General features: G+C 59.8%; 57 protein-coding genes and 1 riboswitch (1 of these 58 only partly in view). Of the genes, 27 read left to right on the top strand and 30 right to left on the bottom strand.

Going from position 1 to position 56,829, the window contains the following annotated elements; translation table 11 throughout:
* From atpG to CRI93_RS13030, 10 genes are all read right to left on the bottom strand, one after another.
* Positions 1-27 carry the beginning of an ATP synthase F1 subunit gamma gene (gene atpG / locus CRI93_RS13070; protein ID WP_098063090.1) on the bottom strand. Its footprint begins 885 nt before the window's first position, so 27 of the gene's 912 nt are visible here — the first part of the coding sequence; it begins with the start codon at positions 25-27; its stop codon lies beyond the left edge, outside the window.
* A 60-nt stretch (positions 28-87) separates the two neighbouring features.
* Complete coding sequence (gene atpA, locus CRI93_RS13065) at positions 88-1,722, bottom strand: F0F1 ATP synthase subunit alpha (RefSeq protein ID WP_098063089.1); 1,635 nt, start codon at positions 1,720-1,722, stop codon at positions 88-90.
* A 94-nt stretch (positions 1,723-1,816) separates the two neighbouring features.
* Positions 1,817-2,371 carry an ATP synthase F1 subunit delta gene (atpH, locus tag CRI93_RS13060; protein WP_098063088.1) on the bottom strand — a complete coding sequence of 185 codons (555 nt, stop codon included), beginning with the start codon at positions 2,369-2,371 and terminating at the stop codon, positions 1,817-1,819.
* A gap of 69 nt (positions 2,372-2,440) precedes the next feature.
* Positions 2,441-2,950 (bottom strand): F0F1 ATP synthase subunit B, encoded by a 510-nt coding sequence (gene atpF / locus CRI93_RS13055; protein WP_098063087.1) that lies wholly within the window; start codon positions 2,948-2,950, stop codon positions 2,441-2,443.
* Between the two features lie 313 nt (positions 2,951-3,263).
* Complete coding sequence (gene atpE, locus CRI93_RS13050) at positions 3,264-3,494, bottom strand: ATP synthase F0 subunit C (protein WP_098063086.1); 231 nt, start codon at positions 3,492-3,494, stop codon at positions 3,264-3,266.
* A gap of 135 nt (positions 3,495-3,629) precedes the next feature.
* Positions 3,630-4,787, bottom strand: a complete 1,158-nt coding sequence (gene atpB / locus CRI93_RS13045; RefSeq protein WP_098063085.1) for a F0F1 ATP synthase subunit A — start codon at positions 4,785-4,787, stop codon at positions 3,630-3,632.
* A gap of 120 nt (positions 4,788-4,907) precedes the next feature.
* On the bottom strand, positions 4,908-5,204 hold the full coding sequence (locus CRI93_RS13040) for a hypothetical protein (protein WP_141491712.1): 297 nt from the start codon (positions 5,202-5,204) through the stop codon (positions 4,908-4,910).
* Positions 5,205-5,440: 236 nt separating this feature from the next.
* The gene (locus CRI93_RS15210; protein ID WP_141491711.1) at positions 5,441-5,725 is read right to left on the bottom strand and encodes an AtpZ/AtpI family protein; all 285 of its coding nucleotides are present in this window, start codon (positions 5,723-5,725) and stop codon (positions 5,441-5,443) included.
* Between the two features lie 90 nt (positions 5,726-5,815).
* Positions 5,816-6,268 carry a bactofilin family protein gene (locus CRI93_RS13035; RefSeq protein WP_245850526.1) on the bottom strand — a complete coding sequence of 151 codons (453 nt, stop codon included), beginning with the start codon at positions 6,266-6,268 and terminating at the stop codon, positions 5,816-5,818.
* Between the two features lie 164 nt (positions 6,269-6,432).
* Positions 6,433-7,329, bottom strand: a complete 897-nt coding sequence (locus tag CRI93_RS13030) for a peptidoglycan DD-metalloendopeptidase family protein (protein ID WP_098063082.1) — start codon at positions 7,327-7,329, stop codon at positions 6,433-6,435.
* 255 nt (positions 7,330-7,584) lie between these two features.
* Here CRI93_RS13030 and rpsT point away from each other — a divergent pair, with 255 nt between their 5' ends.
* The 4 genes from rpsT to queG all read left to right on the top strand — a co-directional run bounded on the left by rpsT (position 7,585) and on the right by queG (position 12,234).
* Positions 7,585-7,836, top strand: a complete 252-nt coding sequence (gene rpsT, locus CRI93_RS13025; protein ID WP_098063081.1) for a 30S ribosomal protein S20 — start codon at positions 7,585-7,587, stop codon at positions 7,834-7,836.
* Positions 7,837-8,365: 529 nt separating this feature from the next.
* The gene (locus CRI93_RS13020) at positions 8,366-9,859 is read left to right on the top strand and encodes a PKD domain-containing protein (protein WP_098063080.1); all 1,494 of its coding nucleotides are present in this window, start codon (positions 8,366-8,368) and stop codon (positions 9,857-9,859) included.
* A 401-nt stretch (positions 9,860-10,260) separates the two neighbouring features.
* The gene (locus CRI93_RS13015; protein WP_176521870.1) at positions 10,261-11,145 is read left to right on the top strand and encodes a PKD domain-containing protein; all 885 of its coding nucleotides are present in this window, start codon (positions 10,261-10,263) and stop codon (positions 11,143-11,145) included.
* A gap of 117 nt (positions 11,146-11,262) precedes the next feature.
* Positions 11,263-12,234: a tRNA epoxyqueuosine(34) reductase QueG gene (gene queG, locus CRI93_RS13010; RefSeq protein WP_098063078.1), complete on the top strand. Its 972-nt coding sequence runs from the start codon at positions 11,263-11,265 to the stop codon at positions 12,232-12,234.
* Between the two features lie 34 nt (positions 12,235-12,268).
* On the opposite strand, the gene CRI93_RS13005 is transcribed toward queG, so the two are convergent.
* The 6 genes from CRI93_RS13005 to CRI93_RS15205 all read right to left on the bottom strand — a co-directional run bounded on the left by CRI93_RS13005 (position 12,269) and on the right by CRI93_RS15205 (position 18,985).
* Entirely contained in the window at positions 12,269-13,039 is a 771-nt protein-coding gene (locus tag CRI93_RS13005) for a 3-oxoacyl-ACP reductase (RefSeq protein ID WP_098063077.1), read from the bottom strand.
* A gap of 61 nt (positions 13,040-13,100) precedes the next feature.
* Positions 13,101-13,208: riboswitch (TPP riboswitch) on the bottom strand.
* A 109-nt stretch (positions 13,209-13,317) separates the two neighbouring features.
* A complete protein-coding gene (locus CRI93_RS13000; RefSeq protein ID WP_098063121.1) occupies positions 13,318-14,655 on the bottom strand; it encodes an MFS transporter in 1,338 nt (445 codons plus the stop codon).
* A 221-nt stretch (positions 14,656-14,876) separates the two neighbouring features.
* Positions 14,877-16,439 carry a lysine--tRNA ligase gene (lysS, locus tag CRI93_RS12995; RefSeq protein WP_098063076.1) on the bottom strand — a complete coding sequence of 521 codons (1,563 nt, stop codon included), beginning with the start codon at positions 16,437-16,439 and terminating at the stop codon, positions 14,877-14,879.
* Between the two features lie 126 nt (positions 16,440-16,565).
* A complete protein-coding gene (locus tag CRI93_RS12990) occupies positions 16,566-17,132 on the bottom strand; it encodes a hypothetical protein (protein ID WP_098063075.1) in 567 nt (188 codons plus the stop codon).
* Positions 17,133-17,403: 271 nt separating this feature from the next.
* Positions 17,404-18,357, bottom strand: a complete 954-nt coding sequence (locus tag CRI93_RS12985; RefSeq protein WP_176521869.1) for a Rossmann-like and DUF2520 domain-containing protein — start codon at positions 18,355-18,357, stop codon at positions 17,404-17,406.
* A gap of 49 nt (positions 18,358-18,406) precedes the next feature.
* The gene (locus tag CRI93_RS15205) at positions 18,407-18,985 is read right to left on the bottom strand and encodes a hypothetical protein (protein WP_141491710.1); all 579 of its coding nucleotides are present in this window, start codon (positions 18,983-18,985) and stop codon (positions 18,407-18,409) included.
* A 485-nt stretch (positions 18,986-19,470) separates the two neighbouring features.
* On the opposite strand from CRI93_RS15205, the gene CRI93_RS12975 reads away from it, so the two are divergent.
* Both CRI93_RS12975 and CRI93_RS15200 read left to right on the top strand, forming a co-directional pair.
* Positions 19,471-21,135, top strand: coding sequence for a S41 family peptidase (locus tag CRI93_RS12975; RefSeq protein WP_098063072.1), 1,665 nt, complete (start codon positions 19,471-19,473; stop codon positions 21,133-21,135).
* 34 nt (positions 21,136-21,169) lie between these two features.
* Positions 21,170-21,379, top strand: coding sequence for a hypothetical protein (locus CRI93_RS15200; protein ID WP_141491709.1), 210 nt, complete (start codon positions 21,170-21,172; stop codon positions 21,377-21,379).
* A 48-nt stretch (positions 21,380-21,427) separates the two neighbouring features.
* Here CRI93_RS15200 and CRI93_RS12970 read toward each other — a convergent pair whose 3' ends face one another.
* Complete coding sequence (locus tag CRI93_RS12970) at positions 21,428-22,117, bottom strand: phasin family protein (RefSeq protein ID WP_098063071.1); 690 nt, start codon at positions 22,115-22,117, stop codon at positions 21,428-21,430.
* 274 nt (positions 22,118-22,391) lie between these two features.
* Between CRI93_RS12970 and CRI93_RS12965 the strand changes: the two genes are divergently transcribed.
* Entirely contained in the window at positions 22,392-23,558 is a 1,167-nt protein-coding gene (locus CRI93_RS12965; protein WP_098063070.1) for a phosphopentomutase, read from the top strand.
* A 109-nt stretch (positions 23,559-23,667) separates the two neighbouring features.
* A complete protein-coding gene (leuS, locus tag CRI93_RS12960) occupies positions 23,668-26,277 on the top strand; it encodes a leucine--tRNA ligase (protein ID WP_098063069.1) in 2,610 nt (869 codons plus the stop codon).
* Between the two features lie 191 nt (positions 26,278-26,468).
* On the opposite strand, the gene CRI93_RS12955 is transcribed toward leuS, so the two are convergent.
* Complete coding sequence (locus CRI93_RS12955) at positions 26,469-26,723, bottom strand: hypothetical protein (protein ID WP_098063068.1); 255 nt, start codon at positions 26,721-26,723, stop codon at positions 26,469-26,471.
* 178 nt (positions 26,724-26,901) lie between these two features.
* Between CRI93_RS12955 and bshB1 the strand changes: the two genes are divergently transcribed.
* The 7 genes from bshB1 to CRI93_RS12920 all read left to right on the top strand — a co-directional run bounded on the left by bshB1 (position 26,902) and on the right by CRI93_RS12920 (position 34,400).
* Positions 26,902-27,666: a bacillithiol biosynthesis deacetylase BshB1 gene (bshB1, locus tag CRI93_RS12950; RefSeq protein WP_098063067.1), complete on the top strand. Its 765-nt coding sequence runs from the start codon at positions 26,902-26,904 to the stop codon at positions 27,664-27,666.
* Positions 27,667-27,899: 233 nt separating this feature from the next.
* Positions 27,900-28,469, top strand: a complete 570-nt coding sequence (efp, locus tag CRI93_RS12945; protein ID WP_098063066.1) for an elongation factor P — start codon at positions 27,900-27,902, stop codon at positions 28,467-28,469.
* A 70-nt stretch (positions 28,470-28,539) separates the two neighbouring features.
* Complete coding sequence (gene accB / locus CRI93_RS12940; protein ID WP_098063065.1) at positions 28,540-29,112, top strand: acetyl-CoA carboxylase biotin carboxyl carrier protein; 573 nt, start codon at positions 28,540-28,542, stop codon at positions 29,110-29,112.
* Between the two features lie 113 nt (positions 29,113-29,225).
* Complete coding sequence (accC, locus tag CRI93_RS12935) at positions 29,226-30,578, top strand: acetyl-CoA carboxylase biotin carboxylase subunit (protein WP_098063064.1); 1,353 nt, start codon at positions 29,226-29,228, stop codon at positions 30,576-30,578.
* Between the two features lie 92 nt (positions 30,579-30,670).
* Positions 30,671-31,048 (top strand): glycine cleavage system protein GcvH, encoded by a 378-nt coding sequence (gene gcvH / locus CRI93_RS12930; RefSeq protein ID WP_098063063.1) that lies wholly within the window; start codon positions 30,671-30,673, stop codon positions 31,046-31,048.
* A gap of 46 nt (positions 31,049-31,094) precedes the next feature.
* Entirely contained in the window at positions 31,095-32,675 is a 1,581-nt protein-coding gene (gene guaA / locus CRI93_RS12925; RefSeq protein WP_217992548.1) for a glutamine-hydrolyzing GMP synthase, read from the top strand.
* 81 nt (positions 32,676-32,756) lie between these two features.
* Entirely contained in the window at positions 32,757-34,400 is a 1,644-nt protein-coding gene (locus tag CRI93_RS12920; RefSeq protein ID WP_245850523.1) for an ABC transporter substrate-binding protein, read from the top strand.
* A 25-nt stretch (positions 34,401-34,425) separates the two neighbouring features.
* On the opposite strand, the gene CRI93_RS12915 is transcribed toward CRI93_RS12920, so the two are convergent.
* Together CRI93_RS12915 and CRI93_RS12910 are read right to left on the bottom strand one after the other, a co-directional pair.
* Positions 34,426-35,235 carry a queuosine precursor transporter gene (locus tag CRI93_RS12915; protein ID WP_245850521.1) on the bottom strand — a complete coding sequence of 270 codons (810 nt, stop codon included), beginning with the start codon at positions 35,233-35,235 and terminating at the stop codon, positions 34,426-34,428.
* Between the two features lie 126 nt (positions 35,236-35,361).
* Positions 35,362-36,402 carry an NAD-dependent epimerase/dehydratase family protein gene (locus tag CRI93_RS12910; protein ID WP_098063060.1) on the bottom strand — a complete coding sequence of 347 codons (1,041 nt, stop codon included), beginning with the start codon at positions 36,400-36,402 and terminating at the stop codon, positions 35,362-35,364.
* A gap of 259 nt (positions 36,403-36,661) precedes the next feature.
* Here CRI93_RS12910 and CRI93_RS12905 point away from each other — a divergent pair, with 259 nt between their 5' ends.
* A complete protein-coding gene (locus CRI93_RS12905; RefSeq protein WP_098063119.1) occupies positions 36,662-37,015 on the top strand; it encodes a four helix bundle protein in 354 nt (117 codons plus the stop codon).
* Positions 37,016-37,093: 78 nt separating this feature from the next.
* Here the strand turns inward: CRI93_RS12905 and rlmD are convergent, their stop codons facing one another.
* Entirely contained in the window at positions 37,094-38,497 is a 1,404-nt protein-coding gene (gene rlmD, locus CRI93_RS12900; protein ID WP_098063059.1) for a 23S rRNA (uracil(1939)-C(5))-methyltransferase RlmD, read from the bottom strand.
* Between the two features lie 225 nt (positions 38,498-38,722).
* On the opposite strand from rlmD, the gene CRI93_RS12895 reads away from it, so the two are divergent.
* From CRI93_RS12895 to CRI93_RS12885, 4 genes are all read left to right on the top strand, one after another.
* Positions 38,723-39,382: a response regulator transcription factor gene (locus CRI93_RS12895; protein WP_176521868.1), complete on the top strand. Its 660-nt coding sequence runs from the start codon at positions 38,723-38,725 to the stop codon at positions 39,380-39,382.
* Positions 39,383-39,502: 120 nt separating this feature from the next.
* On the top strand, positions 39,503-40,300 hold the full coding sequence (locus CRI93_RS15195) for a hypothetical protein (RefSeq protein WP_141491708.1): 798 nt from the start codon (positions 39,503-39,505) through the stop codon (positions 40,298-40,300).
* Between the two features lie 96 nt (positions 40,301-40,396).
* Complete coding sequence (locus CRI93_RS12890; protein WP_141491707.1) at positions 40,397-41,713, top strand: sialidase family protein; 1,317 nt, start codon at positions 40,397-40,399, stop codon at positions 41,711-41,713.
* Between the two features lie 239 nt (positions 41,714-41,952).
* A complete protein-coding gene (locus CRI93_RS12885) occupies positions 41,953-42,678 on the top strand; it encodes a hypothetical protein (RefSeq protein WP_098063056.1) in 726 nt (241 codons plus the stop codon).
* Between the two features lie 71 nt (positions 42,679-42,749).
* Here CRI93_RS12885 and CRI93_RS12880 read toward each other — a convergent pair whose 3' ends face one another.
* On the bottom strand, positions 42,750-43,457 hold the full coding sequence (locus tag CRI93_RS12880) for a response regulator transcription factor (RefSeq protein ID WP_098063055.1): 708 nt from the start codon (positions 43,455-43,457) through the stop codon (positions 42,750-42,752).
* 121 nt (positions 43,458-43,578) lie between these two features.
* Between CRI93_RS12880 and CRI93_RS12875 the strand changes: the two genes are divergently transcribed.
* Positions 43,579-43,944 (top strand): hypothetical protein, encoded by a 366-nt coding sequence (locus CRI93_RS12875; protein ID WP_098063054.1) that lies wholly within the window; start codon positions 43,579-43,581, stop codon positions 43,942-43,944.
* 48 nt (positions 43,945-43,992) lie between these two features.
* On the opposite strand, the gene CRI93_RS12870 is transcribed toward CRI93_RS12875, so the two are convergent.
* A complete protein-coding gene (locus tag CRI93_RS12870; protein ID WP_098063053.1) occupies positions 43,993-44,418 on the bottom strand; it encodes a ComEA family DNA-binding protein in 426 nt (141 codons plus the stop codon).
* Positions 44,419-44,524: 106 nt separating this feature from the next.
* Between CRI93_RS12870 and recO the strand changes: the two genes are divergently transcribed.
* The 5 genes from recO (at position 44,525) to CRI93_RS12845 (ending at position 49,265) form a co-directional block, all read left to right on the top strand.
* Positions 44,525-45,292 (top strand): DNA repair protein RecO, encoded by a 768-nt coding sequence (gene recO / locus CRI93_RS12865; RefSeq protein WP_098063052.1) that lies wholly within the window; start codon positions 44,525-44,527, stop codon positions 45,290-45,292.
* A 167-nt stretch (positions 45,293-45,459) separates the two neighbouring features.
* Positions 45,460-46,617 (top strand): CNNM domain-containing protein, encoded by a 1,158-nt coding sequence (locus tag CRI93_RS12860; RefSeq protein WP_098063051.1) that lies wholly within the window; start codon positions 45,460-45,462, stop codon positions 46,615-46,617.
* 50 nt (positions 46,618-46,667) lie between these two features.
* On the top strand, positions 46,668-48,134 hold the full coding sequence (locus tag CRI93_RS12855; protein WP_098063050.1) for a UDP-N-acetylmuramate--L-alanine ligase: 1,467 nt from the start codon (positions 46,668-46,670) through the stop codon (positions 48,132-48,134).
* Between the two features lie 21 nt (positions 48,135-48,155).
* On the top strand, positions 48,156-48,446 hold the full coding sequence (locus tag CRI93_RS12850) for a hypothetical protein (RefSeq protein ID WP_098063049.1): 291 nt from the start codon (positions 48,156-48,158) through the stop codon (positions 48,444-48,446).
* A gap of 12 nt (positions 48,447-48,458) precedes the next feature.
* The gene (locus tag CRI93_RS12845) at positions 48,459-49,265 is read left to right on the top strand and encodes a helical backbone metal receptor (protein ID WP_098063048.1); all 807 of its coding nucleotides are present in this window, start codon (positions 48,459-48,461) and stop codon (positions 49,263-49,265) included.
* A gap of 39 nt (positions 49,266-49,304) precedes the next feature.
* Here the strand turns inward: CRI93_RS12845 and CRI93_RS12840 are convergent, their stop codons facing one another.
* From CRI93_RS12840 to CRI93_RS12830, 3 genes are all read right to left on the bottom strand, one after another.
* Positions 49,305-49,784: a hypothetical protein gene (locus tag CRI93_RS12840; RefSeq protein WP_098063047.1), complete on the bottom strand. Its 480-nt coding sequence runs from the start codon at positions 49,782-49,784 to the stop codon at positions 49,305-49,307.
* Positions 49,785-49,878: 94 nt separating this feature from the next.
* On the bottom strand, positions 49,879-51,165 hold the full coding sequence (locus CRI93_RS12835) for an MFS transporter (protein ID WP_098063046.1): 1,287 nt from the start codon (positions 51,163-51,165) through the stop codon (positions 49,879-49,881).
* 119 nt (positions 51,166-51,284) lie between these two features.
* Positions 51,285-51,509, bottom strand: coding sequence for a putative signal transducing protein (locus tag CRI93_RS12830; protein WP_098063045.1), 225 nt, complete (start codon positions 51,507-51,509; stop codon positions 51,285-51,287).
* A 90-nt stretch (positions 51,510-51,599) separates the two neighbouring features.
* On the opposite strand from CRI93_RS12830, the gene CRI93_RS12825 reads away from it, so the two are divergent.
* A complete protein-coding gene (locus tag CRI93_RS12825) occupies positions 51,600-52,370 on the top strand; it encodes a hypothetical protein (RefSeq protein WP_098063044.1) in 771 nt (256 codons plus the stop codon).
* Between the two features lie 151 nt (positions 52,371-52,521).
* Here CRI93_RS12825 and CRI93_RS12820 read toward each other — a convergent pair whose 3' ends face one another.
* The 4 genes from CRI93_RS12820 to CRI93_RS12805 all read right to left on the bottom strand — a co-directional run bounded on the left by CRI93_RS12820 (position 52,522) and on the right by CRI93_RS12805 (position 56,521).
* Positions 52,522-53,280: an ATP-dependent Clp protease proteolytic subunit gene (locus CRI93_RS12820; RefSeq protein ID WP_098063043.1), complete on the bottom strand. Its 759-nt coding sequence runs from the start codon at positions 53,278-53,280 to the stop codon at positions 52,522-52,524.
* Positions 53,281-53,475: 195 nt separating this feature from the next.
* Entirely contained in the window at positions 53,476-54,891 is a 1,416-nt protein-coding gene (tig, locus tag CRI93_RS12815; protein WP_098063042.1) for a trigger factor, read from the bottom strand.
* A gap of 220 nt (positions 54,892-55,111) precedes the next feature.
* Entirely contained in the window at positions 55,112-55,783 is a 672-nt protein-coding gene (locus CRI93_RS12810) for a J domain-containing protein (RefSeq protein ID WP_098063041.1), read from the bottom strand.
* Positions 55,784-55,894: 111 nt separating this feature from the next.
* On the bottom strand, positions 55,895-56,521 hold the full coding sequence (locus CRI93_RS12805; RefSeq protein ID WP_098063040.1) for a riboflavin synthase: 627 nt from the start codon (positions 56,519-56,521) through the stop codon (positions 55,895-55,897).
* Positions 56,522-56,829: the final 308 nt, after the last annotated feature.

Here is a 56,829-nt window from a genome sequence, read left to right as displayed (position 1 = left end):
ATTGCGGATGTCGCGGAGGTTGGCCATAGATGGCAGGGGTGGGGCAAACGGGGCGGATACAGTGCAGCGCGGCAGGCACAGGCGGCGTTAGAGCGCCTCCAGCATCTCGTCGTCTTCTTCGTCTTCGTCGTCGACTACAATGAAGGTAGACGCCACATCAGACACCACGTCGCGGATTTCGGACTCGGCGTCGTCGCTCATTTTCCCGCTTTCGCGAATGGTATCAAGAACGGATTCGTGCTGCGTGCGCATGGTTTCAAGCAGCGCGTCCTCAAAGTCCTGAATGTCTTCGACGGGGACTTTGTCGAGCAGGCCTTCGGTAGCGGCGTAGATGATGACGACTTGCTCTTCAGCAGGCAGGGGCGAGAATTCGTTCTGTTTCAGGATCTCGACCATGCGCTCGCCACGGTTCAGCTGGCGCTGCGTGGAGGCATCGAGGTCGGAGCCAAACTTGGCAAATGCCTCCAGCTCGCGGTACTGCGACAGGTCGATGCGTAGCGTACCGGCCACGCTCTTCATCGCCTTGATCTGCGCGTTTCCCCCCACACGACTTACCGACGTCCCCACATCGATAGCCGGGCGCACACCTGAGTTAAAGAGGTCGGTTTCAAGGTAGATCTGCCCGTCGGTAATCGAAATGACGTTGGTCGGAATGTAGGCAGATACGTCACCAGCCTGCGTTTCGATAACGGGAAGCGCCGTGAGTGAGCCGCCGCCTTTGACGCGGTCTTTCAGCCCCTCAGGCAGGTTGTTCATGTCGGAAGCCACTTCCTGGTTGCTAATGATTTTGGCTCCGCGCTCCAGCAGGCGGCTGTGCAGGTAAAACACATCGCCCGGGTAGGCTTCGCGTCCGGGTGGGCGGCGCAGCAAGAGCGAGAGTTCGCGGTAGGCAACGGCCTGCTTCGAGAGGTCGTCGTAGGCGACGAGGGCATGGCGCCCGGTATCCCGGAAGAACTCGCCGATGCACGCGCCCGCAAACGGCGCAATGTACTGCAGCGGCGTGGGCATGGACGCCGAGGCGTTCACGATGACCGTGTACTCCATCGCGTCGTTGCGCTCCAGGGCGCGCTGCACCTGGGCTACGGTCGAGTCCTTCTGCCCTACCGCCACGTAGATGCAGTAGACCGGCTTGTCGGTATCCTGCGTCTGCTTCTGATTGATGATTGTATCGACAATGACCGCTGTCTTTCCGGTTTGGCGGTCACCAATCACGAGTTCGCGCTGTCCACGCCCAATCGGTACCATCGAGTCGATGGCCTTGAGCCCGGTTTGCAGCGGTTCGGTTACAGGCTCGCGGTAGATGACGCCGGGTGCCTTGCGCTCCAGTGGCATGTCGATGGTGTCGCCCTCGATGGGGCCTTTGCCGTCGAGCGGGCGCCCCAGCGGGTCAACCACGCGGCCCAGCATGTTCTCGTTGACAGGCACCGAGGCGATGTTGCCGGTGCGGCGCGCCTGGTCGCCTTCGCTGACTGCGTTTACGTCGCCAAAGATGACCGCGCCGACGCTATCTTCTTCAAGGTTGAGCACCATGCCACGCACGCCCGAATCGGGAAACGTGATGAGCTCGCCAGCTTGAACGTTCGAGAGGCCGTAGAGCGTGGCGATACCGTCGCCGGCCTGGAGCACCGTGCCTACCTCGTAGACATCGGCATCGGCGTCGAAGCCCCCCAGTTCGCGCTTGAGGACAGACGTTACTTCGTCTGGTCGAATAGCAGTAGACATAGCGGAGTGGTGTTAGCGGAGTAAATGGTACAGGTGTGAGGGCGCGCCGTGCGCAGAGTGCGTGGCGCAGCATGTGTTGGGGCCGGATGCGCGGTTAAGCTGTTGCGGGACGCGGGGCATGGAAGCGGGAACGCAGCGCTTCCAGCTTATGATGTACGCTGCCGTCGTAGACGCGGTCGCCCACCTGAATAACCAGGCCGCCCAGGAGCGATTCGTCCACGCTGATGCTGAGGCGAACTGAGGCCCCGGTGAGCGATTCGAGCGCATCGACGAGTGAAGCATGCTCATCGTCGTCCAGCTCGTGGGAGGAGCGTACATTTACTTCAACGATGCCCTCCTGTTCATCACGCAGCGAGCGGTACGCTGCCAGAATCTCAGTCACAAGCGAAGCGCGCTGTTTCTCAATGAGCAGTTTGAGGAAACGCATCATCAGCTCGCTCACGTGCTCGGGGAGCAGCGCCGATACGACGCGCCCCTTCTGCTCGGCAGAGAGCACCGGGCTGGTGAAGACACGCGCCAGTTCGTCGTTGTCGGCAAGCGTGGTGCGGAGCAAATCCACGTCGTCGTCGATGATGGACATTGCATCCGAATCGTGCGCCTCCTCGGCCAGGGCCGAGGCGTAGCGCGTGGCGACCGTGTGTTGACTCATAACAAGAGGGGGAAGGCAAGCGGATCCAGCGAATTCAGCAGGCCGAGACGACCTGGAAAGCTGGATGCATTAATTGGTAGGAAGGTCGTCAATGAAGTTGTTGACCAGTTCGCGGTGGCGGTCCGCATCCAGGTCCGCCTGCACGACTTTCCGTGCGGCTTCGATGGCGAGATCGGCCACTTCGTCGCGTAGTTCATCGAGGGCGCCTTGCTTTTCGCGCTGGATCTCGGCTTGCGCTTGGTCGCGCATCCGGGAAATCTTATCGCGCGTCTTGTCGAGTTCCTCTTCACGGAGCTCTTCGGCGGCTTCGCGGGCTTCTCGAAGAATGCGCTGGGCTTCCCGCTCGGCTTCGCGGCGCTTTTTCTCGTTTTCGGCCTGCATGGCCTTGGCCTCCTCCAGCGCCTGCTCGGCGCGCGTCATTGAGTCTTCGATGCGCGATTCGCGTTCTTCGAGGGCTTCGGTGATTGGGCCCCACCCGAACCGGTACAACAAGAACAGGAAGATGACAAACGCGAGCGCCTTCCAGAAAAAGAGGCCGGCAGAGGGCTCAATGAGGCTTTGAGCAAGGTAAAAGGCCATAGCACAAACGATAGGGCTTAGCGATAACAGGGCGAAGCCAAGCAAGAGCAGCAGCTATCTGTAAAGAGCTGCTGATGCTAAGCTTCTAAGATAATAATCGATGCAAGGAGCAGTGGTGCAGGGGCAATGGCCTATCCTCGTGCGCAAGAATACGCGGCAGGAAATGCCGTGCAGCGCATAAACCGAGGCTGGTTCCATAGCAAACAGGCAGCCACATCGTGCAGGGCCGCTTCGGGCCATGTGCCGCGCAACAAGGTAGCAGACACACGCGAAGCGAAGGGCCCTGCACACGCAGGCTTGCGGGGTGTGCTGCTTAGGCGAGGAAGACCAGAAGCAGGCAGATCACCACAGCAAAGAGGGCAACCCCCTCAATCAGACCCGCGGAAACAATCATGAGGCCGCGGATGTCGCCAGCAGCTTCGGGCTGGCGCGCCGCACCGTCCATTGCGGAGTCAGAGAGGCGGCCGATGCCGTAGCCGGCACCGATGGTAGCAAGACCGGCACCAATGCCGGCGGCGAGGTATGCAAGAGCAGCAGGGTCCATGGTAGTATGTAACGTGTTGGCGTAAGGAAAACAAGCGATTAGTTACAAAAATTGCGAGGCCGTTGATGCCCCGCCTGACATAGCGCAAGCCGCGCTGTCAGTGAGCTGGTTGGGCCCAGGAGTGGGCGCATGAGCTCAGTGTGCCGATGCGGTGGCCGAGGCCCCCTCATCGTGAGCGTGGTCGTGCTCCTCAACGGCCATACCGATGAAAAGCGCCGACAAGATGGTGAAGACGTACGCCTGAATGAAGGCAACAAGCAACTTGAGCAGCAAGACAAACACCGTGAATCCTGTGCTAATGATGCCAGCACCCCATGCTGCAGCACCGGTGGTGAAGAGCACATTCATTACGAAGACAACGCCAATCAAGCTGAAGATGATGAGCGCGCCGCCCATCATGTTGGCAAAAAGACGAATTGCGAGCGCCACATGCCGCGTGATGGCCCCCATGATCTCAATAGGAATCAGGATGACTCGGATGGGCCACGGGGCGTCCGGCGGGCCAAGAAGCAAGTGCTTCCAGTAATCGGCGGTTGCATTGACCTGGCCGATAATGAATGTGGAGAAGGCCAGCAGGCCCGTCACAGCGATGTTACCAGTCGCCGACCCAGAAAAGGGAATCAGCCCCAGAATATTAGCGACAAGGATGAAGAAGAAGGCGCTTAAGAGAAAGGGAAGGAATTGCTTGTACTTCGGTCCGATGTTGGGTTTGGCCACCTCATCACGCAAGAAGACAATGATGACCTCCATCATGTTTTGCAGCACCCCACGAGGGGCCTCACTGCGTCCTATGCCACGCTTGTACCGGTTGGCTAATGTAATAAACACGACAGCCACAATACCCATCGCCAGCAGACCAAACATAAAGTGCCGGGTAATGGAGAGATCAACCACGATCTCGCCCTGGCCAGCGGGGGCTACCGTGCCGTAGAGGTGTTTCTTTTCGGCAATGAGATCGTCCAGTTCAGCGCCGGGCGTCACCAGATCGTCTTTTCCTTCAGGATAGATGCCGTAATTACCTGACTTCAGAAGACTTTTTGTGCTGGATGCTGCATCCAGGCCGAGGTTGCCCTGGGGATTGCGAACCAGCAAGATGCGAGGAAGCTCAATGCTTCCAAACGGACTGAAATCGAGGTAGTATCCGTCAGCAGCGTGACCGATGATGGCCCGGTTTACAACGTAGTCGAGCGTAAGATCGTCGGCCGCGGCGGCGGTACGGGCCGTTGCCGCTTCTGCAGATGCTTTAGATGCTTGGGCCGCAGGCACCATTAGCGGAGCCAAGAGGACGACCATCAAGACGAGTGCGGCCCAGAAGGAGCGACAGCGAGAGGAGCAAACAGGTCGATTCACCGAAACGGTACCTGGTCAATGTCAAAAGTGTGGCGAAAAGGGGAGCGGAGGGGCAAAGTTGGATTAGACCTCCTCAATACGTTGCCATACCGTAGTCAACTCTACACCCATGCTAAGCAAGAGGGCACCGAGCAGCGCACTTGTAAAAGCAAGCGTATGCACAGGCAGCCAGAGCAGAGTGAGGATGAGCCCCAGAGCTACGATCAAAGCGCGGAGCATAATGCCTCGCACAGTTGCCTGCATCGCGTCGGGAAGCGAGTCCGCCCGCAACGCGAGCCGATGACTCATTCCGCGAACGGCGCTGCTTACAACTACGATAGCACTGCCAAGCAGAGCGCCAAACCACCACGAGGAAACCATGCAATCGAGGTAATCGGGGACTGCGTTATCGGGGCGTTGTGCTTGCAATCAATGCAAGCAGCCCGTGGCATGACAGGTGTATGCGGCAAGCACCTGCGCAACACACCTGTGAACGTAACGCAGCCTGCAGTGGAAGACTTGTGAATAGCGGTGAATAATAAATGAATGCATGGGTGGTGCTGATTTAACCTCAATTTGTGCGCTGATCTTCCCCCTATTTGTTCAGGGGCAACCTGTTATTGTCCGGTAGGAGGAAGAGAGGAGTGATACAGCGTAACGAGGATGTAGACCGCACCCACAAGTCCAACGATTGCCCCTGCAAGCAGGCCCCACGGTGCAGTAGCGAGTGCATGGTCTATTCCCCATCCAAGCAGCGGGGGAGCCGTGACGGCACTTGCCAGTCGCCAGCCCAGATCAATGTGAGGCGCCATGTCGTGCCATGCCTCACGCCAGGGATGCTCTGGAGACGACGAGGTGTTTTCAGGCGGTGTGCCATTTGAGGGAGCATCAGGATCAGACACAGCGAGTCATGCGGCTAAGTCAGTGTGAGAAGTCTACAGTGGGAAGCAAAAGGGACAGATCGTACACACAAGGGTTAGCTGCGACGAATGCTACTGCGATGACGCGGTGTCAGCAGAAGAGGAAGCCGATGTCGTCGGCTTTCCTTTTTGGGACGTCTCTTTCTTCGTTTTTGCCGGAGCATCTGAATCTGAGGCGGTACTTGAGCGATCCGTGTTGACAGCATCGTCGCCCATCATGCATTCGCCTGTGAAGCGGGCACCCTCCTCGACGACTAATTGTTTGGTGCGGATGTCGCCGTCGATGCGGGCAGTGCTCTTAAGTACGAGGCGCTCTGCTACGCGAATTTCGCCCTCTACGCGTCCTGCAATATCAGCGTTGGTCGCAATAATTTCGCCTTCTACTCCGCCGCTTTTGGCAATGATGGCTCGTCCGTCTACGTGCATTGTACCTACAATGCGCCCGCTGGCTCGAACGTCATTTTCTGTGCGTAACGTACCCTCGAAGGTCGTTCCCTCGCCTACCAAGTTAATCTGGTCAGACATTGTCCGCTTATTTTTAGCCATGGTTCGGTCGGTCGATTCGTTAGAGCTAAAGATCCCCATAGGGCACGATGGTTAATAGGTAGAGACGCCAGGCTGCTTGCGTTGAAGCGCAGCCAGGCATCGAAGACAGTCGGAGGGTGGTCTGGAGTATAAGAGTGTTCGCACTACCAACCAGCCACCAGAGTGCGCGGATCTTGCGCCAACCCATGGTGCCAGAGTTCAAAGTGCAGGTGCGGGCCTGTTGTAATTTCGCCCGAGTTTCCGGTAACGGCAATGACTTCTTGCGCACGTACATAGTCGCCTATGCGTTTCATGATGCGCTCGTTGTGTTTGTAGACAGAGAGATAGCCATCGCCATGTTGGATCGCAACTGTGTAGCCACCTTCCTGGGTCCAATCGGCGAGCACAACATATCCATCGCCCACCGTACGTACGAACGTACCCTCCTGTACAGCAATATCGACGGCGTAGTGCTCGTCGCGTGGTTCAAATCCACGGGTCGGGTAGCCCGTTTCGACAGGAGGAGGGACGGGAGCGGGAAGGGCCGGCAAGTCGGCGACCGAACCAGCGGGGGCCCTGCTCGACGAATCAGATCCGCCAAACTGGGTGATCGTAAGAGCAGGCTGCTGGTGCAGTGTCCAACCAGTGTCTTCCGAGTCAGGGCGTGAAGATGAGGAGGGAGAGGGGCGCTCGTTTTCAGAGGATTCGTTTGAGGGAGATGTCGCATCGGCGCGGCCAGTAAGCAATTGTTGCAGCCGTTCAATGTACTGGCGCTGTACATTCAGTGTGTCTTGGAGAGCAGTCACACGTACGGCGTTTAGCTGGGCGTTGCGCTCCATCGTTTCGGTCCCGTATCCGGGAATAAGCTGTCGCACAGGTGTGAACGCCACGAGGCTGGCAGTGAATAACGATACAGCAAGAAGCGTAGCGCTACACAGCCAGAACACATGCCGAGGTGTAACCTGGTAGCGGCGCGGCTCACGAGCGGAATCTTCCTCAATGAGCAGTACCGTGTAGGAGGCATCAGAAGGCCGAACCAGGTCAGAGAGGAATGTCCACATACGGCAAAAGAGCTACAAAGGAGCTACAAAAACAAGAAAGCCAATGGAGAGCACGCAGAGGGCTACGCGCTGCTGCAGGGGGCTATGCCGCCACCAGTTCGGGGCGATGCGGCAAGTAGCACAGGGTTGACATCTAATTGATGAATGTAGGGGAAACATCCTCTGGGGGTACCGGTGGTGCGTACATAGGTTTGAGTGCTATGCACTCAATGACCCTTCATTTTGTCTTACGTGAACTAACGGGCTACGTTTATCATGCCACAGAATAAATCTGCGAAGAAACGCCTCCGTCAAGATAAAAAGAAACGCACGCGGAATCGCGCGCAGAAGCGTAAAGTGCGTACGCTTGTTCAGCAGTTGAAGAATACAGAAGACCCCGAAGTGGCGGCAGAGCTGCTGCCGGACGTGAAACGCGGCCTTGACCGATTGGCCTCCAAGAACCTTATTCACAAAAACAAAGCCGCAAATAAAAAGAGTAAACTTGAGAAGTACGTCAACAGCTTGTAGCGGCGGGCGAATTTGGGATTAACATCGGAAAAATGGGGCCTCCTCTTTGTTTTTCGAGCGCATCTTCATACATTCATGACGGTGTGCCCTTGCTCCTTACCGCATCAGTGTGAATACTGAACAACACCGGCACATGTACGGCTGTACGTTATACCCTGCACGGTGGCATTTTGTACGGTTTCTCGTATTCCATGCGCCTGTCCTCTTTTTTGCGTCAGACATCAGTTCGCAGAGGCTTGCACGTACTCGTTTAGCCGTACTGGAAAAGGTTGCGTGCGAAAAAGATTGCATACGTGCCACATGCCACATGCATCCGTCTCCTCACTGACCATAGTTGCGTTGGTGCGCGCTCCCTCATACATTCTGTTTAGCGAGCGATGCACGCTGTGCGTTTAGCATGTTTAATAGATCCGTATGGGCAGTTTTGTCATTGGTATTACAAATACCGACGTGCGTAATTGCTTTCGTGCATATGGATTAGCGTAACGACCAACCTGTCCGACACTGCTTCTTAAAAGCTTTTAAAGCTATGACCCGAACATTATCCTTATCCCTCTTATCGTTCATCCTGGCGTTTGCCTTCACAGCGACCACTGCTGACGCGCAGACGAAGCGCGCCGGCGACACGTTCTACTTCAGGGCGGGCGTTGGTATTGCCGACTACGCGGGCGAGTACAGCCCGGTCAACGAGTTTAGTGATATTTTTGACTCTGACAAGTTCGACGAGAGCTTCCCGTATAGTCTCTCCGGCGAGTTCGGGTACAAGTTCAATCCTAACTTCGGAATAGGGCTCGGACTCCAATACGGCGACTACCAGTTTGCGGGAGGTCCTCCACGTGGCGCGGGCGCTCCGAGCGCTGGCATCACAACCACGTACCTGACAGGACGCTTGGGTCTTGGCGCGCAGAGCTGGATCATCTCGCCATATGCGGACTTTGGGGTGCATGCGTCGTTTGGAGGCGAAAGTACCGCCTTTGGGCCTTCGTTCGCGGGTGGGTTTGACGCGGTAGTTAGCCGCCACGCCTCGCTCTTCATCGAAGCGCGTAGCCACCTCGTTCTTGATGGGGAAGCCATTGACGGCGTTGATCAGGGCGAATACTCGATGGATGCCCTCACGGTAATGCCCACGCTTGGCTTCCAGTACACGTTCGAACCGGCCACCACGGCTCCGGTCATTTTCTCGATCGATGGACCAGCTGAGCTCGACACCGGCGAATCGGGCACGTTCTCTGCAACCGTCAACGAAGACGAGGTAACGTCGCCCGTTTCCTATCAGTGGAACTTTGGCGATGGCAGCACAGGCTCGGGCTTGCTCACGACGCACGGCTTCAGCCAGAGCGGCCAGTATGAAGTGACGTTCACGGCCAGCAACTCGGCCGGAGAAGTGTCCGAAACGCTTACTGTTGAGGTCACCGATCCGCCTGTCCCGGCACAGATTGCAACCATCAATGCCAACCCCAGCCCGGCGACTGCGGGGCAAGAAGTCACCTTTACCAGCAACGTGCGTGGCGATACGCCGATCACGTACAACTGGGACTTCGGCGATGGCAACACCGGCTCGGGTGATACCGCAACGCATACCTTTGAGGAGCCCGGTTCCTACACTGTTACGCTTGATGCGTCCAACGACGTAGGCGACGATTCCCGTTCCCTCACGCTGCAAGTCGATCCCGACCTGCCGCCGATCTGCGAAACGGTCAGCGAGCTGAATCCGGCGTTCTTTGGAGTGAACTCCAGCACGCTTACGGATGAAGCGCGCAGCGCCCTGCAAGAAAATGCAGAAATCCTGGCTGAGTGCTCGAACCTCACGGTTCGCGTCGAAGGCTTTGCTGCCGCCGGCGAACGCAACCCGGATGAGCTGTCGCAAGATCGTGCACAGGCTGTCGCGGACTTCTACGAAGAAAACGACGTGCCGAGCGATCGCATCGAAGCGCAAGGACGCGGTGCTATCGAGGACGACACCACCTCGAAGAAGGCCGGTACCGAGCAGCAGCGTCGCGTGGATTCCATCCCGCAGCGCTAACGCTTCGATCCTGACTTCGTAACGGCGCGCATCAGTACGCTTTGATGCGCACCGTATAACCTGACTGCGAGCCTGCCCTCAGATGAGGGTAGGCTCGCTTTTTTTGTTTCTATATGTGACATCTCTAAGACATCTCTAAAGTCAGGGCTAATCCTGCCCTATGCCTTGCTCCAGACCCATATGGCGTATGTGCTCGCAAGCAGGTACGATTATGTGCGCGCAACTATGCGTTCGCGAAACGTGTCAACGCCCAACGGTGCCGACATCTCTTTGCCTCAGAGGAATTTGTAAAAGTACAGATGACCACATCTATCAAACGACCTCTATGGCGTATCCGATGGGCTACAGCTGTGGTACAGGCTGTCGTTCTGAGTTGGGCTGTTGCTGTGGGCGTAGGCTGCATGCGGCCCGTGCCTCCCGAGATCGTGGCGCTACACGGTCCAGAGCACATCGGGCAAGATACAGCGGCGGTCTTTACAGCACGCATCAACGATGAGGCTACGGAGCCGGTGCGCTTACTGTGGGATTTTGGCAATGGATACGAAGATCGGGGCCTGCGCGTGCGCCACGTATTTACCACCGAGGGATCACACACCGTTCGGTTTCGGGTGGAAAACGAAAGAGGTCATGACATGCGAACCTGGATGCTGCGTGTGGGAAATCTGCCCCGGGCTCCACAAATTGCAACCGTGCAGGTGCAGCCCAATCCCGCACGAGTCGGAGAGCGTGTGCACTATGAAACCCGTGTTGATGGCGCTGCCCCCACACGGTATCGCTGGACGTTTGGCGACGGCGCGCAGTCGGAAGAGGCAGCACCCACCCATCGATACGAGGCCCACGGCACGTATGCGGTTCGGGTGCGGGTGGAGCACGCTACTGGCACAGATGCGCGCACCGTGCAGATTGAGGTAGAGCCGGACCTCCCCGACTTCTGTGCGCCACCGGTAGCTGGAAATGTGGTCTATTTTGCCCGAAATGCCAGCGTGCTGCCTGATGCGGCCAGCGAAGCACTCCGCGAGAATGTCTCGCTGTTCCGCGACTGCGCTCCGCTTCCTATTCGCGTTTTGGGGTACGCCACAGCCGATGAACGCAACGCCAATGCACTGGCTGCTGACCGAGCCGCTGCTGTTGTTGCAGCATACCGGGCGGCTGGGGTTGCCGCAGAGCGACTCCAGGCCACCCATCACGTAGAACTGGCTCGTAGGGCGGGGAAAACGCCGAAATCGGGATTCGTTCAAGGGCAACGCGTAGATTCATCTTTGCAGAGGCGAGCGTCCGGCGAGTAGCCGCTGCCGGGTCCATAAATAGCACGCTGTAAACTCAACCTCGGGTGTGCCGTATCCACATCCAACTGGGGAAGCCTATGCCTGCTCGCAAGCCAGCCGACTTAAGCGTTGAATCTTATGCCGCAGTTCGGACGCCACGCCCAGCAACGCACCGCTCGGGCCCTGAAGGCAGAAGCCGCTCGGCTGGGATTCGACGCCTGTGGCATTTCCACCGCGGAGCCGCTCGATGAAGAAGCCCGACGCCTCGAACAGTGGCTCCTCGAAGGCCGCCACGGCACCATGCACTGGATGGAGCGCCACTTCGACAAGCGCATCGATCCCACGCGACTGGTGCCCGGCGCCGAAAGCGTGATCTCGGTGCTACACAACTACTACCAGCCCGACACGCAACACGACGAAGCCGCCACCACCGGCAAAATTAGCCGCTATGCCTGGGGCGACGACTACCACGATGTACTCAAGGAGCGTCTCTACCTGCTTTTACACTGGCTCGAAGAACATGTGGGGCAGTCGGTGCACGGGCGCGCCTTCGTCGATTCGGCGCCTGTGCTCGACAAGGCATGGGCTGCGCGCAGTGGACTCGGCTGGCAGGGCAAGCACTCCAACTTGCTCAACCGCGACATGGGCTCGTTCTTCTTCATCGGTGAGATTATTGTAGATGTGCCGCTGCCCGCCGATCATCCGGTCGAGGACTTCTGCGGCTCGTGCACCCGTTGCGTGGATGCCTGCCCGACCGATGCCATCTACCAGCCGTACGCGGTCGACGCCACGCGCTGCATCTCGTACCTGACGATCGAGCACGGCGGCGATGACGTGCCAGGGGCGATCTCAAGCGACATGCAGAACTGGATCTTCGGCTGTGACATCTGTCAGGATGTGTGCCCATGGAATAAGTTCAAGGAGCCTACCACCGAGCCCCGCTACCAGCCGCGCGACGGCATGTCGGACACCGATCTGCGCGACTGGGTGGAGCTCGAACTTGAAGAGTTTCGCGAGCGCTTCTCCGGCAGTCCCGTCACCCGCGCCACGTACGAGGGCTTCCAGCGCAACGTGCGCACCGCCCTCAAGAACGTGACGGATGATGCATGAGGCAAAAGGCCGTACATCCGCCCGTAACATAAAGCTATTGCATGACGAGGCCGCCGTCCACAATCAGGTTCTGGCCGGTGATGGCACGCGCCCACGGCGAGGCAAAAAAGAGCACCGCATCGGCCATTTCTTCCGGCGTGGTCACCGAGCGCAGCGGCGTGGAATTGCGTATGAGGTCGAACACCTCGTCAGAGGTGGCGTCGCTGGCGTCGGTGCGGTCGAGGAGTCCGCCCGAAACCATGTTTACGGTGATGCCTTCGGGCCCGAGTTCCTGCGCCATGTTGCGCAGAAAGCCGAGCAGCGCGGCCTTGCTCGTGGTGTAGTCGTGATACGGCACGACGGGGTTCTGCACCAGATTAGAGCCAATTGCCACGAAGCGCCCGAATCCAGCCTCTTTCATGGCCGGGCGGCACGCCTGTACCAGATGCAGCGCGGCTTGCACGCTGCCTTCGAGCTGCGTCTGATAGTTGCTCCACGACACCGTGTCGGCAGTGGCGCGCGCCTCGGCATCAAACTGAAAGTCGATCAGCGCATTGCTAATGACGGTGGTTACGGGCGCGCCAAAGTGATCGGCGGCGGCGTCGACCATGGACTGCACGGCCTCGCGATTGCGCACGTCGGCCTGATAGGGAAGCGCGCGGTCGCCAATTGAGGCGGCCACCTCGTGGGCGGCGTCTGTGCTCTGATAGTAATTCACGACCACGCGGGCGCCTTCGCGTCCGAACGCACGGGCCAGGGCGGCACCGAGTCCGCGACTGGCACCGGTAATGAGCACGACCTGGTCAGAGAGAGGAGGAGCAGACATAAGCAGGGGGATTGCTGGAAGAAATGCGAAGCCAGCGGTGCCCCTAAGGCAAACTTACACGGGGAACAGCGGGAAGCTTTCCTTCGCCGGTATGAGCCGGATCAGGTTCGAAGGGTGTATCTCTCAGCCCCAGGCACATTCCTGCGCGGGGGCACCCCCAGCTTCGCGATCGAAAAGATGAATTTGGGGGATGCGACGGTCCATCCGTTGCACGACAGACAGATGCATCTCCTAAACAATGCCTAACGTACCACAGCGCCCATGCAACCGCAACGATTCTACGTGTCTTCGTGGGGTGTTGCCATCCTATTGGCCTGCTGCTCTTCAGCGTCGGACCGCCACTCTTTGGGCACGACGACAAGGAGCCAGATCAGTCCAAAAGCAACCTGTGCGCCAGCAAAGACCCGCACGGCACCTGCCAAGTCGAGCCAGCCCAGTTCCAGGATCACGCTGGCGATGCCGATAGAGAGGCTTTCGGCAATCATCACCAGGAGCCACTCGGTGGCAAAGACGCGTCCGCGATAGGCGTCGTCGGTGCGCTTCTGCAAGAGCACCGTAGCCAGCACCCAGTTGCCGCCACTGGAGGCGTGCGCCATAATCACCAGCGCAATGACCGTAAACAGGGCGAGCCCTTCGGGGGCCCATGGCACCAGCCCCACTGCAAAATAGGCCACGCCGCTCACCGCAATGGCGCTGCCCAGCACGACGGGCCAGTTCGATTGGTTGGTGAAGAGCCCGCGTGCAATAATCGGCCCAATGCCGGTGCCAATGCCGCGCGCCATAAACAGCACGCCAATGCCCGCCGCGATGGCCCCCGGCGACACCTGCTCGCCAATGAGCGTGAGCATGTAGACGAGTCCGCCCCCGGCCAGTGCCCAGGTGGCTTTGGCTGTAGCAATGCGCGCCACCCGAGGGTGCGATCGCAAGTGCGCCCAGCCGTCCCAGATCTTGCGTGCGGCGGTGCGCAGCAGCGGATCGTCGGCGTCTTCGGTGTTCTGAGGAATGACGGTGCGGTACACAAACCAGGCCGACCACAGATAGGTCAGGCAGTCGAGGATGAACACCGCCTCGATACCGGCGAACTCCACTACGAATCCCCCCAGCGCAGCGCCCACTGCCAGCATGGTGGACCAGGTGGCCGAGGAGAGGGCATTCGCCGTCAGCAGCTCACGCGGTGATGTAATGTTGGGGATGGAGGCGCTCTTCGCCGGCACGTAGACTGACCCGACGACGACCTGCGCTGCAATGAGCACGTAGATAAGCGGCACATGCGCAGCCTCGTGAATCAACAGAAAGCCCAGCACAATCACCGACCGGATGAGATCGGCCCCGATCATGAGGCGGCGACGGTTGTAGCGGTCTACGATGAGCCCGGCAACCGGTGCGGCCAGGGCCCACGGCAGCATCTTCGCCAGAAAAATCACGCCAATGGCGAGTGGTGAGCCGGTGAGCGTAGAGACAAGGGTGTAGAGCGCAATCAGATTGAACCAATCGCCCAGGAGCGAGAGGCTGCTTCCGAACCAGAGCCGCCGGTAGTTGACGTTCGTGCGCAGCAGTTCAAGGTACCCGGCGCGGTCCTCAACGTTGATGTCGTGCTTGTGGGATCTGTAAGCCATAGGATCTTTGACATGACCGACGGCGCCCCAGGTTTCTGGGGCAGCGACCGTCTGCAATTCCTTGCAGCAACGTTGCGCGGTAGCAAAAAAACGAGGTCCAACGGCGGACCGTTGGACCTCAGGTGTGTATCGTCGGCGGGAATGAGAAGGTTGACAACGTCGGTGTGAACCGTTCTCTACCGCCGGTGGTCGGTATCAGGGCGCCTCTCAAGAGGACGTCCTTACTGGCGTTCGGGGCGCATCAGGGGAAAGAGGATGACGTCGCGGATGGAGTCCTGATTGGTCATCATCATGGTGAGGCGGTCGATGCCAATGCCGAGTCCGGCAGCGGGCGGCATGCCGTATTCAAGGGCACGCAGGTAATCCTCGTCAACGGGCGTGGCCTCGTCGTCGCCCGCGTCAAGGAGGCGCACCTGCTCTTCGAAGCGCTCGCGCTGGTCCTCGGGGTCGTTCAGTTCGCTGAAGGCATTGCAGATTTCGCGTCCGGCCACAAACCCCTCAAAGCGCTCCACGAGTCCGTCGGTTTCGCGATGCTTCTTCGCGAGCGGACTCAGCTCAATCGGGTGGTCCATCACGAACGTGGGTTCGATGAGCGTAGGCTCGACCGCGGCACCGAAGATTTTGTCGTAGAGCTTACCCGCGCCCAGGTCCGGGTCCACGTCAATGTCGAGCGCCTCCGTGACCTCCAGCAGCTCCTTGTGAGTGGCGCCGTGCAGGTCGTATCCGGTTTCATCTTCGATGGCGCCGAGAAACGTAACGCGGTTCCACGGGCGCTCGAACGAGACGGTATGCTCGCCGATGGTAACGTCGGTGCTGTCGTGCAGCGCCAGCGTCACGGCCTCCACCAGCTGCTCGGTGAAGTCCATCATCCAACGATAATCTTTGTACGCCACGTAGAGCTCCATCATGGTGAACTCGGGGTTGTGGAAGCGACTCAGCCCCTCGTTCCGGAAGTCCTTGCTGATCTCGTAGACGCCTTCGAATCCACCAACCAGGAGCCGCTTCAGATAGAGCTCATCCGCGATGCGTAGATAGAGCTCCATGTCGAGCGCATTGTGGTGCGTGGTGAAGGGGCGCGCGGTGGCGCCGCCGTACACCGGTTGCAGCACGGGCGTTTCCACTTCGAGGTAGCCCTGCGTATCCAGAAAATTGCGAACGGTGCGGATGAGCGTGGCGCGCTGTCGAAAGACATTGCGCACGTCGGGGTTGACCGTCAGGTCTACATAGCGCTGGCGGTAGCGAAAGCCCTTGTCGGTGACTTCGTTGTAGGTCTCGCCTTCGTCGGTTTCCTTAACGACAGGAAGCGGACGCAGCGCCTTCGAGAGCAGTTTAATCTCCTGCACGCGCAGCGTGACCTCGCCCATGTGGGTGCGAAAGACGTAGCCCTGCAGGCCCACGATATCACCGATGTCGAGGAGTTCGGTAAAGACCTCGTTGTAGAAGTCCTCGCCGACCTCGTTCTTGCGAATGTACGCCTGGATGGTGCCCGATTCGTCCTGCACATCGAAAAACGCCGAGCCTCCCATCACGCGAATGTTGGTGATGCGTCCGGCAATCGACGCCTCCAGCCGCTCGCCCTCTTCCGGGTCGTGCGTGTCGTCGTCGAACGTATCGACGAGTTCAGCCGCGTGGGCATTGGTGGGCCACTCGTAGGGGTACGGGTCGATGCCACGCTCTTCGAGCGCCTTGCGTTCATCGCGGCGACGCTGCTCTTGCTCAGAGCGCTCGTGGTCGGTGCGTTCACGTTCGGAGCGTGGGGTGGCATTGGAGGTGGAGGAATCCATGGCGGGCACAGAGGAAACGGGGAAGACTACACGTGAAAACGTCGGACAGACAAAAACAGCAACGCCTCCGGGGCACGGAGGCGCTGGGTACGGTCGGGTACAACGGGATGTGCGGGGCGTCGTTCGTTATGCCATCCATTCTTCGGCTTCCAGCAGCAGCGTGTTGTGATGGCTGCGCAGCAGCTGCGCGGTGCAGTCGCTAAGCGCCCGCGAGGAGCTGCCCTTGGGCTGGGCATTTGAGAGCGACACCAGCTGACTGACGCTTTCGTCGAGTACCTGCACGGCGCTAAAGAGCGCGTCGGGCCAGGGCTCGGCCTCGTTTGAACGAGCGGGCCGCTCGCCGCAGAGGTGCGTCAGGCTATTGCCTTGCGCACTGAGCTGATCGCGCAGCAGTAGCGCGGCTTCCTCAATAGTTTCGACCATGCCGCTTAGCTTCTCCTGCTGACCAAGCGAGAGCGCGGCTTGCGCTACGCAGTGTTCGCGGCACATGGCGCGCTCCACAATGCGTACCGTTGCGATCACGACCGACTGAAACGCGGCGCCAGAGTTAGGTCCTGCAAGAATCTGCCGGAGTGCTGAGAGCGCAGTGGTCGGGTCGGTGGGGGTCGTAAGGGCAGCCTCAGTATGGACAGCGGAATGCAAAAGAGACTTTTGCTGAATGCGCTCGCGGGGCGTGCGCGCGGCAGTATTCATATAACGTATTGGGGTTGTGCTACAAACACGAAAGGCCACATCGGGGCCAACGGCAGCGCGTGGGGCGCATGCTGTATTTTGGATGCAAAACAAAGGAGGCACGCAAAAAGAGTGCCCAGATTGCAGGCCCCGACCTTGTGTCAGCTTGTGCCAATGCGCACAGCGGAGAAGAGATCCGCAAGTGTGGCGGGCAGGGCGTTGGTGGGAAGGACCAGCGGGCATGGGGAGGCCGCACATCCATTGTCAAGTATCGGAAGCGATCTGCACGATGTCAAGTGGAGGCGGTATCGTTCCCAGAGAGATCTGGTGTGCGTGCCGAGCGCAGACGGGCTCGAACGCGTGCAGCAGCGTCATCTGAAAGGCGGTCTTGGCTCTGTTGGATACGCAGCATGGTCTCAGTGAGCGCAGCGTACAGCGCCTCGGCCGATGCATCGTCCAGAAGCGGAGAAAGGGATTCGGACGTGCAGGTTTGGCGCAGGGCTCGAAGGTGTGTATCGATCGTGGCATCGTCGCCCCGGGCGGCGGGGCCAGTGAGTGCAGCAGGGCCATTGCGTTGCACGTTGGCCCAGGTGGTGTCGATCAGGGGCGCGAGCGCAGCAAATGCATCATCAGGGTCAAGCCCTGCAGCCTGCCATACGTGCTGTGCCGTAGTGAGCAGAGCCACGAGTCCGTTCGAAGCGAGCACCGCAGCCAGGTGATACAGCGGCTTGTCAGCGGAAGCAAGACGCTGCGGGAGGGCGCCAAGCAAGCGGGCCAGCGCCTCGCCGTAGGTTAGCGCTTCAGCATCCCCTTCGATAGTCATTTGAATCCCTTGAAATGCAGACGGCGGTGTGCCAGGGGGGATCGTTTGCAGCGGATGTGCGCTTAGCAACCGGGCTCCGCAGGCACGCAAAGGCGCAAGCACCTCCGCTGGGTGCGCTCCTGAGGGATGAAAGGCAATCCACGGCGCAGTGCGATGGGGCGTCTCGGCAAGCGTGTGGGCGACGCTGGAGAGCGCGTCATCGGGGACACAGAAGAGCACCCGCGTGGTGCGAGCGGGCACATCAGCAACATCTGTGCTGGCCTGAGGCGCTTGTACGCGGTCGGCAAGGGCCTTGGCATCCGCCTGTGTGCGACTTACAATGGCGGTAAGGGGAATACGGTGTGCAGCCAGCGCGCGAGCAAAGGCGGTTCCGACTGCGCCGGCGCCGACAATGGCAGTGGGCTTGCGAACAAGAGTCGACATGACAGCAAGGAGCCTACGGGAGAAGATGAGCGACGCATGCAAGATGGCGCTATGCGTGCAAAAATGCGGGCTGCTGGAATGGGGCAGTGCCGTTGAGGGCATCGAGGAGCGCGTTGAGATGCCGCTTGTGCATGGCACAGATGGCCGCATCGGAGGCGTCATGGGTAAACTCGGCCCAGCGTGTGCTCATATGCATCGCATCGTGAGCGGCAGCCAGCACATCGGGTTCAGTGCAACTGCGCGCGGCCAGGAGTTGCGCGGCACGAGGACGGCGGCGCGGCATGCCGACAGCGGCAGCGAGTACAGCCGCTTCGTTCGACTGCGAGCGTGCGTCGCGAAGTGTTTGGAGCGGGGCTCCCGTTGCTACGCCTCGCGCGGCGTGCCACAGCGGCTGGCATGTCTCCGGCGGTGGGTTAGGCGCCCAGGTCTGCTGCGCACACCAGCAGGCAAATGCTCGAATGGGGACTGGACCCTGTTGGTGCAGCACATGTTCAGCGACTGGCATGCAGCCGGGCTGTACATCGGAAGGGGCCTCGCGTGCCCGAATGCCGCTGGAGCGGTCTACGATGACCGGGCGCCCGCTGCGTCCGTCGAAAATGTAGTAATAATCCGAAACATGCTTAGGCATGGGAAGCAGCCGTCGCTGGATGGAAGAAAGTGCCCCGCAAATTGAAGGAGTATGCGGGAAGCTATTGCACCGCCACAGCCGGTTGTTTGGTTCAGGCACACCGTAACAGGGTCGTCCACGTTTGCACAAACTGCATCAGGAGCGCAACAACCACGGGCGTGCATCTTACAACATGAACGTGCATACAGCTTCTGTAAATTGCTGCCGCCCAGGCTTAGCTCAGGCGATGGCAGTAAGAGCCTGTTTGGGTTTTGGTTTGAAGGCGAGAGCGAGCGCCGCTGGAGCGAAACGAGGACCACGATAGAGGTTCGTAGCTGGGGCTACGGGCCGAAATCGGGGACTCGTTGCAGCCCAGCGGAGCCGCTCGTAGCCCAAATTAAGAAATCAAAACAGGTTCTAAGTAAGCTCCTTTGGCAGGAGCCCTTCAACGAAGGACGTATGCACAGCGCGTATCGATTCCGTTTATGCCGTAAGGCCGCCCCTTTATGAGACGTATAACACACTATGTGCTCCCCGCAATTGGCCTGGTTCTGCTGGGTATTGTGCTCGGCGTACAGGTTAACTCCTTTACCTCAGACGAAAGCGTCTACGAGCAGCTTCAGAAGCTGGAGCGCTCGTTTGTAATCATCACTCGACAGTACGTGGATCCGGTTGAGTCGCAAGACTTAGCCGAAGAAGGAATCGAGGGCATGCTGGAGGCACTTGATCCGCACTCGAGCTATATTCCGGCTGAAGAGGTGCAAGGTGTCCAGGACACCTACCGGGGCTCGTTTGGCGGCATCGGGGTAATGTTCGAAATGGTGGAAGACACCGCGCGCGTCATCTCGCCCATTGCCGATGGACCGAGCGAACGCCTTGGCATTATGGGGGGCGACCGTATCGTAGAGATCGAAGACGAGTCGGCGGTGGGCATTGGTACCAACGGTATCCAGGACCGTTTGAAAGGCGAAGTAGGCACGACCGTTAATATTACCGTGTATCGCCCACTGGCCGATCAACGGTATGAGTTTGCCATCGAGCGCGATGAGATCCCGATGCGATCTATCAATACATCGTACATGGTAAACGACCGCACCGGCTACGTTAAGATCGACCGCTTCGCAATGACCACCCACGAGGAGTTCATGGAAGAGGTGGGCGTGCTGAAAGACGAAGGCATGGAGCGGCTGATCTTGGACCTGCGCGGAAATCCCGGAGGCGTGATGCGCTCAGCGGTTGATATTGCCGACGAAATGCTCGACGAGGGGCTGACCATCGTGGAAACGCGAGGCCGCGAGCGCACGATGAACTCGCGCTTCCAGTCCGAAGGAGGCGGTAGTCTCGAAGATAATCCCATTATTGTGCTGGTCAATCAAGGTTCGGCTTCCGCCAGCGAGATTGTGTCAGGAGCGCTACAAGACCATGATCGCGCCCTCGTTGTGGGCCAGCGAACCTTTGGAAAAGCGCTCATCCAGAAGCAGTTTGAACTGGACGATGGCAGCCTCTTGCAGATGACGGTGGGGCGCTACTACACACCTGCGGGACGCCTTATCCAGACACCGTATGAACAGGGCGATCAGGAGCAGTATGTTGAGCGGATGATGGAAGATCAGCAGAATGCGACGTTCCACCCGGAAGAGTACAAAGAGAGCATTCCCGATTCGCTCATGTACAACACCACCCACGGACGCACCGTGTTCGGTGGGGGCGGCATTATGCCCGATGTCGTTGTACAGCCCGACACGACCAGCCTCACGAACTTCGTTTCGGCCATCAACATGGACTTCGCCTTTACGCGTGACTGGTTCATGCGTAATGAGCAGCAGATGCGCTCTACCTGGGGCGACGACTCGCAGGCATTCTTGAATGAATTCGCCACGCCCGACTCGCTCGTTACCGCGTTCTGGGACTTCACAAAAGAGCAGGGCGTTTCCTACACGACCAACGACGAGGAGGTGGAGCCCGGAGAAGGCGTGTTTTCAGAAGCTGAGAAAGCGCGTAGCGAAGATGAGATACAACTGCGCTTGAAAGCGTACCTGGCACGCCAGCTGTATGGACTGCGGGCGGCCCGGCCTACGTTAAATGAAACAGACCCGGTGTATCGTGAGGCGCTCTCGCTCTGGGGCAACGCCGAAGAACTGGCAGCCTATCACGCCGCTGGGCGTGAATAGCTTCCTGTATCGGTCTAAGAACATACGCTGCGCCGTGGCTGCCTGCTGGGAGCCGCGGCGCTTTACGTTTGAAGACGACCGCCGCCGTGCGTATCCCGAGAGATACGCATATCGCGCCGCCGGAGACGTTCAGGCCGGGCGGCGTTTCCAGTCTACAGCTACCGGCTCATTTCCTTCATCATTTAGCACTACCGCTACCTCAAAGAAAACCGCCTGCCCCGGCTATGTGCAGGACAGGCGGTGAGCCTAATGGAAAGACAACTCCGGCGCTCGTGGACGCATGGAGCTGCATTTATGCGTCGTCTTCGTCGTAGCTGATCGTTTCTTGGATCGCGCCGTCTTGCTTCTGGATGACCAGGCGGCTGGGGGCATGTGCCTTGGCGGCATCGCGGGCAGCGTCAACCGCTTCCTTCTTCGTATCGAACGACTGCAGCGGAGCCTCGGCCCCTTCCTGCAAGAGCGCCCACTCGTCGTCGTGATAGGTCACGTGGAAGACCGGCGTAGTCCCAGCGGCCTGCTGGTCGAGCATGGCCGAGAGCGCGTCGAGCTTTTCGGAAAGCTGTCCCACCTTGCTGGAGAGCCCCTGTACCTCCTCACGGGTGGGCACACCCAGGCGGCCCAGCGTGTCGTTCAGCGTCGACGTCACCGTTTTCTCAACGGTCTGGGCAGCGTCGGATACGCGGCGCGACACGTCGTCGAAACGACGGTTGAACTCGTCTGAGATCGACTCCTGCTGCTTGTTAATCTCGCTGTTGATTTCGCTCGTGGTTTCGTCGAACTGCTTGCGGCGCTTCTTTTCGTACGACTTGCCGCGCTTCACCAGATCCTGAAAGACACGATCGCCTTCTTCTTCAACGCGCGAGAGCGCGCCCAGTCCGGCCAACCACACGTCGCGGCCGCGTTCCACAAGCTCGTCGGGTAGCTTGCTAAAGTCAATGGGTTTTTTAGCGGATGCAGAGCGTTCTTTTTCGTCGGTAGCCATAATCAATCACCTCGAAGAGGTTGTTGTGTGCATAGATGCAATAGAGCAAAACCAGAATGCTCATTGCTGTTTATAACGCATCGCGTCACAGGTTCCAGTTTATAACGCGGCGCGTTATTTTCGGGGATGCAACAGGTCGTATTCACAGAAGGTGCACGATGTGGCATCACAAAACCAGATCGTCCGAACAATGCGCGGGGCTGCGCATCCGAACGATGCCGCCTGAGCATGCGGGTGGTTTCGCTCTCCACTAAATGATCTGACCGTAATCTGTATGGCCTGTTTTGCAACGATTGTACTCGACGGTGTGGGCATAGGCGCTCAGCCCGATGCTGATGACTACGGCGACCGGGGCAGCCACACCCTGGGCCACGTCTGCGCCGCCGAACAGCCCGACCTGCCTCATCTAACGGCGCTCGGACTGGGCCATGTGGCCGACCTTGCCGGCGTGCCCCGCGTGGCGCAGCCCGCTGCCGACTACGGTCGGATGCAGGAGATCTCCGCAGGCAAGGACAGCACTACCGGTCACTGGGAAATTGCAGGCCTGCACCTGGAGCAGCCCTTTCCGACGTATCCCGACGGCTTTCCGCCCGAGGTCATCGACGCGTTCAAGCGGCATGGCGGCGTGGGCGGCGTGCTCGGCAACCGTCCGGAGTCGGGCACGGTCATCATCGAGGAGTTGGGGCCTGAGCATGAGAAGACGGGTGCGCCCATCGTGTACACCTCTGCCGACAGCGTCTTCCAGATTGCCGCACATAAAGATGTGATTCCACTGGAGGAGCTCTACCGCCTCTGCAAGGTGGCCCGTACAAAGGTCTGCACCGGCACGCATGGTGTGGGCCGCGTCATTGCGCGCCCGTTCGTGGGCACACCGGGCAACTACACGCGCATTTCGGAGGAACGCAAAGACTTCGCGTCTCGCCCCGATACGCCGCCGCTGCAAGACGTGCTGCAGGAGCACGATGTACGCACCGTGTCGATTGGCAAAGTCGCCGACTTGTTTGCGCGGACGGGCTTCGACACGATGACGAAGACCTCCTCCAACGCGGAAGGTATTGCAGCTACTAAAGCAGCTCTACAGGCGTGTCAGGAGAATGCGCCGCCCACGTTCATCTGGACCAATCTGGTCGACTTTGACCAGGACTACGGGCATCGCAACGACCCCAAAGGCTTTGCGCAGGCGCTTGAGGCGTTCGACGCGGCACTCCCCGATCTGCTCAACGCCCTTCCCAACGACGGCGTGCTCGTCATTACCGCCGACCATGGCAATGACCCTACCACGCCGAGCACCGATCACAGCCGCGAGTTTGTGCCGCTGCTGGTGGTGCGTCCCGAGGCCCACGGCCGCGCACTCGGGCTCCGCTCCACCTTTGCCGACCACGCCGCCACCGTGGCGAACTACTTTGACGTGCCGTTCCAGACCCACGGCACGGTGTTTTAGCCCCCACATCTGCCTAAACGGGCCTGCACCATGGACGAACCTTCCGGACACGGCAGTCGTTGGGCTGTCGTGTTGTTTTTGCCGACGAATCCACCTGTTTTCGCGTTCTATGCCTGCATATCCCTTCGACGAAATCGAGCCCAAGTGGCAGCGCTACTGGGCGGAGCATCAGACCTTCCGCACGCCCGAAGACGTCGATCCTGACGCCGAAAAATGCTATGTGCTCGACATGTTTCCGTACCCCAGCGGGGCTGGGCTCCATGTGGGGCATCCTGAAGGCTATACGGCGACCGATATTGTGGCACGCTACAAGCGCATGCAGGGCGTAAACGTGCTGCACCCGATGGGGTGGGATGCGTTTGGGCTGCCGGCGGAGCAGTATGCCGTCAAAACCGGCACGCACCCGCGCGATACGACGGAGCGCAACATCGCCAACTTTCGGAGTCAGTTGAAGCGCCTCGGCTTCTCGTACGACTGGGAGCGCGAAATTAACACGACCGACCCCGATTACTACAAGTGGACGCAGTGGATCTTCCTGAAACTGCATGAGCGCGGCCTTGCCTATCAGGCCGAGGTGCCCGTGTGGTGGTGCGAAGAGCTGGGTACGGTGCTTGCCAACGAGGAGGTCATCGACGGCAAAAGCGAGCGGGGCGGATACCCCTGTGAGCGCGTGCCCATGCGTCAGTGGATTCTCAAGATTACGGACTACGCCGAGCGGCTGCTGGAGGGGCTTGACGACCTCGACTGGCCCGACAGCACCAAGCAGATGCAGCGCAACTGGATTGGCCGCTCCGAAGGTGCTACCGTCCGCTTCCCCCTTGCCAATCACAACGACGAGCTGGAGGTCTTTACTACGCGTCCCGATACGCTCTTTGGGGCTACCTACATGGTGCTGGCGCCCGAGCACCCACTGGTGGATGAGATTACGACCGAGGAGCACGCCGACGCCGTGGCCGAGTACCGCCAGCAGGCTCAGAAAAAAAGCGAACTGGAGCGCACCGAGCTTCAGAAAGAAAAGACAGGTGTGCCTACCGGGGGATACGCGATCAATCCGGTGAATGGAAAGGAGATTCCAATCTGGGTGGCCGACTACGTGCTGGCCTCGTATGGCACCGGCGCGATTATGGCGGTGCCCGGACAGGACGACCGCGACTGGGCCTTTGCCGAGAAGTACGATCTGCCCATCATTCGTACGGTGCAGCCGCCCGAGGACTTCGACGGCGATGCGTACACCGGCGATGGACCGGCCATCAACAGCGGCTTCTTGAACGGACTCGACGTGGAAGCGGCGAAGGACCGCATCACCGATTGGCTGGAGGAGCACGGCCACGGCGCAGCGACCATCAACTACAAGCTGCGCGACTGGCTCTTTAGCCGGCAGCGCTACTGGGGCGAGCCGTTCCCCATCATCCATGTGGATGGCGAGGCCAAGCCGGTGCCTGCGAACGATCTGCCGGTGGAGCTGCCCGCCATCGACTCCTACAACGAGATTCTGGAGCAAGACGCCGCTTTAAGTCCGCTCGGCGCCCTCAACGACTGGGTTGAAACGACGGATCCGGCCACCGGCCAACCCGCCCGGCGCGAAACCAACACCATGCCGCAGTGGGCCGGCTCGTGCTGGTACTTCCTGCGGTTCATCGATCCGCACAACGACGAGCAGCTGGTTGACCCCGAGAAGGAAGCCTACTGGATGCCGGTTGATCTGTACGTGGGCGGGGCCGAGCACGCGGTGCTGCACCTGCTTTATGCCCGCTTCTGGCACAAGGTGCTGTACGATGCCGGAGTGGTGTCAACACAGGAGCCGTTTCAGACGCTGGTGCACCAGGGGCTCATCTTGGGCGAAACCGAATATACCGCGTATGTAGACGCCGACGGCGCATATGTCTCTGCCGAGCACGTAGACGAGGGCACCGATACCCGCACCGGGGCTGACGTGACCCCCCAACCTGTGGAGCAGGAAGACATTCAGAAAGACGATGACCATTTTGTGCTAATGGCGCACCCGGAGGTCCGCGTGGATGCCCGCTCGCACAAGATGAGCAAAAGCCGTGGCAACGTCGTAAACCCCGACGACGTGATCGACGAGTACGGCGCCGACGCGCTGCGCCTCTACGAGATGTTTATGGGGCCGCTGGAGCAGGTGAAGCCGTGGAGCACCTCCGATGTGGATGGCGTGTACCGCTTTCTGGGCCGCGTGTGGCGCCTCATCATTGACACACAGGGGGAGGCGCAGGTTGTAGACAAGGACCCAAGCCGCGAGCAGCTCCGCGTGCTGCACGAGACGATCCAGAAGGTGACTGATGACGTTGAGGCGCTCAGCTTCAACACGGCCATTGCCAAGATGATGGAGTTTGTGAACGCTGCGAACAAGTGGGAGGCCGTGCCGCAATCCATTGCCGAGCCGTTCGTGAAGTTGCTTAGCCCGTTTGCGCCGCACATTGCCGAAGAGCTGTGGGCGCGCCTGGGCCACGACGAAAGCATTGCCCGCGCCGACTGGCCTGCGTTCAACGAAGATCATCTGAAGCGCGAGGTGGTCGAAGTGGCGGTGCAGGTGAACGGCACCGTGCGCGGCACCATCGAGGTGGCGCCCGACGCGCCCGAGGAAGAGGCCCTCAGCACCGCCCGCACCGATGACAACGTAGCGCGCTACCTGGACGAGGGTAATGTACGTCGCGAAATCTACGTGCCGGGGCGTATCATCAACTTTGTGGTGAACTGAGCTCCCGCACGGCCCGAGTCGTAGCTCCCGTCAACAACAGCAGGGCCAATGCCAGGATGCGGCAGAGGCCCTGCAACGATCATTGCGGTTCGTATCCCTTGGTAACTATCGGAGGCGGCAGCGATCGAGACCAATGATGCGGGGTCCGCTACCCGATGGCGCACAGCTCGCGCCGAGATTCCCAATGCGGGCTAATTTGGGCAAACGGTACGCAGGTCGAAGTCTTCGTCGGTGCGGAAGGTGTACCAGATGATCATAGCCTCGTCGGAGGAGCCGAAGGGCATGCCTGCTTCGCGGTACGCATCCCAGGCCTGGCAGTACAAGCGCATGCCAACCGCCCAGGTGCTCTCCGACATGGGCGTCTCCGAAGTGTCTGACGGGCGGAAGGGCATTCCAAACTCACGGTTGCCGTCAGGAGAAGAGGAATCGTTTGGGCTGGTATTCATAGTGCAAAAATAAGCTAAGGCAATTGAGTAAGTGACTTGTACAAAACGTACGCGCAGTGGCGAAGCGTTCGTACAGCAAACGAACATACGGATGTACACAACCAGTGCTCACTGAAGCACTGCGCTACGCACCCCATTACACAACCTAAAACCATGCCACATACCCACGCCGTCCCCCATGAAAGATAAAACCGTTGATGTCTTAGCACTTGCTGCCCATCCCGACGACGTGGAGCTTTGTGCTGGGGGCACCATTTGTACCCTGGCGCAGCAAGGTTATACCACTGCTGTGGTAGATTTTACTCGTGGTGAGTTGGGGTCGCGGGGTACGCCGGAGCAGCGGCAGGAGGAGGCCAAGGCGGCGTCTCACATTATGGGACTTGCCGACCGCGACAATCTGAAACTGCCCGATGGCAACATCGAGAACACGCCTGCTACGCGCCGCCGTCTTATCGAGCGGATTCGCCGGTACCGCCCCGACATTGTGCTCATCAACGCGCCTGAGTGCCGTCACCCTGACCACTGTGCGGCATCTGAGCTTGCAAAAGATGCGCTCTACTACAGCGGACTACGCAAAATTGAGACGACTAATGCCAACGGCGAGGTGCAAGAGCCGTGGCGTCCGCATCACATTCTGCACTACATGCAGGCAGTGCCCTTCGAGCCGACGTTCGTACTCGACGTGTCGGACGTGTGGGCACAGCGCATTGAGGCGCTGCAGGCGTTCGAGTCGCAGTTCTACAATCCCGACTACGAGCCCGACCCTGATGAGCCCGAGACGTACATTTCGAATCCGACCTTCTTCAAGTGGGTGGAAGCCCGAGCGCGCACCTACGGGTATCGCATTGGCGCTACGTACGGCGAGCCCTTGCTGTACTATCAAGGCCCGGTGGGTGTGCGCGATCTACCCCAGGCGCTCTCTATTGAGCGGCCTTTCCGGTAACAGAACACCCCTGAGCCTCCCATTTCTGCAACAAATTAACCACGCGTCACCCATATACGTCTGATGCTCATACGCAGCACGTTGACACAAAGGGGCCCGCTGCGCTATATTGCGGCCACGCGTTACGGCACGCGCTACGAACGAACCGGAGACGGGCTTTGTAGATACAGGGCCTACCGAACATCTGGACGCGTTCGGCTCGCTATTCAAGAACGGCAACGTGAAACCTTTCGATGACCAGTACCAGTGATTTCCGAAACGGCCTTACGTTCATCTGGAAGGATGACCTGTGGCAGATCGTCGACTTTCTGCACGTAAAGCCCGGTAAAGGCGGTGCGTTTGTGCGCACCACGCTCAAGAACGTGCGCGACGGGCGCGAACTCGACAACACGTTCCGCGCGGGCGAGAAGGTAGAGGAAGTGCGCGTAGAGAAGCGGTCCCACCAGTTCTTGTACGAGGACGACCTGGGCCTGCACTTCATGAACACCACGACGTACGAGCAATTTTCGATTCCGCCCGAGCGGATTGACGGGCGCGAGTACCTGAAGGAAGGAGCCGAGGTCGACATCCTATTCCGAACGGATACCGAAGAGCCGCTGCGCACCGACATCCCGCAGAAAATGGATTTGGAGGTCGTCGAAACGACGCCGGGTGTAAAAGGCAACACCGCGCAAGGCGGCTCGAAGCCGGCCACGCTCGAAAGTGGTGCCACTGTCGATGTGCCGCTCTTCATTAACGAGGGCGATACCGTACGCGTGAATACCCAGACCGGCGAGTACGAAACCCGGGTCGAATCGGCCTAACCCCAGCAACGTGTCCCAGCAGGGCCCCACGCTCTGTTCGCATCGTTTGTCTCACCCAGCCCCCGAACGTATGAAACTGTCCAAGATTCAAGAGCTTCTGCAGATGGTCGCCGAGAGCGGTGTGGCGGAAGTGGAAGTGGAAGAAGACGACTTCAAAATCACCATTCGCCAGAACGGCCCTACGGTGATGATGCAGCCGTCGTATAGCCCGCCCATGCATGGCTATGGCATGCCTCAGCAGCCGCAATACGCGCCGCAACCCCAGCAGCCGCAGGCTCCACAACCGCAACAGCCCGCCCCTGCGCCGGAAACCAGCGCGCCCGCTGCAAGCCCTTCCACCTCGGACAGTGCCCCCGCGCCCGACACTGATGCAGAGGACGACGATGGCGAACTCGGGGCCAACGAGATTCTCGTGAAGGCGCCCATCGTGGGCACGTTCTACCGCGCCCCCTCGCCCGACTCCGATCCGTTCATTGCTGAAGGCGACCGCGTGGGTGAAGGCGATGTGCTCTGCATCATTGAGGCCATGAAACTGATGAACGAAATTGAGTGCGAAACACCGGGCGTTATCAAAGAAATTCTGGTGGAAGATGCCGAACCGGTCGAGTTTGACCAGCCGCTCTTTATTGTGGATCAAAGTTAAACGCATCTCGCCATACGGCTGCCACGCCACGCGTCTGCGCTCGGTTGCTATCCTTGTTTTGGGGATGCGCTGGGCGTGTCCTGCCGATCGCCTGCCTGCTCATCTGATGCTGCCTGCCTGTTTTGAAGAAAGTACTGATCGCCAACCGCGGCGAAATTGCCCTTCGCATCATTCGCACCTGCCACGAAATGGGGCTGCGCACGGTCGCGGTATACTCTACCGCCGATGCCGACTCGCTCCACGTCCGCTTTGCCGATGAAGCTGTATGCATCGGCCCGCCCTCGTCAGGGGAGAGCTACCTGCGGCCCGATCGCATCATCGCCGCTGCCGAAGTCACCGGTGCCGATGCCATTCACCCCGGTTACGGCTTCCTCTCCGAAAACGCCGAGTTCAGCCAGATCTGCTCCGACCACGACATCACGTTCATCGGGCCGCGAGCCGAAACCATCCGCCTGATGGGCGAGAAAAGCCAGGCGAAGAAGACCATGGCTGAGGCGGGTGTGCCTGTGGTGCCGGGCTCCGACGGCATCCTGCCGTCCATGGAAGAAGGCAAACGCCTGGCCGACGAAATTGGCTATCCGGTGATGGTGAAAGCCAGTGCGGGGGGCGGCGGACGCGGTATGCGTTTGGTGCGTGAGCCGGAGAACTTTGAGCAGCGCTACGAAGGCGCTCGCTCCGAGGCCGACGCTGCTTTTGGTAATCCCGATATGTATCTCGAAAAGTGCGTCATGAACCCGCGCCACATCGAGATTCAACTGCTGGGCGATGGCAAGGGCAATGTGATGCATTACGGCGAGCGCGAATGCTCCATCCAGCGCCGCCACCAGAAGCTGCTCGAAGAAGCCCCGTCTCCCATCGTAGACGACGAACTGCGTGCCCGCATGGGCGAAGCGGCCACCCAGGGCGCTGCCGCACTCAACTACGCCGGGGCCGGCACCATCGAGTTTCTGGTGGATGCCGAGAAGAACTTCTACTTCATGGAGATGAACACGCGCATCCAGGTCGAGCACCCCGTCACCGAAGAAGTCACCGACTGCGACATCATCGAACACCAGATTCAGGTGGCCATGGGCGAGACGGTGACCCGCACCGAGAGTCCGCTGCGGGGGCATTCCATCGAGTGCCGAATCAACGCGGAAGACCCGGCGCGTAAGTTCAGTCCCTCGCCCGGCACGATTACGGCGTTCCACCAGCCGGGCGGACTGGGTGTGCGCGTCGATACGCACGCCTACACCGGTTATCGTATCCCGCCGCACTACGACTCGATGATCGCCAAGCTCATTGTGCATGCCGACACGCGCGAGCGCGCCATCAAGCGCATGAAGCGGGCCCTCGATGAGTTTGTGATCGAAGGCGTAAAAACCACGATTCCGTTCCATCAGCAACTGCTGGAGAACGAAGACTTCAAGGCGGGCACGTTCGATACCCAGTTTATGGAGACGTTTACGTTCGACCCGAACGCATAGCGTGCTCCAATCACGTACATTCACCATCTTCTGGCATCGACGCATGCGAATCTGTGCCGATGCTTCGTTTCCCTCTAACCCATGCCTCCGCTATGAGTTACCCCAGCGACCTGTACTACACTGAAGACCACGAATGGCTGCGCCTCAACGACGACGGCACCGCCACCGTCGGCATCACCGACTTTGCCGAGGGCGAGTTGGGCGACATTGTGTTCGTTGAACTGGACCCCGAAGGCACCGAGCTCTCTGCGGGCGACGTGTACGGCACCGTGGAAGCCGTGAAAACGGTGTCCGAGCTGTTTATGCCCATGTCGGGCACCATCACTGAGGTGAATGACAGTCTCGAAGGCGCTCCTGAACAGGTCAACGAAGATCCGTATGGCGACGGCTGGATGGTCGTCATCGAACTTGAAGACGAAAGCGAACTCGACGACTTGCTGGATGCCGAGGAATACGCCCAGGTGGCGTAATCCGACCGGTTCTTGCAATTCCTTTTTCCCATAGATGTCTTGCCGAATGACCGAAGAGCGCATTCTGATCGTCGATTACGGGTCGCAGTATACCCAGCTCATTGCGCGCCGCATCCGCGAGGCCGGGGTCTACTCCGAAATCCACCCGTGTACACGTCCCACAGATGAGCTTGCTGCCCTTAACCCCGATGGCGTCATCCTGTCGGGCGGGCCGTGCTCGGTCTACGACGACTATGCGCCGGAGCTCGACCCGGAGCTCTTGCGCCTGACCCGCGATGATGGCAGCCCGGTGCCCGTACTGGGCATCTGCTACGGGTTGCAGTCGATGGCTCACATCGCAGGCGGAGCCGTAGAAGGTGCCGAACGCCGCGAGTTTGGGCGTGCCACCCTGCGCATCCCCAACGAGACCCGTACCGACGCCCTGCTCGAAGGCATCCCCGACGGCTCAACCGTGTGGATGAGCCACGGCGACCACCTCACCGCGCTCCCCGATGGCTACACTGTGCTGGCGCGCACCGAAAATGCCCCGATCGCAGCCGTGCGCCACACCGACAGGCCGCACTTTGGCGTGCAGTTTCATCCCGAGGTGGTGCATACGGACTACGGCGCGCAGCTGCTCGAAAACTTTGCGCTGCGTATTTGCGGATGCGAAGGGGCGTGGTCGCCCGCGTCGTTTGTGGAGACGCAGGTAGAGGCACTCCGTGAGCAGGTAGGCGATCAGCACGTCATTTTGGGCCTCTCGGGCGGTGTCGATTCTTCGGTGGCCGCCGCGCTGCTGCACAAAGCCATTGGCGACCAGCTCCACTGCATCTTTGTCAACAACGGACTGCTGCGTAAGGGTGAGTGGATGCAGGTGCAAGATACCTTTCGCGGCCACTTTAACATGGACCTGCGTGCGGTAGACGCCAGCGACCGCTTTCTGGATGCGCTTGAAGGCGTCGACGATCCCGAAGAGAAGCGCACGCGCATCGGCAACACCTTCATCGACGTATTTACCGCCGAAACCGATGCGCTGGCCCAGGACCTGGGCACGCGTCCTGCGTTCTTAGCACAGGGTACGCTGTACCCGGATGTGATTGAGAGCGTGTCGTTCAAGGGGCCGTCAGTCACCATCAAGACGCACCACAACGTGGGCGGGCTGCCTGAAGAGCTTGGATTTGAGCTGCTGGAGCCGTTCCGCGAGCTGTTCAAAGACGAAGTGCGCGCCATTGGCGAGCTGCTGAACGTGCCGTCGTCGATTGTAAACCGGCATCCGTTTCCGGGACCGGGGCTGGCCATTCGCATTATGGGCGAAGTGACCCGCGAGCGCCTGGCTACCGTGCGTGCGGCCGATGCCATTTTTATTGAGGAACTACGCGCTCATGATCTGTACGACGAGGTGTGGCAGGCGCTTGCGGTGCTGCTCCCCGTGCAAACGGTGGGCGTAATGGGCGACGAACGCACCTACGAGCATGTATGCGCTCTGCGCGCGGTGACGAGCGTGGACGGCATGACCGCCGACTGGGCGCATCTGCCCCACGATATGCTCGGGCACACGGCCAACCGTATCGTCAATGAGGTGCGCGGCATCAACCGGGCCACGTACGACATCACTTCGAAACCGCCGGGAACCATCGAGTGGGAGTAGCGCCTGGCGTATCCCTTGTAGGGCGCGTTCCCAACGCCTGTTGCTCCTATCGCACTGCTGATCATCGAGATGAGACCGATTATGTGGCGTTGGATTCCTATTCTGCTTGTGCTGCTGGTGGGCCTGGCGCCTGGAGCCATGGCGCAGCAAAACGACGAGATTCCTGAAAATGAGGACGCCGAACTGCTCTTTGAAGAGGGGCTGGCCGCCTTTGAGGACGGAGATTACACCGAAGCCTACCGGCGCTTTCGGGCCACCGTCGAGTATCCGCTGCATCAAAAGACGACAGCAGCGCTGCTCATGGGCGGGCGGGCGCTCTACCGCGCCGGGCGTTACGACGATGCCATCTCCATTCTGGAAACGCTACTCGACCGTTACCCCGACACCACGTATCGAGGGCAGGCCAACCAGATCATCAGCTATGCGCGTGACGGGCTGCAAGACGGCCAATCGGCCCCGGATACGCTCCGCATTGGTCTGATGCTCAACCTGGAGGGCGAAGAGGCCGCCCGCTCGCAGGCCTTCTTCAACGGCGTGCGCCTGGCGGTAGACCGCCACAACGGTGTGCAGCGCCGCTATGTGCTGCCGCCTGAACTGAGCAACCAGGCCGACGATGTGACCGTCCACGATACTTCCGACTTGTTCGATGACGAACGGGCGGAGAACGACGGCTCTGCCGTGTTCACCACGCCGCGCGACACCATCGTAGTCGATTCGCTGCAAGCGGTTACCGAGCAAGTTGGACGGCCACGTCGGGCGGCGAAGATGCATGTGCGCCAGTTTCATACCGGCGAGTCTGGTACCGAGCAATCACTACGTGCGGCGGTCGACTCGCTGGTGCGCATGGATCAAGTTGATGTCATCGTGGGGCCGTTTTACAGTCGGCAGGCCCAAATTGCTGGAGCGGCGGCTGAGGAGGCCGGGGTGGTGTTCGTTGCGCCACTGGCCACAGAGGCGAGCGTATCAGCAGGGCGTAGGTACGTCTTTCAGGCGAACCCGTCGATTGAAATGCGAGGCCGGGCGATGGCGCGCTATGCCGCTGAGAGTCTGCTCATCGGGTCTACGGCCATCGTTTATGAGCGTGGACGCGATCTGAGCCAGCGCATGGCCAATGGCTTTCGCGAAGAGGCGCGCTCTATCGGCATGAACATCCCCTTTACATACGAGGTCGAAACGCCCCGTGCGTGGGCAAGTCTGCCCACCGCCATACGGTCCGACAGCACCATCACCGACTCGATGATGACCGCCGCCGAGGCTATATACTTACCGTTTACCGGACGCAATGCGGGCGGACGCATTCAGGAGGCGCTGGTGGGGCTGGAGCGCATGCGTTTGGGGATACGGGCGCTGGGCAATGCTGAGTGGCACAATCTGGGCATCGAGAACGAGGCCAGCAAGTTCACCGCCACGTACACGAACGACTTTTACGTAAACACCACGCGGCCTGAGGTGCAAGACTTCGTGCGCAACTACGAGATTCTTACCGGCACCTCACCCGATGCGGATACGCCCATCATTCGTCGCTTGGCCTATACCGGGCACGACGTGACCGACTATCTGCTGAACGGATTGGACGCGTCGTCAACGCGTATCCGTCCCGATATGCTGCGGAGAGCTGCGCTATACGAGGGGCTGGGCATCCGCATTGACTTTAGTCAGGGCAACATCAACCAGGGATTGTTCATCCACCGGTATCGCAATAACCGGCTGGAGCGTGTGCAGTAGCCGCCAGCCATCGCGCGCGTAGCAGCTACGTGTGTACGGCGGACTGCTCGGGCGTGCGCTTTGCGGAAGATACAGACAGTGTGGCATTTGGGTCGTTCGCAATCCAGCGGCGAAGCGCGTATACGCAAGCATAGAGCACCGGTGTGTCAAGCGCAGCAATACCAAGCTTGAACACGTACTGCCCAAACACAATGCCTTGCCAGGTCGACCACGCCAGCGCTTCGGTCTGCGGATTGCCATCGATCTGCGGCCACCAGACCAGCGCAATGGTCACGACCATCGTCGTATCCACCAGTTGGCTAAAGAAGGTAGAGCCGTTGTTGCGGATCCACATGTACTTGCCGCTGGTGAGCGTGCGCAGTCCTTCGTAAATCTGCACGTCAATGTACTGCGCGGTAAGGTACGCGATCATCGAGCCCAGCACAATGCCCGGCATCAGCCCGAAGACCATGTCGAACGCCTCTTGCGATACGGGCGAGGCGTCGTAGACCGGAGCCTGCGCCGCAATCCACACCACGAGCGTCACAAACACGCTCACAACAAACCCCACGCCGACCACCGTGCTCGCACGCTTGCGGCCATAGAGCTCCGAGATGAGATCCGTCACCAAGAACGTGACCGGATACGCAATAATGCCCGCTGAAAGCTCTTGGCCAAACAAGACGAAGAACTTCCCGGCAATGGCGTTGGTCATGACCAGCGCGCCGATGAAGACCCCAGCGAGCATCAGGAACGCCACTTCGGCGCGCGTGGTGGTGGATTCGCGAAGCGCATCAGGATCTGCAGATGAAAAGTCGCTGGGCGGAGGCGTATCAGACACGTCGGGCACGGGCACGGCGGCAAGAACAGGTTTAAAACGGATATGGTAGCTTCACTGTAGCTGCATGGCCTCCGTTCCGGGCCGAGGCGCCTGTAACAGCCTTTACACGATCTCGGGCGGAGGGAGCCCCTCTGCATCCCTCTACAGCCATTCCTGTTCGCGATACCAGGCGATGGTTTCGGCAACCCCTTCGTCGAGTGCGATGGCAGGTTCGTATCCGACCATGCGCCTCGCTTTCTCGCTGCTGCACATGGTGGCAGCGTGGCGGATTTCGCGGGCCTTTTCGCGGTTTAAGGCCGGATACGACCCGGAGATTTTGCCCCATAGTTCGGATGCGGCGCCTACGGCACCAACCATGAACGTGGGCACCGGCAGGGTAACCGCCCATGTGTCGAGCGCTGCGGTGGAGGCTTTTTTGACCTCGTTCCAGGCGTATGGGCGCGTGCTGCCCAGAAAGAAGACCTCGTGCAATGCTTGAGGCGTCGTAGCGCACTGAATCATGCCCTGAGCCAGGTCGCGTACGTGCACCAGGCTCACCGCCGGATCGCTGCCGCCGCCTACCACAGGGCACACGTGGCTGTTCACCGCCTGAAAGAACGTGAGGATGTCGCGGTCGCGCGGGCCATACACCGCAGGCGGACGCACCACGGTGATGGGCAGCTCGTCCCAGTACGACGTTGGCATCTGGTGCGTGCTGCGGAGCGCCTCTTCCATCTCGGCCTTGCTGCGTCCGTAGCGGCTCACTGGCTGTAGCGGGTCGGTCTCCGTAGCTACGCCATCGGCGCCGCGTCCCACAGCCGCCAGACTGCTGGTGATGAGCACGCGGTCCACATCGGAGGCCACCTGCTTAACGGCCCCGAGCAGGTTGAGCGTGCCGCGGACGTTGGCTTGATAGAACGTATCCCAGTCCTGCGCCCGTGTGATGCCGGCGACATGGTACACCTCATCGACGCCCTGCAGCCCTTTCCAGAGCGCCTCCACATCGGTCAGATCGCCCCGCACCGGCGTAATATCGAGCGGCCCCAACCACTTTTGCCGGTCGCGTACCAGACACCGCACCTCTCCATACCCGCGCTCCAGCAGCGCCTCGACCAGATGGCTGCCCACAAAGCCGGTGCCCCCGGTTACGAACGCCGTCTTCGATTTGCGATTTTGGATTTGCGATTTTGGATTGGGGGGCATGGAGAGTGGTGGGGGGAAGATGGAGGATGGCGGTGGGGCTATTCCGTTAATCGGCGGTTTTGAATTTGCGATTTTGGATTTGCGATTTTCGATTGGGTTCCATTGGAGGGAATCGCTTGAGGATGGGGGGATCTCGATGGCGAATGGTAGTCTGTAAAATTGCACGTTACGCTTGGGCTGCTGCGCGGTCTATACAGACAAGCCGGCGTTGCAACGGCTACAGGCGCAGGATTTTCAGCTCTCGGATTCCCATTCAAGGATGACTGAGCAAGCATTTAAGGACCGTACCAAGCAGTACGCGCTTCGCATCATTCGGCTAACAGAGTCACTTCCGCGAGGGCGACTCGCGTCCGTCATCGGGCGTCAACTGCTACGTTCGGGCACGTCGGTTGGTGCAAACTATCGCGCGGCGTGCAGAGGGAAGTCACGTGCCGATGTCATTGCAAAGCTCGCCATCGTCGAAGAAGAGGCCGATGAGTGCCTGTATTGGATGGAGCTTCTTATCGATTCAGGGCTGGTCCCAGAGCACCGAATAACCGACCTGATGCAAGAGGGCGACGAAATCGTGGCGATGACTGTTGCCTCCATCAAAACGCTTCGCAAGAATCAGTAAGCCTCCGAGTAAAGAGAACCCCACACAACAGAGCAATCCAAAATCCCCAATCGCAAATCCCCAATCGAACGTCCAAAATCAGATCGCTCGCAGTGATACCACGTTCTCAATATGCGGCGTATGCGGAAACATATCGACGGGCTGCACCGCCTCAATCTGGTACACATCGCGCAGGCGGTCGAGGTCGCGCACCTGCGTCTGTGGGTTGCAGCTTACGTACACGAAGCGCTCGGGACGCAGCGCTTTGATTTGGGCGGTCACCTTCTTGTGCATGCCGTTGCGCGGCGGATCCACAATGAGGACATCAGGCGTGCCATGCGTATCCACGAAGTCGTCCGTGAAGACCGTCTTCAGGTCGCCTGCCTCGAAGGTGCAGTTGGATACGTCGTTCTGGGCGGCGTTGGCGCGGGCATCTTCCACGGCCTCCTCGATGAGCTCCACGCCGACGACCTGATCCACGGCATCCGACAGGAAGAGCGAGATGGTTCCTGCGCCGCAGTACAGGTCGTACACGGTGTCGGTGGGCTGCAGATCAGCAAAGTCGTGCGCAATCTGGTAGAGGCGCTCGGCCTGCTGCGTGTTCGTCTGGAAGAACGACTGCGGACTGATCGTGAAGCGATAGTCGCCGATGATGTCGTCGATGGTGCCGGGGCCGAAGACGGTCTGCGTATCGCCCTCTACGTTATGGGATTTGCCGGTGTGGTCCGTATCCACAAACGTCGTAACCTCCGGAAATTCGCGCTGCAAGAAGTCGGCAAAGGCATCGCGGCGCTCGGCATTGCGCCCGTAGGTCACGAGGTTCACCATGAGATCGCCCGTGCGCTTACCCTCGCGAATCACGAGATGCCGCAGGTAGCCCTTCTGCTTCCGGATGTCCCACGGCGCCCAGCCCTGCTCCTTCACAAAGTCGCGGACGCCATTCACGAGGCGCGCGCTCATGTCCGATTGCAGGTGGCATTCGTGCAGGTCGAGGACCTTGTCGAAGTGACCGGGCGCGTGCATCCCCAGCGCAAAGTCGGTGTCGAAGTCCTGCCCGGAGTCGATTTCATCGCGGGTGAGCCAGCGGTCGGCGCTGAAGTCGAAGTCCATTTTGTTGCGGTAGTAGAACGGCTCCTCCATCCCGATAACGGGCGGCACCTCGACATCCGAAAAATCGCTGTGATGCGCAAAGGCTTCCTGCACGGACTGCTGCTTGGCCTCCAACTGCGCCTCGTATGTCACATGCTGGCGCGCGCATCCGCCACAGGTGTCGGCGTAGCGGCATCGGGGCTCGGTGCGCAGGATGCTGGGCTCGATGAGCGTGTCGAGCTTGGCCTTGGCGAAGCTGGACTTGGCCTGGTAGACGTACGCCTTCACCCGGTCGCCTGGCACCGCATCCTCCACAAAGATCACGTAGCCGTCAACGCGGGCCAGCGAAGCGCCCTTGTCGGCAAACTTTTCAATGTCGAGGGTCAGAAGATCGCCGTGCGATACCGAAGCCATAGGCTGAAAGCGTGCTATTGAGCAAGAAAACAGATGCGAAACGTGCACCCGATGCAGACGCCCTGTACGCATGCTCCGGGCGCGGCGTTGCAGCAGGTGTTACGATGGTGTGCTCGTAGCAATCTGTTACAACCAACGGTTGCGTGCTCGAACACGGCGTATTACCATGTGAATGCACAGCAAAGCCCATCCAGTTCGTGCGTTTCCCGTTTTGGCAACGATCCAATGCCCATTCGCATTCTCATTGCCGTTCCCCACCTACTCGTGGGGACAGTGCTCCACACATGGCTCGACCACGTGGCCGACTTTCAGACGGTCGATGCTACTGATTGCGGAAAGACAGCTCTGCAGGACGTACGCAAGGCATCACCGGATGTCGCGGTCATTGGAGCCTCATTTGAAAAGCCGCCAACCACCACGATCGTAAGATCAATTGCGTCGAGCGATCTGAAGACGCGTGTCGTGGTGCTGAGCCAAATTCTCCAGCCGTGGATGGCCGACTCGATGTTCGATGCTGGTGCCGCAGGGTGTCTGATGACATCCGATGCACCCGCATTCGTGCTCGAAGCCCTGCGCGGTGCAGCGGCTGGTCAAGACGGATGGATCAGCCCGCACCTATCGAGGCAACTACTGCCTGGGCAGACCTCAGTGCATCACCAGTTACGTCAACTGACGCCCCGCGAATGCGAGGTGCTGGCTGCTGTCATGCGGGGGCAGGCCAATCCTGAGATTGCTGAGGCGCTGCACGTGAGCACGGGCACAGTCAAAAACCATGTACACCACATCCTTCAGAAGCTGGATATGTCTTCTCGGCTCAAGCTCATTGTATGGGGATATGACCACGACGTGCCGACCTGGCTGCGCTTGCAGAAGACAGGCGGATAGTAAAAATGTATCGGTCGTCACATAAAAATTGTATCGATCGATAGATAACAAGAAGCCATGAAGCTGGTAATGAACAATGCATTATAGTCAGATACTTCTCGTCGGATACCTTGAAAAGTGATGATTATCCAATCGATACGACGTTCATTCGCATTGGTGATTGCATGTACCCTGGTGCTTGGGGGACTAACTGGATGTGATCAAGAAGCTCCCGTTGAGGTAGAGGAAGGGAATGACCAGATCCCGGCTCCAGAACGCTCTGTTGAGTCTACCGATGATATGCAGGACAAGCGCCTGAATGCCTTTGGGCTTCCGCTTGATCTGGAGTCAGGTGTGTACTCGACAGATCAGTACGCTGTCCCCGAAGACATTACAAATCAGGTCCAGTCACGAGCTCCTGATGGATACAAAGTCCCTTCTACACGCCCAGACATACAGCTTCAGGATCAAAGTGTAGGAACTGAAGCTGAACCGTCACAGGACATTCGAGACCAAGCGGTTGATGCCAGCACGGTGGATTTTGACGCCCAGGTAGATCCAGATAACACGGTGCCTGCTGTTGAGCACTCCAGTGCTCCAACTTCGGGCGGTTGGACAGCATACTTAGGATCGTATGTCGATCCTAACTCTTTTCTTTCACGCGTATGGATGGGGTCCAATACCAGAACCACCAAAAATGTCTCTTACTTGGACGTAATTGGATCGTCCTATGTTGACTTTTTCCCTGCATACATAGGCTACGATTACAGTTTCGACGGCCGCTTTGCAGGAGTTTCTGCTACTCTCAATTACCAAACAAATACGTGGTATAGTCAGAGAGGGAACCATCTCGTATACGACGAGAGCGCGGATTACCCAAATGGGTACGTAAGAATTCAAGACTGGTCTGGCGCTTGGGAATACACGTGGTCGTTTTAGCGGTGCAAGTTAGCCGGGGACATGGCATTCTCTCGCCAAGTCCCCGGCCATTTGTTTATCATTTTCTTGCATACATTCATATAACAACTGAACGCCATGACTCCGCAATCTATTTCATATCTGGTCGGGCGCGTAGCGATAAAGCTGGCACTGGTGGTTTTACTCATCGGATGTGATACGACCACAGAGCCCCCAGAGCCTGATCCGGTTGCTTGTGAGGGCGACGCGCTATCCTCGTCCGTGACGTGGGAAACCCCGGAGCAGGTGCCTGTCGATGTGGACGGTATTGCCACTCATGCTGATGTAGCCATCCACGATGGCGAACCGGTCATCGCATTTCATCAGGTAGATACGACTGGAACGTTCGTGACAATACAAGACGTGTATGTCGTACGACGTACGGCGTCAGGATGGACAGAGCCGGTTAACCTGTCACAGAGCGATACGCCTTCCATGAATCCCACGCTTGCAGCAGGACCCGATGGTACGCTTCATCTCATGTGGGGAGAACGACTGCAGGATGCCACTCCGCGCCCCGACGTTGTACCAGATGCTGTGTACTACACCCAGAGCACCGATGGCGGCCAGACCTGGCAGCCTGCCGAAGAAGTGTTCGCTTCGCGCAGCGATGACTTCTTTGCTGCACCACGCAGTTTTGCTTTTGATGATGAGGGACACCCTCATATCGTGCTAACCTCCCAGGAAAATGAAGAAACGCCTCCTCAAATCCGGCACTTTGTTCGGAATACATCGGGGTGGACGGGTGGTAAAACACCAATTGGAGGGCAGGGAGGCGGATTTGGTCCTGATATCGCGTTTAGCGAAACAGGGGTTCTTTCTGTCACCTACCTGGCCCCTGATACGACCCGAGAAGAGCGAGATCGGAATAGCGTGTTTGTGACACATTCTGAAGATAACGGGCAAACATGGTCGGAGGGCGTGCTGGTAGACCGTTCAGGATACAGCGAGCCTGCACAAACCCCTTTTATCCGCTACGGCACCAACGACCAATTGTACATTGTCTGGGCTAAGAGCCTGAACGGAGACTTGAGTGCTGATGCGATATTCGGGAGCTGTTCGCCGAACGGCGGTACGGAATGGACGGAGGCTAAAAATCTTACCCCCTCTTTTTCCATCGATGGGTTTCTTACCTTTTCCTCTGTTGCCATTGATGGAACTGGTGCCGCAAATCTCGTCTTCCAGAAAAGTGGATTCAGCACCACCTCCTTCCCCGCTTTCTATCTCCGTGGAAGTGGTGAAACGTGGACTTCCACTGAAAACTTGCTCGACGCCGATGGGGCATCACAACATATCGGATTAACCACAGACGAAACCGGAGATGTTCATGTGTCTCTTCGTATGATTGACCGTGATCCAGAAGGTATCTACTACAGCCGAGGAACAGTGGAATAAAAGGCGCGGCGTTGCAGCAGGTGTTACGATGGTGTGTGAATGGGAAAGTGCGAGCAATGCCTTCTTGAAAAACAAATAGGTGCTTCCTAAAGTATGCAATGAACGTAAAGAATTCTGCTTTATCTGTCGTAGATCAGTCTGAGCTATGACGGATGAGCATATACATATCTCGACAGACAACCAGCCAATAACTTGCCATGCGATATCTTACTCCAACACGCTGTGCTCTCGTTTTATTTATGGCAGCACTTGCCATCACCGGTTGCGACTCGGTCGAATCGGGCGAGGAGATGCCCGATCCCTACGCTGAGATGGAAATCGGCGCGCCGCTGAACACAGCGATTGAGGGCAACGCTGCGCTCGGCGGCAACGACGCCTTCTCCGACGAAGCGGCGTTCTTCCTCCCGATTGGCGATACCGGCTACACCCTGACCGCCGTCCAACTATTTGGGGAGGACGACACCGGCGCGTCTCACTCGCTTTCGTTTACCCACATCGGTGAGGAGCCGCTTGGAGAGGGCTCGTACGACCTCGGCTTCGACCTGCCATGCGAGGATCCGTCGGACTGCCGCCAACCGGGCTTCTTCTTTGACGATCGGCTTACGACCAGCTACACGCGAACAACGGCCGACTCGATTCACTCGTACACGCCAACAGATGGCACGCTCACCGTAGAGCAGGCCAGCGAAGACGGGGTTGTCGGGACGTTTACAGTGGAGTCAGCAACCGAGATCAGCGTAGCCATTGCAGACATTGAGGCGTTTGTTGACTCGCTGGGTAACAACCCGCCGACGAGTGTACGCCCGAGTGAAATGCCCGAGCCGCCGCCCGCCACCATTACTCCGCTGGAAACGCCGCTAACGATTGAGGGCGACTTCGCCGCCACGCCTGGCGAATTTCCCGATCGTCCCGGCAACCAGTTCAGTTGGATGATCCGGGGCGGCGTCTTTGGCATGGGGCGGTAGCAAGCGTTCGTGTGTCGGTCCGTAGGGACACGGCGCGCCGTGTCCCTACTGTTGTTTCCGGCGGTTGTACACTACACCGAGAACTTATACCCGATGCCGTACACCGTCTCGATGTAGGTGGGATCGGTGGGATCAGGCTCGATCTTTTTGCGGAGTGACGCCACGTGCCGGTCGATTGTGCGCGTGGTGATGTCGCCACTGATGCCCCACACATCCCGCAGGAGCTGCTTGCGGCTCACGGTCCGTCCGCGGTGCTCGATGAAGTACTCCAGGATGTCAAACTCCAGCGTTGTAAACTCAATTGTCTCGCCATTGCGCTGGGCGGTTTCGCTGGAAAACTCGACTTCAACATCCCCGAAGCTGAAGCTATCGTCGGCCTCCCCGTCCTGGTGGCTGCGTTCGAGCACAGCCTGCACGCGGGCAGCAAGCTCTTCGGCGTCGAACGGCTTGGTCACGTAGTCGTCGGCTCCGAGTTTAAAGCCGCGTAGCTTATCGTCTTCGCTGGCCTTTACGGTGAGCATGATGACGGGCGAGTCAACGCCAGACTGGCGCGCTTCGCGCAGGATCTCAAACCCGCTCTTGTGCGGGAGCATCACGTCCAGGATGACCAGGTCGTAGGGCGGCAGCGAAGTGATCTCTTGCAGGCCCTGTTTGCCGTCGTCTACGCGAGAGACGTGGTATCCCTTGAGCGTAAAAAACTCTTCGAGGCCGGTGCCTACTTCCGGGTCGTCTTCAACAATGAGGAGGCGCGTGGCCGAGGGGGGAGACGAGTCAAGCATGGGGCTGAAACGTTAGGGTACGACATGGTTGGGGAAGCGCGGGCCATATGGGCATCCAAGAAGCATGGGAGCACGAGGGCCAGAGCGCGCAACCGAATGTATCAATCAATAGCACGAGCGCATGTTCGCACGGCATGTTCGGGGCGTGCTTTGGGGGCTATGCTCGTCGTACTATGCAGCCGGTCGAACGCCGCGCCAGCTCTGGCGTTACTACGAACGGACACTGGTGCTCGTTGCCTGCCTCATCTTGCATGCCGTTGCTATTATGGATGCCCAGTTCTGGCTTATTACAATCCCCACGCTGCTGATCTTCTTTTCACTGGCAGCGGCCCTGCTTGTCCCCATCTGGCGATTTCTGGATCGGGAGCAGGAAGTCAGCAAGCAGTGGACGCCCGAAGCGGTGGCCCGGCGGATCGAAGAGCAAGAGGAGGAAGAACGAGACGAGGAGTCGGCCTCTGAAGACAAGCCGGCCCGCTCCGAGCTGTAGCACCAGATTGCAGAATAAATCGACACACTGGGGGGATACCACGGCGCGCTACTCGCCATCGGATAGCACGACGCGATCTGCGATGTCCTCCACTGTTTTGGGGCCAATGCCAGACACTGCCCGCAGCCCATCAACCGACTGAAACGGGCCGTGGGCCGTTCGGTAGTCGATGATGCGTTGCGAAAGGGCGGGGCCAATGCCCGAGAGGTCCTGCAGCGTCTCAGCGTTGGCGGTATTCACGTTGATGGGTGCATTAGGGGCCGCAATCGGAGACGCGGTCTGGGCTGCGTTGAGCAGCGAATCGGGCAGGGCCTCGGGGCCGGTGTGTAGTTGCTCAGAGAGGGGCGGAATCTGGTGCATCTGCCAGTGCTGAACCCCGACCCCCAGCATCAGCAGGCTAACGAGTCCGAGCAGCACAGCAGTTTCGAGCGAGGTCAGGGCGACATGGCGTTGCCATCGGTAGAGCCAGCGCATAAGACAAAGGCTATTGCGGATACGCTACATGGGGAAAGCAGACCCCAATCGGCCCCAAATCGTAACGTTGCACTCGTTTTTCCGTTTGTACTGACTATCGTCGGCTATGGCGCAGCGCGATATTGTTCGCACCGAGGCAGTGGTCTTGCGGGGGCTTGACTACAGCGAAAGCAGCCGCATTGTGACGCTGCTCACGCGTGAGCGTGGCAAGATAGCCGTACTGGCCAAGGGCGCGCGCCGAACAAAAAGCAAGTTCGGAGCCACCTTGCAGCCCATGGCCCACACGCAGGTGGTGTTCTACTACAAACCGACACGCAGTCTGCAGATGCTAAGCGAAAGCAGCCACGTGTCCACCTACCGCACACTGAGCGACGACCTGCTGAAAATTACACTGGGGCTGCGCATGGTTGAGCTTACTGATGCGCTGCTCAGCGATGAAAATCCGCAACCTTCTATCTTTGAACTACTTGTGGCCGTGCTGCACCGGTTGGACGCCGAGGAGGAGCGCCCCCGCGTCCTGTGGCCGTTTTTTCAGCTACGATTGGCCGAGGCGCTGGGGGTGGCCCCGGCCATACGACGCGACCGCGTTGAGGCCATTGACGAGGTCGGGTGGCTCTCGTTGGCTGACGGCGGTGTGTATCCCATCGACGCACGCCCCAGCACTGCACGCAAGGCCTCGCGCACGGCGCTCCGTGCCTACGCCGTCATCGCACGGGCCCGCCTCAGCGCAGTCCGACGCATGCACATGGAGCCCGAGGTACATCGTACCGTGCAAGAACTGGTCGATGCGTACCTGCGCCACCACTTTGACGAAAGCATTCCTGATCGCTGCCGCACGGTGCTCGCTCAGTTGCGAGACGTTGCGGCCTCGTGAGAACAGGCGTTGTATCCACCAACCTGTAGAAACTGCATCGACGGCAGCGCATTCTTGCTATTCACCCCTCGTTACCTCCTTCACAACCGTGTGTCGTTGCTTGTGGATGCAAGCGCGTGCTGCTATAATGCACATGCGTTCAGCGTCTGCCAAGCCGCGCTCGTTGCATGGGTCTATTACTCTTATATGTTACGCTGGCCATTGGAGTCTCATTTTTATGCTCGATCATGGAGGCGGTGCTGCTGAGCATCACACCGTCGTATGTGGCTGCGCTGGAGCGTGATGGCAGTGCCGCTCTCGGTGAGCAGCTCAAGAGCTACAAAGAAGACATTGACCGTCCGCTGGCAGCCATCTTGAGTCTGAATACGGTGGCGCACACGGTGGGAGCTGCTGGGGCAGGCGCACAGGCTACCGTCGTGTTTGGTGATGCCTATGTGGGTGTCATTTCGGCGGTGCTTACACTCATGATTCTGGTGTTTTCGGAGATCATCCCCAAGACGCTGGGTGCGGGCTACTGGCGCAGCCTGGCGCCGGCGGTGGTGCGCATCTTGCGCCCTACTATTCTGGCCATGTGGCCGTTCGTGAAGCTGTCGCAGGGCCTTTCGTATCTGCTGTCCAACGGCGAAGAGCAGAGCTCCTTTAGCCGCGAAGAGTTTACGGCCATGGCTGAGTTGGGCGAGGAGGAAGGCGTCTTTGAGGAAAAAGAATCGCACATCCTGCGCAATCTGTTCCGCTTCAACTCGCTGCGCGTGAAAGACGTCATGACGCCGCGCACCGTCATCTTTGATCTGCCCGAAACGGAAACCATCGGCGATGTCGTCAACGAGCACGATGCCTTTCGCTTCTCGCGCATTCCGGTGTATGGCGAGAATCGTGACGATGTGACCGGCTACGTGCTCAAAGATGAGCTGCTGCTGCGCGCTGCTCAGGAAGAACTTGAAGTCCCGCTCTCGGAGCTTGCCCGCGAGATGCTCGTGGTGCAGCCGACCCTGCCGCTGCCCGACCTGCTGGAGCGCCTGCTCGACCGCCTGGAGCACATCGCACTCGTGGTGGATGAGTACGGTGGCGTGGCCGGGATCGTGACCATGGAAGATGTCGTCGAAACGCTGCTGGGCATGGAGATCGTTGACGAGGCTGACTCGGTCGAGGATATGCAGGCACTCGCCCGGCAGCAGTGGTTCCGCCGCGCCAAAAAGCTCGGCATGCTCTCAGAAGACGCTGCTGCTGAGGCCGATGTCATTGCTTCTGCCGATGGGTCGTCGTCCTCGGAAACATCGCCGACGGTGGCCCCGCCCGATGTGTCTTCGTCGTCTTCTGCCGAGTAACGACGTACGTAGCCAGTTCGCCTGTACTCTGTCTGCTACCTGTGCACTCCATGCCGCCTGATGCCCATCTGCGCTCGTTCAATCGTCCCGATGTACCCGCACCCGACGCCGTCAACGATGTCTACCTGATTGGCATCTGCGGTACGGGCATGGGCTCGCTGGCGCAGCTCTTCGACGAGGCTGGATACGACGTGCGGGGCAGCGACGAAGCGGCGTATCCTCCTATGAGCACACAGCTGAAGAACCGGGGCATTGAGGTGCTTGAGGGATACGACGCAGCGCACCTCGACCCCGCGCCTGACCTCACCGTTGTAGGAAATGCCTGCACGCCCACCCATCCTGAAGCCGCGTACGCTCGCGAACATGGCCTGGTGCAGCAGTCGTTTCCGGAAGCCCTCGGCCATACGTTTCTAACTGAGAACCGCCGCTCCATCGTCGTGACGGGCACGCACGGCAAAACCACGACCACCTCGTTGCTTACCCACACCTTGCGTGCCGCCGAAGCCGACCCCGGCTATCTGATTGGTGGCGTGCTGCAGAGCACCGGACAGAGTGCACACCTGGGCACCGACCAGCCGTTTGTCATTGAGGGCGATGAATACAACAGCGCCTATTTCGACGACCGGCCCAAGTTTATGCACTACCGGCCCGACAAGGCCATCGTAACATCGCTGGAGTTCGACCACGCCGATGTATTCGCTGACGAAGATACCTACCGCGAGGCGTTCGAAGCCTTCGTGGGCACGCTCGGCGCGCGCGATGGACTGCTCGTGCTCTGTGGCGACGACCCTGCTGTGGCGCGCCTGGGCGCCCACACCGACGGACGGGTGCGCACCTACGGGCTCGACCCCAGCAACGACGTGACCGTCGCCGACCACGAGGCCGGGCCCGAAGGACAGCGCTTTACCATCACCATGGGCGGACTGGAACGCGGCTCCTACACGCTCCCCCTGCACGGACGCCATAACCTGCAGAATGCGCTGGCGGTGGCGCTCATTGCGTTTAGCGAGGGGTGCAACAGTGCGCAGGTCGCTCGCGGATTCGAGACATTCGAAGGAGTGGCGCGTCGTCAGGAGGTGCGTGGTGTGGTGAACGACATTACCGTAATCGACGACTTCGCGCATCATCCCACGGCGGTGCAAACTACGCTGCGCGGGCTGCGCACGGCCTACCCAGAGCGCCGCTTGATCGTTGCCTTTGAGCCGCGCTCTAACACCAGCCGCCGCGCGCGCTTCGCCACAGCCTATGCCGAAGCCTTCGACGCCGCCGATCAGGTTGTGCTCAGCACCCCACCTTTTCGCCACAACGACCGCGCCGACGACCGCCTCGACGTCCACGCCGTAGCCGCCACCATCCGCGAGCGCGGCGTGCACGCCACCGTGGCCGACGACCCCGATGACACGCTGCGCCGTGTGCAACAGCTCGCCCAGCCCGGCGATGTGGTGGTGACGATGAGCAACGGCGCCTTTGGCGAACTGTCCACGCGTCTGCTCGATACCCTCGCTGCATCCTCCTAACTGCGCATCCCCCGCCACCCTATGACTGATACCTCCAACGACGCCGTCCGCGACGATACGCCGATCTCGATCGTTGACCTGCTGCTGATTGGATTCGGCCTCTTTCTCATCTACATGAGTTACGGCAGCTATGTAGAAGGCAACGCACTGGGAGCGGCCTCCGACGCCTTTCTGGGCCTGGCCGGTGTACTCATGGGGGTGCGCAATCCCATCCAGCACTCGCTGCAGCGGCCCTTGCCTACGCTCAACACCATCGCTATCATCAGCGCCGTAACTGGGATCGTACTGTTTGGAGCCACATTCTTTCAGTAGATCTATGCCGCTATGCCCGCGCCCTTCGTTGACATCACCGACGCCCTGGGTCGCCGCATTGTCCTTTCGGAGCCACCCACCCGCATCATCTCGCTGGTACCGAGCCTGACCGATCTGCTGCACGGGCTCGGGCTCGATGACGAAGTCGTAGGCCTTACGCGCTTCTGCGAGCGCCCAGACGGGTGGCGGGAAGCCAAGACCATCGTGGGCGGTACCAAGCAGGTGGATACCGAATGCGTTGCCGACCTGCAGCCCGACCTCATCCTCGCCAATCAGGAGGAAAACACCAGGGCCGATGTCCAGGCCCTGAGCGATCACGCCCCGGTGTACGTTACGGACGTATCGACGGTAGACGAAGCTACGGCCATGATTCGCCGCGTGGGGCAGCTTGTGGATCGGGACAAGGAGGCCCGGCAGATGGCTACAACGATTGCCGAGCGCTTCGCGGCGCTGCCCGCGTGGTCTTCGCTGCGCGCCGCCTATCTCATCTGGCGCGATCCGCATATGACCGTGGGTGGCGACACGTTTATCCATGACGTGATGCGCTACGGCGGCTTCACCGCGCCCTGGGCCGATGCCACGCGCTACCCCGAGATTACCCTCGACGACCTGGCCGCTGCCAATCTTGATGTGATTCTGTGCAGCACCGAGCCGTTCCCGTTCCATCAGAAAGACGCCTTCACAGAGGACCTTCGCACGGCCTGCCCCGATACGCCGGTGCACGTTGTAGATGGACAGCTGTTTTCATGGTACGGACCGCGCCTGCTCGACACGCCTGCCTATCTCCGCAAGCTGCGTGCCACGCTTGAGGCGGATTGAGCACGTCAGCACGTTGTGAGGCCTCCCCAGACTGTATACCTACAGTCGCTTGGCCGTGCTGCTCTGCTCACGGACGCTGCCGCCCACCACCAGTCCGGCGCTGATGAGCACCAGGTTTTTGATGATGTACTGCCCTTCGATCGTAAGGCCAAACGGAAAGGCGGTAAAGCACACCTCGGGCAGAATAAACAGCGGCAGCATGGTACCCGGCATCTGCAGGAAGAGCAACAGGATGGCAACGCGGTTGAGTGGTCGAATTAGAAGGGTAACGCCGATCAGCACCTCCCACCAGGCCAGAACAGGGTAGAAGAGTTCAGCGGGCATGAAATAGACGGTGTTCTTGACCAGTTCCTCAGCAGGACTGATGCCGATGACCTTCAGCCCGCCAAACCAGATGAACACGATGGCAATGGAGATGCGCAAGAGCCAGCGCCCGTAGCGGTCCATCCAGCCCGCAATCTGGCGGTCGATCTCTTCAAGCCCCAGGGTGCGAATCACCGAATCCATAAAAGCTTGCATAGCGGTAGGGAGTAGGGAGAGCATACAGTGATACGACCGTATTCTACGAAACGCACCTTACACGTGGAGGTGCCGACACGCGCAAGTGCCGTGATTATGCGATTGACGTAACCAGATCTTCCGCATCCCACCGATGCCATTCGGCCCACCACGACACGAGGCCAACCGCCACCGCAAGCGGTGCACTGGCCCACAAAACCGGCGTGAACGAGCCCAGCCAATCCGGTCCCAGCGCCAGCAGCACCGGACCCAATGCGGTACCGGCCACGAAGATGGTGGCGGCAAATCCGCGTACGCTGCCGTGGTGGGCGCGTCCGAAGTAGTAGGCAAACGCGCTGCCCAGCAAGGCATTCTGCGTGCCCTGCGCGGCGCCGAAGAGGAGTCCGTAGGCCCACACCCAAACGGGCGTAGCGGCGAACGGAGCGCTGACCATGAGGGCGGCATATGTAGCCATGAGAATCCCCATCAGGTAGCGCGGGGACACGCGGTCGATGAGCGTTCCCATGAGCAGCGTAAAGACTGCGGTGAGCACGCCGTACGGAACGAAGAACTGCGCCGCCAGGGTGCGTTCGGCGCCGGCCTCGGCAAGAATCGCGAAGTGATGAAAGAGCAGTCCGGTGCCGAGTCCGCCCGCACATACGCCGCCTGCAATGAAGAGCCAGAAGGTGCGGGTGCGGCGTGCCTGCGGCAGGGTAAGTCCGCGTACCGGGTCGTTGGGGGAGGCCGAGGCGGTGCCCAGCGACGGGAGGGCGGTGTCGGGCGTGAGGCCGAAGCGCTCGGGCTCGGCGCGGTACAGCAGCACCAGCAGCGGCACTACGCCTACGGCCAGCAGCGCGCCAATGATGACGTACGACTGCGCCCATCCGTAGGCCTGCAACATCTGCTCAATGAGCGGCGGAAAGATCGCCGTGGCCCCGGCCATGCCCAGTCCCAGCACGCCTACGGCCATGCCGCGCCGCCGCTCGAACCAGAGGTTCACCACATGATTGTTGATGAGCCCGAGCGCGCCCTGGCCCAGTCCGCGCAGGAGCAGAAACCCAATGAAGAGCGTGATCCATCCGCGCACCTGGCTCATGCCCAGACAGGCCAGTGCAAAGGCACCGCCTACGAATAGCACCATGCGGCGCGGCCCAATGCGGTCCATCTGCCGCCCGATCCATGGCAGCGCCAGCGAGCCCACGACCGTGGCTACGGTGTACATCCACGACACCGCGGTGCGCGAGAGCGCAAGGTCCTCCACAAACGCGTCAATGAAAAGCGACACGCCCGCTGTTTGTCCGGGCAGCGTGGCCGCCATGCCCAGGGTGGCTGCAGCCAGGACGGTCCACCCGTAGAAGCCGGGCAGGCGTTGCATGAGCGGAGTGGGGACGCGGTTGGGCATGCCAGGGCAAGAGCATCAGGAAACAGACACCGTTTCCATAGCGGGGCACGACCCGCGCAAGTTTCCGGCCAAAGCAGTGCTGCGGTTGTTTTCGCGCAGGCATCAAGCTGCTGCAGGCGCTACGCGTCGCGGTTCACATCGGCAAGGAGGGTGCGGGCTTCGTCCTCAAACCCGGCCGGTACCTGCACCTTGACGCCGCCTGCGCGCGACGAGAAGAACATGGTAAGGCCGGTCATATCTTCGTGGATGACGCGGCACGGAATCTCAGCCGCTTCGAGCTGCATCCGCGCAAAATGCGCCTCGTGCGGCACGTTGAACTGGGCAACGGTGATAAGCTTGGCCATACGGAACTGGGGGTTGCGGGCGAAGCAGACGGCGGGTATATTGACGTGTACATTTCTTAGTACGTCTCATCATCCGCATCCGTTCGTATTATGATTCTGAAAGAGCGAACGCCTCCGTACCTGACGATTGCGCTTATCATCTTGGCCGGACTTGCAGGCGGATGCGCGCTGTCGGAGCCCAGCAGTGAGCATCTGATGATGCGCACCGCGCCCGTAGATCGCGACGAGACCCCGCCCGGTCCCCCTGGATCGGTGCGGCTGGCTGATGTCATCGACACAATTACGTTTGCCAACAGCTACTACCTGATTACCGAAGCGTACGAGCAGCGCCTGGTGGAGCGGTTCGTGGACGACCCCTCGCGCGAGGGCGCGCCTACCGAGATCAATCCGCTGGGGCTGTGGAGCATGGCGCCCGGTGTGTCGGTGGATCTGAGCGATCGGTTTGCGCTGGGATTCGGCGGCATTGGCGGCGATATGAATGCCACGCTGCGCGTCGCCGGACCGTATTTCGTGACGGGGTTGCATGCCCCTGCGTTCACACGGAACTCGGAGATCATTGTGCAGCGTCGCCTGCTGCACCCGCGCGTACACAACGGGTGGGGCGTGGGTCTGGGGGCCTACTGGCGGCAGACCCAGCAGCGCCTGGGCGAGTACCTCGTTGACGAGGGCACCTCGTTCAAGCAGCGCAGCGCGGGCGGACGCCTTTACGTGCGCACGCCGGCCCTGCACGAGGCGACATCCGCCGATGAGCAAGTGGTAAGTACAGCGCACATTGCGTTCATTACGCGCATTGGCGTCGAAACAGAATTTAACACCGCGTTTGTTTCAGTTGGCGCGCGCCTTACGATCCACACGCCGTAGTTGAATCGTTGCTCCTGTTTTTCAGGGGGGATATGACAGGCCGACGCGATGGTGGAGTCGGCTTCTCAAACAAAAAAAGCACCGCCTCATTCAGAGCGAGGCGGTGCCGTAGGTAAAGCAATAAGCATCAACGCAAAGAACGGCGCAGCGCTTACGCGTCGTCTTCGGTGTTGTCGTCCGAGGCGTCGTCGTCAAGCGTAGGCGTGTCGGCTCCCTCGCTCTGCTTTTTGATCTCGTTGAGCTTGTCCTGCTTCAGCACATTGTCAACGACGCCGTAGTCTGCGGCTTCTTCGGCGCTCATCCAGTAGTTACGGTCGGAGTCGTTCTGTACCTTGTCGAAGTCTTGGCCCGTGTGGTCGGCCAGAATTTCGAAGAGGCGCTGCTTGAGCCAGAGGATTTCGCGGGCCTGGATTTCAATGTCGGAGGCCTGGCCTTCGGCACCGCCCAGCGGCTGGTGAATCATGACGCGGGAGTTGGGCAGGCAGGCGCGGCGGCCCTCCTCTCCAGCGGCCAGCAGCACCGAGCCCATGGATGCGGCCAGGCCCACGCAGATGGTGGCCACGGGCGCATCCACATACTGCATGGTGTCGTACACACCCAGGCCGCTGTAGATGACACCACCCGGCGAGTTGATGTACAGGTTGATGTCGCGGTCGGAGTCGTCGCTGGCCAGGTAAAGCAGCTGCGCCACCGTAAGGTTGGCTACCTGATCGTTGATCGGCGTACCAATAAATACGATGCGCTCTTTCAGCAGGCGGCTGAAGATGTCGTAGGCGCGCTCGCCACGGGTGGTCTGCTCCACGACCATTGGCACCAGACCCGACATGGGCTGATCGCCCATACCGCCGGAGTAGATGCTCGAAGGCAGCGAGGTGAGGCTTTTGCTGAACTTGATAAAGTCGTCAACCATAGGGGGGGCCAGAGTTAAGGAGGCGGAGTGATGGGAAAGACGGATGGGCACACGCCAACCTGTGCGTCTTTTCGATAGTTCCTGCATACACCGGGGCGAACCCGCGTGTGCAGGCTCGCCCCGGCTTTCATGCCACTTCGTTACGATACCGCCTGTGCGTGTGGTACACTGCCAGCGGTATCGTTGGGCAACGCGTTACGTAATAATGGACGACGGGGCGTCGTCTTCTTCGGCGGGGCCATGATCGTGGTCGTGATCATGGTCATGGTCGTGATGCTCGTGGCCGTGCGCGGCGGCGTGTTCGGCCTGAATCTCCTGGCGGAACGTCTCCAGGTCGAGTTCGCGCACGTCGAAGCGGTCGATCAGTTCGTCGTAGACCTTGCGGCTCAGAACCTGCTGGTCTACCTGCTCCATCATGCGGGGCATGGATTGGTAGAACCCGCGAATCTGTTCGACGCTGATGTCCTCTTGGCCCTGCATCTGATCGCTGAAGAAGTCGCGCAGGTCGTCGTCGGTGACCTCAATGTCGGCATCTTCAATCACCTTGTCACGGATGATCATCCAGCGGGCCTGGCGCTCAGCATCGCCCCGGTTCTGCTCGCGGAAGTGCGTGTGGTCGAAGTCGTCGGGCAGGTCGCCGTCGTACTCCTCTTCGGCCAGCTCTTCCTCGAACGAGTCGAGGAACGACTCCACAACCGAAGGCGGCACCGGCACAGTGTGCAGCTCCAGCATGCGGTCTACGATCTCGCCCTGCACCATCTCGCGCGACTGCTGCTCGTACGACTGCGCAATGCGGCTGCGTAGTTCGTCCCGGAAGGCCTCCGGGTCATCCATATTGCCGTCGGTGAAGCGGCGCACCAGCTCCTCGTCGAAAGGCGGCAGGTCGCGGCGCTTCACGTCGTTTACGGTGATGTCGAAGGTGCGCGCCTCGCCCTCATCGCTGTGGGGCGGCGGGGGAAGCGTGGCACGGACCGTATCGCCCGCTTCGGTGCCCATGATGGCATCGCGCAGCTCTTCGCGCAAGCGCTCATCATCGAGGAAGAACGTGACGTCTTCATCGCCCTCCCCAATGATGGGCGTATCGGTTGCCGTGTCAATGCGCTGCAGGTCTACGCTCACGTAGTCGCCGTCGCCAGCGGGTTCGTCAACGGGCACCAGATCGGCCTCTTGCTCGCGGATGTTCTCGATCTCCTCTTCCACATCATCGTCCGAGACCTCATGCACCAGCATGCGTACCTCTTCATTGGAGAGGTCGGCCAGCTCCACGTCGGGGCGGACGCCAAAGCGCAGCACCGTGCGCAGATCGCTGTCGACTTCGTAGTCGATCTCCGAGATCTGGGGGCGGCCCATCATCTCGATGTCGTCGCGCTCGTTCAAGGCCTCCTCAAACGCGTCTTGCGTCACCTGTTCGGCGATACGCATGCTGAGCGCCGGGCCGCTCATTTTCTTGACCATCTGCGCAGGTACCTTGCCCTTGCGAAAGCCCTTAATATCCATCTGCGACCGCTGCTTGCGCACGGCAGCCTTTACGCGGTCCTTGAGTTCGTCGGCAGAGGCGGTAACCTCCAGCTCGTATTCGACGGGTGATACCTCGGTGAGTGTCGTTTCCATAGATGACAGATGCCTGGGTGGATCAAGACGATGTCCCGCCGCACGAACACACGATGATAGAGCAGGCGGTGACGTAATGGCAAGAGGTAGAAATGCGCAGCACCGCAAAAAGATCGGACGGCGGGGCCTATGCACGTCTGCATCTCACAAAACCCCCGTGAAAAGCGTGCAGAGCGACTGCTATGTAGGAAAGTGGTGTGCAAAGAAGCACATGTTAGCGTTATCCGGTGGAGTGGTAGTCCGCCACGAGCATGTGGGCAACGCCCAGAATCATGCTCAGCGCAAACCCACACGCGGCACTAATAACGATGCATAGCAGCAGCCCGACCAGGGGAATGCTGGTGTGGATAATGCTGGGTTGTGCAACAAAGAGAGCGGCGCCTGCCACGGCACTGATTGGCACCACCCGCCGGTGGTGCTGGTGCAGCCGGTCATGGCGCTGCGAGAGCCCGCGTACGCGATTGGACATGGGGCCGACCCACACGTTGGGTGTGTCGCCGGTACGCCAGGCGGTGGCAAAGCGCCCGCCTTTGCGGCGGTGAGCCGAGCGGCGCGTTCGGGCGTCGGCACGCGATGCGCCGCGCTTAGGGCGCCGCTTGGTCTGTCGGGGGCGCGTAGAAGTTGATGAGCGGTGCGGGCTCTGCGAACGGCGCTCGGTGTCGTAGCGGTGGCGCAACTCGGGATCGCTCAGTACGTCGAAGGCAGCGCGCACGCGAACAAATTCGTCGGTAGCTGCATCTTCTTCGCCTGCCGCAGCCCGGTCGGGATGGCACTCCAGGGCCCGCTCGCGAAACGCCTGCTTGATCGTGGGCAGATCGGCATCGCGCGGCACGCCCAGCACGCGGTACGGATCCTCAGGAGGGGGGACGAAGCGGGGCGAACGACGGGGCATGGGGCGGGTGGAACGCCTGATGCGGGAAGGACCGAGTGCAGGGGCTGCGATGAAAAGAGGTAGGAGGCCCTGTGCATTGCCTCCCCACAGAATCTTAACGGGGCCTGCGTGCTACAGATCCACGCTTGGCGGTGTGCTGGGGGCCGACTCGTTGGACTCCATGAATCCCACAACATACTTGCCGAGCATGTCGAATTCCAGGTTCACGGGGGCGCCCTCAACCCAGGCATCCGAGACAATGGTGTGCTCGTACGTGTGTGGGATGATGGCTACGGTGAGCGTGCCTGTGCCGATGCGCGCCACCGTGAGGCTGATGCCGTCAATGGTGATGGAGCCCACCGGAATCAGGTAGCGCTGGTACTGCTCCGGAAACGACACCGTGTAGAGCCAGTCGGTGCCCTCGCGCTCGACCTGCTCGATGGTGCCGGTAGCGTCGACATGGCCTTGCACGAAATGCCCGTCGAGGCGTCCCCCGGCCTGCAGCGGACGTTCCAGGTTGACGGGGGCGCCCACCGACAGGGTGCTGAACGTCGTTTTGCGCAGCGTTTCCTCAATCGAGTCTACCGCGAAGGTTTCGGCATCGGCCTGCACGACCGTTTGGCAGGCCCCGTTTACGGAAATGCTTTCATCCACGGCAAGGTCGGGGGCAAACGTGCTGGCAATGGTGAAGCGGAGCCCACCGCCCAGGTCGTCGATCTGTTCGATGCGGCCTACATCTCTGATAATACCGGTAAACATAACGCGTTTGGGGGGATGCGAAACAATGTGGACCCATGCTACGCCTGTCGCCATCGAGAGATCAGCGGCGGTTCAACGATGATGTGACGCCCACCATGGTACATGACAAAAGTTGAGTGTCTCTTCAAACGCGAATGATTGCCTACCCATAGGATATTATCCATAGGGCAGATGAGCCGTCGGTCGTTGAAGCAGGCTCAAACAGCGGAAGAGGGCGGCGTCTTGCCGCTCGGGGGTCGTCAGTATCTGTTGCAACCCATCTAACCCGTACCGGAACAGGCTCTTCGCGCGGCGCTCGTGCGCCTTTT

Source organism: Longimonas halophila (assembly GCF_002554705.1).
GTDB classification, from domain to species: domain Bacteria; phylum Bacteroidota; class Rhodothermia; order Rhodothermales; family Salinibacteraceae; genus Longimonas; species Longimonas halophila.
The sequence above is the reverse complement of the archived record's forward strand: the minus strand, read 5'-3'. Positions and strand labels throughout refer to the sequence as shown.

Coding starts and splice junctions, on each gene's coding strand:
- atpA (WP_098063089.1), bottom strand. CDS start 1,722: ATGTCTACTGCTATTCGACCAGACGAAGTAACGTCTGTCCTCAAGCGC.
- atpH (WP_098063088.1), bottom strand. CDS start 2,371: ATGAGTCAACACACGGTCGCCACGCGCTACGCCTCGGCCCTGGCCGAG.
- atpF (WP_098063087.1), bottom strand. CDS start 2,950: ATGGCCTTTTACCTTGCTCAAAGCCTCATTGAGCCCTCTGCCGGCCTC.
- atpE (WP_098063086.1), bottom strand. CDS start 3,494: ATGGACCCTGCTGCTCTTGCATACCTCGCCGCCGGCATTGGTGCCGGT.
- atpB (WP_098063085.1), bottom strand. CDS start 4,787: ATGGTCGTCCTCTTGGCTCCGCTAATGGTGCCTGCGGCCCAAGCATCT.
- CRI93_RS13040 (WP_141491712.1), bottom strand. CDS start 5,204: ATGGTTTCCTCGTGGTGGTTTGGCGCTCTGCTTGGCAGTGCTATCGTA.
- CRI93_RS13035 (WP_245850526.1), bottom strand. CDS start 6,268: ATGTCTGACCAGATTAACTTGGTAGGCGAGGGAACGACCTTCGAGGGT.
- CRI93_RS13030 (WP_098063082.1), bottom strand. CDS start 7,329: ATGTGGACATTCCTCTCTGACCTGGTTCGGCCTTCTGATGCCTCCTAC.
- rpsT (WP_098063081.1), top strand. CDS start 7,585: ATGCCACAGAATAAATCTGCGAAGAAACGCCTCCGTCAAGATAAAAAG.
- CRI93_RS13020 (WP_098063080.1), top strand. CDS start 8,366: ATGACCCGAACATTATCCTTATCCCTCTTATCGTTCATCCTGGCGTTT.
- CRI93_RS13015 (WP_176521870.1), top strand. CDS start 10,261: ATGCGGCCCGTGCCTCCCGAGATCGTGGCGCTACACGGTCCAGAGCAC.
- queG (WP_098063078.1), top strand. CDS start 11,263: ATGCCGCAGTTCGGACGCCACGCCCAGCAACGCACCGCTCGGGCCCTG.
- CRI93_RS13005 (WP_098063077.1), bottom strand. CDS start 13,039: ATGTCTGCTCCTCCTCTCTCTGACCAGGTCGTGCTCATTACCGGTGCC.
- CRI93_RS13000 (WP_098063121.1), bottom strand. CDS start 14,655: ATGGCTTACAGATCCCACAAGCACGACATCAACGTTGAGGACCGCGCC.
- lysS (WP_098063076.1), bottom strand. CDS start 16,439: ATGGATTCCTCCACCTCCAATGCCACCCCACGCTCCGAACGTGAACGC.
- CRI93_RS12990 (WP_098063075.1), bottom strand. CDS start 17,132: ATGAATACTGCCGCGCGCACGCCCCGCGAGCGCATTCAGCAAAAGTCT.
- CRI93_RS12985 (WP_176521869.1), bottom strand. CDS start 18,357: ATGTCGACTCTTGTTCGCAAGCCCACTGCCATTGTCGGCGCCGGCGCA.
- CRI93_RS15205 (WP_141491710.1), bottom strand. CDS start 18,985: ATGCCTAAGCATGTTTCGGATTATTACTACATTTTCGACGGACGCAGC.
- CRI93_RS12975 (WP_098063072.1), top strand. CDS start 19,471: ATGAGACGTATAACACACTATGTGCTCCCCGCAATTGGCCTGGTTCTG.
- CRI93_RS12970 (WP_098063071.1), bottom strand. CDS start 22,117: ATGGCTACCGACGAAAAAGAACGCTCTGCATCCGCTAAAAAACCCATT.
- CRI93_RS12965 (WP_098063070.1), top strand. CDS start 22,392: ATGGCCTGTTTTGCAACGATTGTACTCGACGGTGTGGGCATAGGCGCT.
- leuS (WP_098063069.1), top strand. CDS start 23,668: ATGCCTGCATATCCCTTCGACGAAATCGAGCCCAAGTGGCAGCGCTAC.
- CRI93_RS12955 (WP_098063068.1), bottom strand. CDS start 26,723: ATGAATACCAGCCCAAACGATTCCTCTTCTCCTGACGGCAACCGTGAG.
- bshB1 (WP_098063067.1), top strand. CDS start 26,902: ATGAAAGATAAAACCGTTGATGTCTTAGCACTTGCTGCCCATCCCGAC.
- efp (WP_098063066.1), top strand. CDS start 27,900: ATGACCAGTACCAGTGATTTCCGAAACGGCCTTACGTTCATCTGGAAG.
- accB (WP_098063065.1), top strand. CDS start 28,540: ATGAAACTGTCCAAGATTCAAGAGCTTCTGCAGATGGTCGCCGAGAGC.
- gcvH (WP_098063063.1), top strand. CDS start 30,671: ATGAGTTACCCCAGCGACCTGTACTACACTGAAGACCACGAATGGCTG.
- guaA (WP_217992548.1), top strand. CDS start 31,095: ATGACCGAAGAGCGCATTCTGATCGTCGATTACGGGTCGCAGTATACC.
- CRI93_RS12920 (WP_245850523.1), top strand. CDS start 32,757: ATGTGGCGTTGGATTCCTATTCTGCTTGTGCTGCTGGTGGGCCTGGCG.
- CRI93_RS12910 (WP_098063060.1), bottom strand. CDS start 36,402: ATGCCCCCCAATCCAAAATCGCAAATCCAAAATCGCAAATCGAAGACG.
- CRI93_RS12905 (WP_098063119.1), top strand. CDS start 36,662: ATGACTGAGCAAGCATTTAAGGACCGTACCAAGCAGTACGCGCTTCGC.
- rlmD (WP_098063059.1), bottom strand. CDS start 38,497: ATGGCTTCGGTATCGCACGGCGATCTTCTGACCCTCGACATTGAAAAG.
- CRI93_RS12895 (WP_176521868.1), top strand. CDS start 38,723: ATGCCCATTCGCATTCTCATTGCCGTTCCCCACCTACTCGTGGGGACA.
- CRI93_RS15195 (WP_141491708.1), top strand. CDS start 39,503: ATGATTATCCAATCGATACGACGTTCATTCGCATTGGTGATTGCATGT.
- CRI93_RS12890 (WP_141491707.1), top strand. CDS start 40,397: ATGACTCCGCAATCTATTTCATATCTGGTCGGGCGCGTAGCGATAAAG.
- CRI93_RS12885 (WP_098063056.1), top strand. CDS start 41,953: ATGGCAGCACTTGCCATCACCGGTTGCGACTCGGTCGAATCGGGCGAG.
- CRI93_RS12880 (WP_098063055.1), bottom strand. CDS start 43,457: ATGCTTGACTCGTCTCCCCCCTCGGCCACGCGCCTCCTCATTGTTGAA.
- CRI93_RS12875 (WP_098063054.1), top strand. CDS start 43,579: ATGTTCGCACGGCATGTTCGGGGCGTGCTTTGGGGGCTATGCTCGTCG.
- CRI93_RS12870 (WP_098063053.1), bottom strand. CDS start 44,418: ATGCGCTGGCTCTACCGATGGCAACGCCATGTCGCCCTGACCTCGCTC.
- recO (WP_098063052.1), top strand. CDS start 44,525: ATGGCGCAGCGCGATATTGTTCGCACCGAGGCAGTGGTCTTGCGGGGG.
- CRI93_RS12860 (WP_098063051.1), top strand. CDS start 45,460: ATGGGTCTATTACTCTTATATGTTACGCTGGCCATTGGAGTCTCATTT.
- CRI93_RS12855 (WP_098063050.1), top strand. CDS start 46,668: ATGCCGCCTGATGCCCATCTGCGCTCGTTCAATCGTCCCGATGTACCC.
- CRI93_RS12850 (WP_098063049.1), top strand. CDS start 48,156: ATGACTGATACCTCCAACGACGCCGTCCGCGACGATACGCCGATCTCG.
- CRI93_RS12845 (WP_098063048.1), top strand. CDS start 48,459: ATGCCCGCGCCCTTCGTTGACATCACCGACGCCCTGGGTCGCCGCATT.
- CRI93_RS12840 (WP_098063047.1), bottom strand. CDS start 49,784: ATGCAAGCTTTTATGGATTCGGTGATTCGCACCCTGGGGCTTGAAGAG.
- CRI93_RS12835 (WP_098063046.1), bottom strand. CDS start 51,165: ATGCCCAACCGCGTCCCCACTCCGCTCATGCAACGCCTGCCCGGCTTC.
- CRI93_RS12830 (WP_098063045.1), bottom strand. CDS start 51,509: ATGGCCAAGCTTATCACCGTTGCCCAGTTCAACGTGCCGCACGAGGCG.
- CRI93_RS12825 (WP_098063044.1), top strand. CDS start 51,600: ATGATTCTGAAAGAGCGAACGCCTCCGTACCTGACGATTGCGCTTATC.
- CRI93_RS12820 (WP_098063043.1), bottom strand. CDS start 53,280: ATGGTTGACGACTTTATCAAGTTCAGCAAAAGCCTCACCTCGCTGCCT.
- tig (WP_098063042.1), bottom strand. CDS start 54,891: ATGGAAACGACACTCACCGAGGTATCACCCGTCGAATACGAGCTGGAG.
- CRI93_RS12810 (WP_098063041.1), bottom strand. CDS start 55,783: ATGCCCCGTCGTTCGCCCCGCTTCGTCCCCCCTCCTGAGGATCCGTAC.
- CRI93_RS12805 (WP_098063040.1), bottom strand. CDS start 56,521: ATGTTTACCGGTATTATCAGAGATGTAGGCCGCATCGAACAGATCGAC.